A 54854-nucleotide genomic window follows, 5' to 3' on the forward strand; every position below is an offset into this window, starting at 1 on the left:
TCCCGACAATAAACGATTACTAGCTATCGCCAGAATCATTGCCGAAAAAAACTAACCCATCAAAATCAATTGACGAGCAACAAACTAATTCGTCGACTATGACACACTGTTGAGTTCTCAAACATCAGATGCATACGCCCTCAAGATCCTTGCAGACCCGATCTGGCGCAACCTCGTAAACATTACCGATCCGTGTCGTCCGCGTCAACTCGAGGAGCTGGGCGGCTACTGGAGCCGGTGCCGGGCATGCAGACTCCCGTTGAGCTTGGGCCCGAGGGCCCCGAGTGGGAGTCGCTTACCGCGACAACCAGAACGTTAGAGCACGACATCCTGTGTTCACAAACCGGGGGTCTCCCGGACCGCTGCCGGGTGCCTGCGATGCCCGGAAACACTGGGATCCCCGGTGATCCAGAAGCGCCACACCCGATCGGGGGCCAGGCGCAGACCGGTCCTCGGACCGCGGCTGATCTCCACCGCCTCGTTGGGGAGGTCCAAGGTGACCGGCCCGCTGCCGTGGTCCGCGACGTCGGACCCGTCGTCGTCGAGCGAGATCGCGAGAGCACGGCAGAGCAGCCCGGGCCCGCGGGCCAGCTGTCGGTCGGCCACGCCGGGCCGCCGTTTGCGCGCCACGTCGACGCCGTCGACGACCTCCCCAGCGCGCAGTAGCACCGCCGCGGCGGTCCCCGCCTCCCCCACGACGACGTTGGCGCACACGTGCATCCCGTAGGACAGGTAGCAGTAGAGCCGTCCGGGCGGGCCGAACATCACCTCGGTCCGAGGGGTCCGGCCGCGGTAGGCGTGCGAGCCCGGGTCGGTGTCGCCGGCGTACGCCTCGACCTCGGTGATCCGGACCGCGACGCCGTCCTTGCGCAGGACCCCGCCGAGGAGCCGTGGCGCGACCTCCTCGGCGGGGCCGAGGAGCTCAGGCCAGCCGGGCACGGTACGACGCCACGCGTGTCCGCAGCTCGTCGAGCTGCTCGCGCACCCGCACCGGGGCGGTACCGCCACGCCCATCCCGGGCGGCGACCGAGCCCGCCACCGTGAGGACCTCGCGGACGGCAGGTCGCAGGTGCGGAGAGATGGCGGCGTACTGCTCGTCGGTGAGCTCGTCGAGCTCGACGCCGAGCTCCTCGCACCGCTGGACGCACGCGCCGGCGACCTCGTGGGCGATGCGGAACGGCACCCCCTCGCGCACGAGCCACTCGGCGACGTCGGTGGCCAGCGAGAAGCCCTGCGGCGCGAGCTCGGCCATCCGGTCGGTGTCGAAGGTCAGGGTCGCAACCATGCCGGCGAAGGCCGGCAGCAGCACCTCGAGGGTGTCGACGGAGTCGAAGACCGGCTCCTTGTCCTCCTGCAGGTCGCGGTTGTAGGCCAGCGGCAGTGCCTTGAGGGTCGCCAGGAGCCCGGTCAGGTTGCCGATGAGGCGACCGGACTTGCCCCGCGCCAGCTCGGCGATGTCAGGGTTCTTCTTCTGCGGCATGATGCTCGACCCGGTCGACCAGGAGTCGTGCAGGCGGACGAAGCCGAACTCCCGGGTGGACCAGAGGATCACCTCCTCCGCCAACCGGCTCACGTCGACCCCGACCTGGGCACACACGTAGGCGAACTCCGCGACGAAGTCGCGGGCCGACGTACCGTCGATGGAGTTGGCCGACGAGCCGGTGAACCCGAGCTCGACGGCCACCAGGGTCGGGTCGAGCCCGAGGGTCTGGCCGGCGAGCGCACCGGCGCCGTAGGGCGAGTCGGACGCCACCCGCGCGTCCCAGTCGAGCAGCCGGTCGACATCGCGCAGCAGGGGCTGGGCGTGGGCGAGCAGGTGGTGGGCCAGGAGCACCGGCTGCGCGTGCTGGAGGTGGGTGCGGCCCGGCATCACGGCATCGCCGTGGGCCGCTGCCTGCGTCGCGAGGACGTCGACGAGGTCGAGGACCCCGCCCGCGACCGGCCGCAGGTGGTCGCGCAGGTACATCCGGAACAACGTCGCGACCTGGTCGTTGCGGCTGCGGCCGGCCCGGAGCCTGCCCCCGACGTCGGACCCGACCTCGTCGAGCAGCAGGCGCTCGAGCGCGCCGTGCACGTCCTCGTCGCTGGGGTCGGGCAGCAGGACGCCGGCGGCGTAGCGCTCCCCCAGGACGTCGAGACCGCGCAGCAACTCGGTGTGGTCGTCGTCGGTGAGCAGACCGGCACGGCGCAGGGCGTTGGCGTGGGCGCGGGACCCCGCGAGGTCGTAGGGCGTCAGCCGCCAGTCGAAGTGGGTCGACCGGGACAGGGCGTCGAGCTCGGGTGAGGGTCCAGAGGCGAACCGGCCGCCCCAGAGCTTGCCCTCGTTGGTGGTGCTCACGGTGCTCCTTCTGCTGCGGCGATCCCGGCGACGGCGGCTCGCATGGCGTGGGTCAGCTCGGGCGCGACAGCGGTGCCGTCGCGCCCGAGGTCGTCGGGTGTCCACCAGCCGGCGGCGAGGACGTGGTCGACCTCGACGGCCCCACCGACGCTCCCCCAGCGCAGGATGCCCGGGTGGGCCGGGTCCTGGTCCTGCAGGAGCAGGACGGCGCCGCCGGGACTCACGGGGAGCACCCGCGCGGTGGGGCGGCGTACGGCGGGTGACACGAGAACCATCGTGTCAGGAGACCCGCTCGGGCGGGGGCCGGGCATCAGTCGGTGCCGAACTCCATGGCCGCGGCGTCGAGGGCCTCGTCGCTGCGGTCGCCGTCGGCGAGCGGGTTGCGGGAGATGCGGTCGTAGCCCCCCTGCTCGATCTCGCCAAACAGGGTGCCGTTCTCGACCAGCACCTGGCCCTGCTCGATCGGCTGCTGGGCGTAGAGCTCGAGCTTGGCGCGCGAGTCGGCGATGTCGAGGTTGCGCATCGTGAGCTGGCCGATCCGGTCGGTGGGACCGAACGCGGCGCTCTCGGTGCGCTCCATCGAGAGCTTGTCGGGGTGGTAGCTGAACGCCGGACCGTCGGTACGCAGCACCGAGTAGTCCTCGCCGCGGCGCAGCCGCAGGGTGACCTCGCCGGTCACGAGGGAGGCGATCCAGCGCTGGATGGACTCGCGGAGCATCAGGGCCTGCGGGTCGAGCCAGCGGCCCTCGTAGAGCAGGCGGCCCAGGCGCCGGCCCTCGGAGTGGTAGAGCGCGATGGTGTCCTCGTTGTGGACGGCGTTGAGCAGCCGCTCGTAGGCGATCCAGAGCAGCGCCATGCCGGGCGCCTCGTAGATGCCGCGGGACTTGGCCTCGATGATGCGGTTCTCGATCTGGTCGCTCATGCCGAGCCCGTGGCGACCACCGATCGCGTTGGCCTGGTGGACCAGCTCGACGACGTCCTCGAAGGGCTTGCCGTCGATGGAGACCGGACGCCCCGCCCGGAAGGCGATCGTGACGTCCTCGGTGTCGATGGCGACCGCGGGGTCCCAGAACTTCACGCCCATGATCGGCTCGACGGTCTCGAGCGAGACGTCGAGGTGCTCGAGGGTCTTGGCCTCGTGGGTCGCGCCCCAGATGTTGGCGTCGGTGGAGTAGGCCTTCTCCTGGCTGTCGCGGTAGGGCAGGCCCCGCGCGACGAGCCACTGGCTCATCTCGGTGCGCCCGCCGAGCTCGGCGACGAAGTCGGCGTCGAGCCACGGCTTGTAGATGCGCAGCTCGGGGTTGGCGAGCAGGCCGTAGCGGTAGAAGCGCTCGATGTCGTTGCCCTTGAACGTCGAGCCGTCGCCCCAGATGTCGACGCCGTCCTCGTGCATCGCCCGGACCAGCAGCGTGCCGGTCACCGCCCGGCCCAGCGGCGTGGTGTTGAAGTAGGTGCGTCCACCGCTGCGGATGTGGAAGGCGCCGCACGCCATCGCGGCGAGGCCCTCCTCGACGAGCTGGGTCTTGCAGTCGACGTGGCGGGCGAGCTCGGCGCCGTACTCGAGGGCCCGGACGGGGACGCTCTCGATGTCGGGCTCGTCGTACTGGCCGATGTCGGCGGTGTAGGTGCACGGGACGGCGCCCTTGGCGCGCATCCAGGCCACGGCGACAGAGGTGTCGAGACCACCGGAGAAGGCGATGCCGACGCGTTCGCCGACTGGGAGGGAGGTGAGGACCTTGGACATCAGAGTTCCTTGTCGGAATGAGGGGCGGAGTGGGGATCGGGTGCCGGGGCGCTGCCGGCGAGGGCGAGGAAGCGGCGAGCCAGGGCGTCGCCGCCACCGGGGTCGCGGCCGATGACCAGCACGGTGTCGTCGCCGGCGATGGTGCCGAGGATGTCGGGCACCTCAGCCTTGTCGAACGCCGAGGCGAGGTATTGCGCCGCCCCGGGCGGGGTGCGCAGCACGACGAGGTTGGCGCTGGCCTCCGCGCTGACGAGGAGCTCACCGCACAGCTTGGTGAGTCGCTGGGCGCCGGCCGCGGTCTCGCCCGACTTCAGGCGGCGGTCGCCGCCCTCGCCCGGTACGGCGTAGACGAGAGCACCGCTCGCAGAACGCACCTTGAGTGCGTCGAGCTCGACGAGGTCGCGGGACAGGGTGGCCTGGGTGACCCTCAGGCCCTCGCCCGCCAGCAGGTCGGCCAGCTCACCTTGAGAGTGGACCTCGTGGTGCGCGACCAGCTCGACGATGAGCTGGTGGCGTGCGTTCTTGGTGACCGGGACCCGGGCACCGGCCGTCGAGCCGCTCGAGGTCATCGTGACTCCTCGAGCAGGAACGCCAGGACCGCCTTCTGGGCGTGGCGACGGTTCTCGGCCTCGTCCCAGACCACGCTCTGCGGCCCGTCGATGACCTCGGCGGCGATCTCCTTGCCGCGGTAGGCCGGCAGGCAGTGCAGGGCGATCGCGTCGGGACGCGCCAGCGCCAGGAGCTCGGGGGTCAGCGAGTAGGGCGCGAACACCGCGGTCCGGGCGGACTCCTCGGCCTCCTTGCCCATCGAGATCCACGTGTCGGTGACGACGACGTCGGCGCCGGCCACGGCGCTCTCGGGCTCGTCGTACGCCGTGGCGGATCCGCCGGTCCCGGTGCCGATCTCGGTGGCCCGCGCGAACATCTCCGCTGACGGCTGGAACCCCGCCGGGGCGGCGATCCGGACGTGCATGCCGGCGGTGGCGCCGGCGAGCAGCCACGAGTTGCCCATGTTGCAGGCACCGTCGCCGACGAAGGCCACGGTCAGCCCGGCCAGCGCGCCCTTGTGCTCGCGGACCGTGAGCAGGTCGGCGACCAGCTGGCACGGGTGGAAGTCGTCGGTGAGCGCGTTGACGACCGGGACGCCGGCGTGCGCGGCCATGGTGTCGAGATCGGCCTGGAAGAACGTGCGCCAGACGACGACGGAGACCTGGCGGGCCAGCACGCGGGCGACGTCCTCGACCGACTCGCGCACGCCGATGCCGGCCAGGCGTCCCTCGACGAGCATGGGGTTGCCGCCCAGCTCGGCGATGCCCGCCCCGAACGACACCTGGGTGCGCAGGGTGGGCTTGTCGAAGATCATCGCCACCGAGCGCGGGCCCTCGAGCGGGCGCCGCGAGTAGGGAGCGGCCTTGAGCTCGGCGGCCAGGTCGAGCAGGCGGCTCTGCTCGGCGGGGGTGAGGTCGTCGTCGCGCAGGAAGTGACGCAGGGTCATCAGGACTCCCCCATCGCGTCGTCGAGGATCGCGGGCCAGGCCTCGAGGAACGCCGCGGCATCGGCCTCGGACAGCACCAGCGGCGGGGCGAGCCGGATGCGGTGCGGGGTCGGGTTGTTGACGATGAAGCCGGCCCGCAGGGCGGCGGCGGCGACGTCGGCGGACACGTCGGACGCCAGGTCGAGCCCGATCAGCAGCCCCTCGCCACGCACCTCGGTGACCCGCGGATCGGCCAGGAGGCCGTCACGCAGCTTCTGGCCCAGCACGGTCACGTGGTCGAGCAGGCCCTCGGCCTCGATCGTGTCGAGGACCGCGAGCGCCGCAGCGCACGCCACGGGGTTGCCGCCGAAGGTGGTGCCGTGGTTGCCGGGCTGGAGCAGGTCGCCGGCCGCACCCAACGCGATGCAGGCGCCGATCGGGAAGCCGCCGGCCAGCCCCTTGGCGAGCGTGACGACATCGGGCACGACGCCGCTGCGGTGGTGCTCGAGCCAGAGCCCGGTGCGGCCGACTCCCGTCTGGATCTCGTCGAACCAGAGCAGTGCTCCGTGTCGGTCGGCGACGGCACGGGCCGCGGCGAGGTAGCCCTCGGGCGGGACGACGACGCCGGCCTCGCCCTGGATCGGCTCGAGCAGGACGGCGGCGGTCTCGTCGGTCACGGCGGCGGCGAGCGCGTCGGCGTCGCCGTACGGGACGAAGGTGACGTCGCCGGGCAGCGGCTCGAACGGCGTGCGGTAGGCCTCCTTGGACGTCAGCGCGAGCGCGCCCATCGTACGGCCGTGGAACCCGCCTGCGGCGGCGACGACGTGGGGGCGTCCGGTACGGCGGGTGAGCTTGAACGCCGCCTCGACGGCCTCGGTCCCGGAGTTGGTGAAGAAGACCTTGCCGGGTGACGGGGTCTCGAGGCTCGCTTCGCTCGCACCTCGACCGCCGTCAGCGGTGACCAGCGCGAGGAGACGCTCGGCGAGGGTGATCTGCGGCTCGGAGGCGAAGAAGTTGGAGATGTGGCCCAGCGTCGACAGCTGCTCGGTCACGGCTGCGACGAGCGCCGGGTGGGCGTGCCCGAGGGCGTTGACGGCGATGCCGCCGAGCAGGTCGACGTACTCCTTGCCGTCGGTGTCCCAGACGTGGGCGCCCTCGCCGCGCGCGAGCGTGAGCCTGGGCGGACCGAAGGTGTTCATGAGGGAGGCTGCGTAGCGCTCCTGGTGCGGGTCAGCCATGGCCGGTGTCCCTCGCCTTGCGGGTCAGGGTCTCGACGCCGGGCAGGACCTGGGTGCCGACGCCCTCCTTGGTGAACAGCTCGAGGAGCACGGCGTGCGGCTCGCGCCCGTCGACGACGGTCGCGCGGGGCACGCCGCCCTCGACGGCCTGCAGGCAGGCCTTCATCTTGGGCACCATGCCGCTGGCGAGCCCGGGCAGCAGCTCGGCCAGCGACTCGGGGCTGATCTCACCGATGACGTCGTCGGAGCTCGGCCAGTCGAGGAACAGGCCCTCGACGTCGGTGAGCACCAGGAGCTTCTCGGCGCCGAGCGCGATGGCCAGCGAGGCCGCCGCGGAGTCGGCGTTGACGTTGTGGATCACGCCGTCGGCGTCGGGGGCGACGCTGGAGACGACGGGGATGCGGCCGGCCTCGATGATGTCGAGCACCGCCTCGGGCCGCACGTGGGTGACCTCGCCGACCAGGCCGAGGTCGACCTCCTCGCCGTCGACGACGGTGTTGGTCTGGGTAGCGGTGAACAGCCCGGCGTCCTCGCCGGACAGGCCGACCGCGAGCGGTCCGTGGTCGTTGATCAGGCCGACCAGCTCGCGCTGGACCTTGCCGACCAGCACCATCCGGACCACCTCCATCGCCTCGGGCGTGGTGACGCGCAGGCCGCCGCGGAACTCGGACTCGATGCCGAGCTGGTCGAGCATCGCGGAGATCTGGGGGCCGCCGCCGTGGACGACGACGGGCTTGAACCCGGCGAGCCGCAGGAAGACGACGTCCTCGGCGAAGTCGCGCTTGAGCGCGTCGTCGGTCATGGCGTTGCCGCCGTACTTCACCACCACGATCTTGCCGTGGTAGCGCTTGAGCCACGGCAGGGCACCCGCGAGGGTGCGGGCCTTGGCCTGGTCGGGCTTGCTGGAGTCGAACGCGCCGGTGGCGCTGTCGTTGTTCATGAGGAATAGGCGCTGTTCTCGTGGACGTAGGCGTGGGTGAGGTCGTTGGTCCAGACCGTGGCGCGCTCGGAGCCGGACTTGAGGTCGATGGTCACCGAGACCTCGCGAGCCTCGAGGTCGACGAGGGTGGGGTCCTCGTCGGGCGTCGAGCGACGGCAGACCCAGACGCCGTTGATCGCGACGTCGAGGTCGGCGGGGTCGAACGCGGCGGAGGTGGTGCCGATGGAGGCCAGCACGCGGCCCCAGTTGGGGTCCTTGCCGAAGACGGCGGCCTTGAAGAGGTTGCTGCGTGCCACGCTGCGGCCGACCTCGACGGCGTCGTCCTCGCTGGCCGCGTTGAGCGTGGTGATGGCGATGTCGTGGTCGGAGCCCTCGGCGTCGCGGAGCAGCTGCATGGCCAGGTCGGTGCAGAGCTGGGTCAGCGCCTCGGTGAAGTCGGGCAGGGCCGGCGTGATGCCGCTGGCCCCGCTCGCCATCACGGTCACGGTGTCGTTGGTCGACATGCAGCCGTCGGAGTCGAGCCGGTCGAAGCTGACCCGGGTCGCGGCGCGCAGGGCCTGGTCGAGGTCGGCGGCGGGGACGACGGCGTCGGTGGTGATGACGACGAGCATCGTGGCGAGGGCCGGTGCGAGCATGCCGGCGCCCTTGGCCATGCCGCCGATGCTCCACCCGGCGCCCTCGACGACGGCCTGCTTGCTGACCGAGTCGGTGGTCATGATCGCGTGGGCCGCCGCGTCGCCGCCGTCGGCGGCGAGGGCGGCGGCAGCGGCGTCCACACCGGCGAGCACCTTGTCGCGCGGGTTGGTCAAGCCGATCAGGCCGGTCGAGCACACGACGACGTCGACGGCGCCGATGCCGAGGTGCTCCCCCACGCGCTCGGCGACGGCGTGGGTCGTCTGGAACCCCTCGGGCCCCGTGTAGCAGTTGGCACCGCCGGAGTTGAGGACGACGGCGCGCACGACGCCGTCCTTGACGACCTCCTTGCTCCACAGGACCGGATTGGCCTGGCAGCGGTTGGCGGTGAAGACCGAGGCCGAGTCGAAGGTCGGGCCCTGGTTGACGACCAGGGCGACGTCGTCGCCGCCGCTGGACTTGAGGCCTGCGGCGACGCCGGACGCGGTGAAGCCGGCGGGGGTGGTGACGGACATGGGGTGCTCCTGGGCTGGGCTGGGATCGCGACTAGGCGAGGGGGGCGGGCTCGACGGTGTGGCCCCGTCGTCGCCAGGCCTCGGTCGCGCGCTCGACCTCGGGGGCCGGCACCAGCACCCACACGGTCGTGAAGGTGGTGATCACGTGCACCGTCACGTCGTCCTCGGCCAGGGGCGTCAGGAGGTCGACCAGGACGCCGGTGGTGGTCGACGTACCGGCGTCGGCGAGCGTGAAGCCGGTCAGGCCGCGGTCGCCGGGCACCTTGGTGGGCACCGATCGGCCGGCGCAGACCAGGGACGTCTCGGTCGCCGAGGCGGTGATGGAGAAGAGCGAGGACGACTCGGCCCACTCGGGCACGTCGGCGCCGGACGCGAGCTTGAGGACGGCGAGCTTCTCGGGGAACTGGTGGATGGTGCTCATGGGGCAAGTCCTACGGTGGAAAGGCCGAGGGTCTCGTCGAGACCCAGGGCGAGGTTGAGGCACTGCACGGCGGCGCCGGCGGTGCCCTTGGCGAGGTTGTCGACGGCACCGACTGCGACGAGGCGCCCGGCGGTCTCGTCGACGGTGACCTGGAGGTGCACGGCGTTGGAGCCGAGCACGGACTTGGTCTGCGGCCACTGCCCGGGGGGCAGGACTCGCACGAACGGCTCGTCGGCGTAGGCCTCGGCGTAGGCGGTGTAGGCGTCGTCGGCCGACACGCCATCGCGCACCGGGGCGCTGCAGGTCGCGAGGATGCCCCGTGACATGGGCACGAGCAGCGGGGTGAAGCTGACCCGCAGCTCGGCGCCGGCAGCGGCGAGGGGGGCGAGGTTCTGGGTGATCTCGGGCGTGTGCCGGTGCCCGCCGCCCACGCCGTAGGCGCTGGCGTTGCCCATGATCTCGCTGCCGAGCAGGTGGGTCTTGGCGGCCTTGCCGGCCCCACTGGTGCCGGAGGCGGCCACGACGACGACGTCGGGCTCGACGAGTCCGGCCGCCAGCGCGGGCGCGAGGGTCAGGGTGCTGACCGTCGGGTAGCACCCGGGTACGGCGATCCGCCGCGCCCCGCGCAGGACGTCGCGCTGGCGGGTGCCGTCGGGGTGCAGCAGCTCGGGCAGTCCGTAGGGCCACTGCCCGGCGTGCTCGCCGCCGTAGAACCTCTCCCAGACGCCCGGGTCGGCGAGCCGGAAGTCGGCACCGCAGTCGATGACGAGCACGTCGTCGCCCAGCTCGCGGGCCAGCGCGGCGGACTGCCCGTGCGGCAGGGCCAGCACGACGACGTCGTGGCCGCCCAGCGTGTCGGCGTCCGTGCGCTCCAGGACGCGATCGGCCAGTGGGACCAGATGGGGTTGCAGGGAGCCGAGCGCCTCGCCGGCGTTGGAGCCAGCGGTGAGCGTGCCGATCTCGACCGCGGGATGGCCGAGGAGGAGGCGCAGGGCCTCGCCGCCGGCGTACCCGCTGGCTCCGGCGACCGCGACACGGGGTCGGGAGGGGGACGTCGTCGTCATGTGCATCACCATACATGCGCCGGAATTATCATGCACAACGGGTTGCGGCCGGGTGGATATCAGGACGCGGAGAGTCCCGGTGGCCGCCTACGGTGCCGGCATGACTGGCACCCGTCTGAGCCCCGCGTCCTACCTCGACCACATCCAGGCCGAGTCCGCCCGCTTCGCCGCGGTCTTGAGCGACTGCGATCCCACCGCCCGGGTGCCGGCGTGCCCGGACTGGGACGCCGCCGAGCTGGTGTGGCACCTCGCCGGGGTGCAGTGGTTCTGGAGCGAGGCGATGACCCACCGTCCCGACGGGCCACCCGACGAGGAGCGCCGCCCCGCGCGCGCCGACTCCTACCCCGGTCTGATGGAGCAGTACGCCGACCTCTCGGCCGGCCTGGTCGACGCGCTCACCGGGCTAGACCCGGACGAGCCGGCCTGGTCGTGGGCCGACCACGTCCCCGACGGGCGGACCGTGGCCTTCACCCTGCGCCGCCAGGCCCACGAGGCGCTCATCCACCGCCTCGACGCCGAGCAGACCGCCGGTGCCGTCACCCCGCTCGACCCGGCCCTGGCCGCCGACGGCGTCGCCGAGCTGCTCGAGGTGATGTACGGCGGGGCGGCGCCTGCGTGGGGTCGCATCGAGCCGGGGGCGTACCTCGTCCGGGTCGACCTGACCGACGTCGCGACGTCGCTGTGGGTCCGCCCCTGCACCTTCCTGGGCACGCACCCGGAGTCCGGCAAGCGCTACGACGGCCCGCACCTGCTCGTGGTCGACGACCCGGGCACCGCGCCGTCGGCCGTCGTCAGCGGCAGCGGGGCCGACCTCGACGCGGCGTGGTGGAAGCGGCGCGGCCCCGAGGGGATCCAGGTCGGTGGCGACCGGGCGGCGTACGACGAGCTGGCCGCCGCCCTCAGCCCGCCGCTCGACTGATGCGCAGGACGCACGACGCGGCCATTCCTCCGGTTTCGAGGACAGGCACCGGTCCCGCCGCCTAGCGTCACGGGACCCGTCCCACAGAACCGGAGATCCCGTGCCCGCCGTGCCCCTTCGCCCTCCCACTGCCCGCGGCCTGCGAGCCGCCCTCGTGCTCGTGCCGGTGGCACCGCTGCTGGCGCTGGCCGGACTGGGCGGCAACCCGGCCCAGGCCGACCCGGCGCCGTACGTCCCGGCCGACGGCCCCCACTACGTCACGGCCGACTTCGGCTACACCGGCGCACCGGACAGCTTCATCGTTCCCGCGGGCGTCACGTCGCTCGAGGTGAGCGCCTACGGCGCCTCCGGCGGCAGTGCCACCCCCAACGACGGCTCCGGCCTCACCGCGCTGGGCGGACGCGGCTCGGTGGTGTCGACGGTCCTCGACGTCGTGCCCGGCACCGTCTACAGCGTCAACGTCGGCGGGCGCGGCGGCGACAACGGCGACGGCGGCGGTGCTGCGGGCTGGAACGGCGGCGGTGCCGGCGGCGGGGCCAGCCGGGTCGGCGCGGGCGGCGGCGGCGCGACCGACCTGCGCAGCTGCGCACCGGAGGATTCCGGGTGCGACTCCCTCGCCTCGCGAATCCTCGTCGCGGCCGGCGGAGGCGGGGCGGGATTCGGCTACGACAACGTCATCCCGGGCGCCGACGCGGACGCGGCCGGCGGCGGCTACGCGGGCAGCCGCGGCGCGGTGGACGGCGGCCAGCCCGGTACGGCGACCGCCGGCGGCGCCGGTGGGGCAGCCAGCGACGGCTTCGACCGGATCTCCCGGGGTGGCGACGGCATGCTCGGCAGCGGCGGGGTCGGTGGCGGGCGCACCGGACCGGACTACGTGCCTACTGTTCAGGAGAACGCCGGTGCCGGCGGCGGGGGCGGTGGCCTGTACGGCGGGGGCGGTGGCGGGGACAACCGCTACTACGGCGCCGCGGGCGGCGGCGGCTCGACGCTCGCACCCCCCGGTGGCGGCCAGGGCCTGGCCGAACCCGACACGGACGGCTTCCTCCAGCTCACCTACGACCTCGGCCCGATCACCTCCGTCGGCGTCACGCTCGGCTCCGTCGAGCTGCCGGCCAGCGGCACCGCCACCACGGTGGTGACGGTGTCCCCGCGCACCAGCGGTAGCACGGGGCTCCCCGGGCTGCACGTGACCCTGTCGAGCACGGACCCCGGCCAGAGCCTCGGCCCGGTGACCGACCTCGGCGACGGCGACTACACGGCCGTGCTCCACGGCTCGACCACGGTCGGCACAGCGTCCCTCCTCGCCACGGTCGACGGCGACGACATCAGCCCCAGCGGGGCCACCACCGTCGAGACGGTCTCCTACACGGCCCCGGCGATCAGGGCGACGCTCACCAGCGCGAAGCCGCGCTCGGGCGGCTGGTACCGCACCCCGGTGCGGGCGTCGTTCACGTGCAGCGGGAGCCGCCCGGTCACCTGCCCGGCACCCACGACCCTGTCCGCCAACGGCCGGAGCCAGGTCGTCACCCGCACGATCACCGATGATCAGGGGCGCTCGGCCACCGCGCGCGTCACGGTCAGCATCGACCGGACCAAGCCGGTCGTCAGGGTGACCGGTGCCCGCAACGGGGCGACGTACACCGCGAAGCGGAAGCTGACCTGCAAGGCCACCGACACGCTGTCCGGCGTGGCGTCCTGCAAGGTCACGACGCGGTCGCGCAAGGCCGGTCGGTCGACCGTGGTGACCTGGACGGGGACCGCCTACGACCGAGCCGGCAACAAGGCGACCACGACCGGGCGCTACACGATCAGGGCCCGCTGACACCAGCACGTGAGACCGCGCCGTGAAACCGGCGTGAAGGCGGTCTGAAACCGCCCGGGGCGAGAGTCGTGGCATGACCACACTCCACGTCCCGGGCGGCGACCTCGCCGTCCACGCCACCGGGCTCGTCAAGACCTTCGGCAGCTCCCGCGCTGTCGACGGCGTCGATCTCGACGTACGCCGCGGCGAGGTGTTCGGCGTGCTCGGCCCCAACGGGGCCGGCAAGACCACGATGATCCGGATGCTCGCGACGTTGCTGCCGATCGACGGCGGCCACGCCGAGATCTTCGGGGTCGACGTCGCGAGCCGCGCCCACGAGGTGCGCCAGCTGGTCGGGGTCACCGGGCAGTACGCCTCGGTGGACGAGAACCTCACCGCCCGCGAGAACCTCTGGCTCTTCGGTCGGCTCCAGGGCCTCACCTCGCGCCGGGCCAAGGCCACCGCCGCGGAGCTGCTCGGCAGCTTCGGGCTCGAGGAGGCCGCGAACCGGCCCATCTCGCGGTTCTCCGGCGGCATGCGCCGTCGTCTCGACCTGGCGGCCAGCCTGATCACCCGTCCGCCGCTGATCTTCCTCGACGAGCCCACCACCGGCCTGGACCCCCGCACCCGCGGCCAGATGTGGGACACGATCCGCTCCCTCGTCGCCGACGGCTGCACGGTCCTGCTCACGACCCAGTACCTCGACGAGGCCGACCAGCTCGCCGACCGGATCGCGGTGATCGACCGCGGCCGGACCGTCGCCGAGGGCACCCCCGACGAGCTGAAGTCGTCGGTCGGCACCTCGACGCTGCAGCTGCGGCTCACCGACCGGAGCCGGATCGCCGAGGCCGCCGACGTCGTACGACGCCTGCTCGGCGAGGAACCGGTCCTCACCCCCGAGTCGGGCGGGCTCAACGTCGCCCTCACCGACGCCGACCGGGCGGCCGACGTCCTCATCGCCCTGCGCCAGGCCGAGGTCTCGATCGCCTCGGTCAGCGTCGCCAAGCCCACCCTCGACGAGGTGTTCCTGGCCCTGACCGGGCACGGCACCGACGCCGACACCGACGCCGACACCGACACCGACACCGTCAAGGAAGCCTCCTGATGAGCACCCTCCTCACCCCGGCCGTCGACGTCGACCGGGCCACCCACCCGGCCCGCGACCTCGCCCCGCACGTCTCGCTCCAGGACACCGTCGGCCAGACGCTGTCGATGGCCTGGCGCGCGACCAAGAAGATGCGCCGCAACCCCGAGCAGTTCTTCGACGTCACGATCCAGCCGCTGCTCTTCACCGCGATGTTCGCCTACATCTTCGGCGGCGCGATCTCCGGTGACGTCGCGAGCTACCTGCCGATCATCATCCCCGGCATCCTGGCCCAGACCGCGCTCACGGCGTGCATGGCCACCGGGATCCAGCTGCGCGAGGACATGGACAAGGGCGTCTTCGACCGGTTCAAGTCCCTCCCGATCGCGCGGATCGCCCCGCTCGCCGGCCCGATGGTCGCCGACCTGCTGCGCTACGCCACAGCGGCCGTCCTGACCGTCGCCACCGGCCTGGCCATGGGCTTCCGCCCCGGCGGCGGGGTCCTCGGGACCCTGGCCGGCATCCTGCTCACCATCGCCGCCGGCTGGTCGCTCGCCTGGATCTTCACCTGGCTCGGCACCGTCGCTCGCACCGCGCAGAGCGTGCAGGGGATCTCGATGATGGTCATGTTCCCGCTGACGTTCCTGTCGAACGCGTTCGTCCCGTCGAGCACCCTGCCCGGCTGGCTCGCGGCGTTCGTGAAGGTCAACCCGGTCAGCCACGTCGTCTCGGCCGTGCGTGACCTGATGAACGACGGCCAGGTCACCGCCGAGGTCGGGTGGGCGCTGCTGGGCTGCGCGGTGGTCGTCGCGGTGTTCGCGCCGCTCGCCGTGAGGTCCTACTCGCGCAAGATGTAGCTGCCCCGGCGCCGACCTCCTGGCCGGGCGTGGGGTGGGTGCGTCGGCTGCGGCGGTCTCGAGGCTCAGGCCTGGCGGCCTTCGCACCTCGACCGGCGTGGGGGCGGCCTTCGCACCTGGCCGGGCGTGGGGTGGGTGCGTCGGCTGCGGTGGTCTCGAGGCTCAGGCCTGGCGGCCTTCGCACCTAGACCGACGTGGGGGCGGCCTTCGCACCTCGACCGACGGTGGGGGCGGTCGGGTCAGGCCTGGTGGTAGGCGTGCTCCTTCTTGTCCCCGCCGTAGTCGAAGCAGGTCTGGCTGCCCAGCAGGAGGTCACTGGGCACGCGGTACTGCTTCAGCACTGCGCAGTCCCAGGTGTCCTGGGTGCCCTCGATCTCGCGCCAGGCACCGTCGACCTTCGCCCACATCGCGGCGTAGCCCCCGCACTCGTTGACCGCACCGACCGCGTAGCCGTCGGTGCGCAGCGCGTCGACCGTGATGCCGACGGCGGCCCCGTCGCAGTCGGCGCGCTGGTTGACCTTCTCCGCGGCGCGCCCGATGAAGTCCTGGAAGTCCTTCGGCGCCCCCGTGAGCCGACGCGCGTCGGCCCGGTTCTCGATGAGGGGCGGCTGGGCCTCGCCGCCGGCGTACGCGATCAGCTCGGGCTGCGGGTCCGGGTCCGTGGTCGCCGACGAGGTCGGCTCGCTGGGCTCGCTCGGCGACTTGGACGGGCTGGAGGTGGACGTCGGCTCGCTCGGGCTCGGGTCGGTCGGCGGGTCGACCGTGGCCGGGGTGTCCGAGGCCGAGTCGGTGACCGCGGCCGGGTATCCCGGTCGGGTGCCGCCGTCGGGCTGGTCGGCCGTCTCGGGGGCGTCGTCGCCGCAGGCCCCGAGGACCAGCAGCGCTGCGGCTGCGACGGTCAGGCGGGCGGTCAGACGGACGGGCAGGAAGGGAAGGGTCGGGCGCTCCGAGTAGCTCATGTCCTCTTCGACGCACCGAGCCGGGCGGAAGTTGCAGACCCGAGCTCGGAGATCGCCGCATGGGCCTCGTCGAGCACGCTGGCGCCGCGCCGGCCGTCGTACGACGCGACGCGGCGCTCGAGCTCCCCCGGAGCCAAGGCATCGGCCGCCGCGACCATGGACTCCCACGCCATCGACGGGGAGTAGCGGCTGTAGGCGAACCGCTCCGCGAGCGCCAGGAGGGTCAGCCCTCGGTCGACGGACCCCTCCCGCAGCAACGCCCACGCGCCGAGCCCGAACAGGACGCAGCCGACCACGGGGTAGTCGAGTCGCCCGCGCGTCGGGTCGAGGACGCCGGCGGCCTTGGCGCTCAGCACGCGGTGGAGGTCGTCACCGCCGGGCGCGCTGCCGTGGCGGGCTTGGGCGCTGACCGCGGCGCTCTCGGCGAACAGGGTCCACGGCTCGTAGCCGGCCGACAACGCGAAGCCCGGGAACCTCAGGACCCGCACGTGGGCGACCGCCTCGTCGAAGAGCGCCAGCCCACCGGGCACGTCTCCGCGGGCCAGCTGGAGCTCGGCGCGGGTGGCGGGGACGATGATGGTGCCTCCCCACATACCGGTGCTGCGGCGTGCGCTCATCTCGTCCAGCAGTCGCGCGGCGTCGCCGAGCCGGCCGTCGGTCATGGCCGCGAAGGCCAGGATGGCGCGCAGCTGGATCGCGTCGTCGTCGGCTGCGAGCGCGTCGAGGACCTCGAGGGCGGCGACGGCGTGCGGGGTGGCGAGCTCGATGCGGCCGAGCTGGGAGTAGATGCCGGCAAGCTGGGTGTGCTGCAGGGCCCGGGTCCAGACGCCGTCCTCCTCACGCCACAGGTCGATGGCCCGCAGCGAGGCGGCTGCCGCGCCCTCGGGGTCGCCGTTGTTCTCCAGCCCGTGGCTGGCCCACTGCAGCGCGAGCATCGCGACGTGCCGGTCGGGGTCGTCGGCGTAGGCCATCAGCTCGGGCGCCGCAACGGTGTCGGTCGAGGTCATCACCCGGGACAGCGCGCGGGTGCCGGGATCGCTCGACCGGGGACCGAGCTGGTCGAGCAGGGCACGCGCCCGGGCGGGCTGCACCATCTCGGCGACGGCGGTGTTCATGACCAGCGCCGCGGCGGCCCGGCTGGTGGCGTCGGCGAGAGCCGGCGGCGGCTCCCAGGTCGCGACGAGCTCCTCGAAGGCCCCGAGCAGGGCGATGACGCGGGCGTGCTCGCCGCGGATCGTCCAACAGGCACCCAGGGCGGCGAGCAGGACCACCACCGTCTCGGGGTCGTCGTGGACGAGCGCCTCGCGCAGCACGTCGGCCAGGTTGTTGTCCTCGATCGCGAGGTGGCGCACCACGGCGATCTGGTCGAGGCCGTGGAGGCCGTCGAGCGACCTGGCTGCCAGGTCGGTCGCCCACGCCCGCAGCGTGGCCCGGGCGTCGTCCTCCTCGCCGCCCTCGACGAGGCGGGACCGCCCGAACTCACGGACGGTCTCGAGCATCCGGTAGCGCAGGGCGTCGGCACCGTCGGCTGCGTCGCGGACCGTGAGCAGGCTCTGGCCGGCCAGCGACTCGAGCGCACCGAGCGCGTCGTGGCCCAGCACGGCGTCGGCGCCGTCGAGCGCGAACCCGTCGTGGAAGACGGACAGCCGGCGCAGGGCGCGCCGGTCGGCCTCGCCGAGCAGGTTCCAGGACCAGTCGATGACGGCCAGCAGCGTCTGGTGCCGGTCGGGGGCGCCCCGGTCGCTCCCCCGCAGCAGCGCGAAACGGTCGTCGAGACGGCGGTCGATGTCGGCCACCGACATGGCCCGGACCTTGGCGGCCGCCAGCTCGATGGCCAGTGGCAGCCCGTCGAGCCGGGCGACCACGCGGCGTACGGCGTCGTCGTCGAGGCGTACGCCGGGGCGCGCGGCCTCGGCCCGTTGGCCGAAGAGCTCGACGCCGGCGTCGTCGGTGAGCTGGCCCAGGGCGAAGACCCGCTCGGCGGCGATGCCGAGCGGGGCACGGGTGGTCGTGACGACGCGCAGGTCCCGGGTGGCGGCCACGAGCGGGGCGACGAGGTCGGCGACAGCGTCGACGACGTGCTCGCAGTTGTCGAGGATGAGCAGGGTGGGCACCTGGTCGAGCTGCTGGGCGATCCGGCCGCGTACGTCGGCGCGCTGCTCGGCGGTGAGCACCCGGCGTCCGCTGACGGAGTCGCGCACGCCGAGCGCCGAGCCGACCTCACCGACCACGTCGTCGGGCGAGGCGACGCCGGCGAGCTCGACGAAGTGGACGACCGACTGGTCGGCCTCGCGACCGAGCAGGTGGGCCAGCCGGGTCTTGCCGAGCCCGCCCGGACCCAGGATCGAGGTCACCCGCGACTGGCGGACCAGCGCGCGCAGCCGGCGTACGTCGTCGTCGCGACCCACGAGCGGGGTCGCGTCGTAGTGGACGCCGCTGCGCACGGGGTTGTCGGCGGCCAGCAGCGCAGCGTGCACCGCCTGGAGGGCCGGACCGGTGTCGACGCCCAACCGGTCGCGCACCTCCCCGCGGTGCTGCTCGTAGCGGGCCAGGGCGACGGGAGCGCCATGGACCGCGGACTCGCTGCGCAGCAGCTCGGCGAGGGTCGCCTCGTCGGGGTCGGCGAGCGTCTCGAGGTGGGCGAGGGCCTCGTCGTGCTGGCCGAGCGCGGCCAGGGACCGTCCGAGCACGGCCGTGGCGGTGACCAGGTCGCGGCGGGCGTCGTCGCGCAGGTCGGCGAGCGGGGCCACCTCGGCGCCCCGGGCGACCGTCACGGCCAGCGCGGTCCGGGCGCGGTCGCGGGCCCCGGTGGCGTCGCCGGACGCCTCGGCCCGCACCGCGTCGCGCACGCGCTGGGCGAGGACCGCCACGTCGAGATCGTCGCCGGTGACGCCGAGGCGGTAGCCACCGTCGACGCGTACGACGACCTCGGCCGCGGTCTGCGACCGGGTGCGACTGACCACGACCTGGAGGGCCTTGGCCGGGTTGGCCGGCACGTCGTCGGCCCACACCGCCTCGACCAGGTCGGACTCGACGACGGCACGCCCGCGGGCTGCCGCGAGGGCGGCGAGCAGCGCCTGGCTGCGCTCGCCGGTGACGGCGTGTCCGCCGTAGGAGACCTCGTCGAGCAGCCGCAGCACCGGGGTCAGGCCTCGGGCGTCATCGCTGGGTGGCCCCGGTGCGCTCGGTCGCCGCCGCCACCGCGGCATCGCGCGCCGCTGCGGTCTCGTCGTCGGTGAGCGTGCGGTCGGGAGCCCGGAAGCGCAGGGCGAAGGCCAGCGACCGGCGTCCCTCGCCGACCTGCTCACCGGTGTAGACGTCGAACAGTCGGATCGACTCGAGCAGGTCTCCGGCACCCTCGCGCAGCGCGCTCTCGACCTCGGCGACCGTCACCGAGGAGTCGACGAGCAGGGCGACGTCCTCCTTGGCCAGCGGGTACGACGAGAAGTCAGGCCCCACGACGGCCTCGGGGACCGCGGCCAGCAGGACGTCGAGGTCGATCTCGAGCGCGGCGCTGCGCGGCGGGAGGCCGGTGGCGCGGCAGGCGTTGGGGTGCAGCTCGCCGGCGTGACCCAGGCTCACCCCGTCGACGAGCAGCTCGGCGCAGCGACCGGGGTGCCACGGGGCGAGGGACCCGGCCCGGACCTCCAGCGTGACCCCCAGCTCGTCGGCCAGCCGACGTACGACGGCGATCGCGTCGGACCAGCCCACGTCGCGGCCCGCACCCCACCAGCCGGCGCGCTCGCGCTCACCGGCCAGCACGACGGCGAGGTGCAGCGGCTGACGCGGCAGGCTCTCGACGAGCTTGGCGAGCTCGGCCTCGGAGGGGCGCCAGTCGACGCCGTAGATCGGCGCCGGTCCACGGTCGACCGGGAAGGCGACGGTGCCGGTCTCGAAGAGCGCCACGCCCGGGGCGCCGCGGCCGAGGTTGCGCGCCGCGGCCTTGAGCAGGCCCGGCAGCAGCGTGGTGGTGTAGCCGGGCTCCTCGCTGCTGAGCGGGTTGGCCAGACGGACGGTGTGACGGCGCGGGTCGTCGGCGGGCAGGCCGAGCTGGTCGAGCGCGGCGTCGCCGACGAACGGGAAGCTGATCACCTCGACGCACCCGGCACCGGCGAGCGTGCGGCCCACCCGTCGGCGCAGGCGCTGGTCACGGGTCAGACCTCGACCGGCACCGGGGGTCGGCAGCACCGACGGCACCTCGTCGTAGCCGACGATGCGGGCGACCTCCTCGACCAGGTCGTAGGGGTCGGTGATGTCGGGGCGCCAGGGCGGCGGGGTGACGGTCAGGAGCCCGTCGCCCCCGCCGTCGCCCTCGACCCGGCACCCGACGGCGCGCAGGTGGGCGACGGTGGTCCCGGCGCTGATGGGCATGCCGCTGATGCGCGCCGGGAGGTCGGCGTGGAGGCAGATCGGGCCGGGCTGCGGAGCGGCTCCGACGACGGTGACGCCGGGTGCGGCCGTCGCGCCGCCGTGGGCCACCAGCAGCTCCACGACGCGGTCGGCCGCGGCCTCGGTGACCGTCGGGTCGGCCCCGCGCTCGTTGCGCTTGCCGGCCTCCGAGGAGATCTTGTGGCGCTTGCCGGTGCGGAACATCGACGTGGCGTCCCAGTGGGCCGCCTCGACCAGCACCCGCGTCGTCGTCGCCGAGATCTCGGTGGCCTGGCCACCCATCACGCCGCCGAGGCCGATCAGCCCCGAGTCGTCGGTGACGACGAGGTCCTGGCCCGACAGGACCCGGTCGGTCCCGTCGAGGGTCGTCAGCCGCTCGCCCTCGCGCGCCCGGCGTACGACGATCGGCCCGGTGAGCCGGTCGGCGTCGTAGCCGTGGATCGGGCGCCCGATCTCGAGCATCACGTAGTTGGTGACGTCGACGGCCAGCGAGATGGGCCGCATGCCGGCCTGGGTGAGCCGTCGGGCCATCCAGTCGGGGGTGGGCGCCATGGGGTCGAAGCCCTCGACGAGGCGGGCGACGAACAGCGGGCAGCCCTCGGGGTCGTCGAGGACGACCGGGTAGCCGTCGCCGTCGGCAGCGGGGACCTCGCGGGCGGCGGGGTCGGTGAAGGCGACGTCGTAGGCGAGCGCGGCCTCGCGGGCGATGCCGCGCAGGCTCAGCGCGTAGGCGCGGTCGGGGTTGATCTCGAACTCGATCACGTCGTCGTGCAGCCCGAGCACCTCGAACGCGTCGTCGCCCGGTGCGCCGGCGTCGGCGGGCAGCACGATGATGCCGTCGCCGTCGCTGCTGAGGCCGAGCTCGGCGGCCGAGCAGATCATCCCGGCCGACATGTGGCCGTAGGTCTTGCGCGCACCGATGGCGAACCCGCCGGGCAGCACGGCACCCGGCAGGACCACGACGACGAGGTCGCCGACGTCGAAGTTGTGCGCGCCGCAGACGATGCCCTGGGGCTCACCGGTGCCGTTGGCGGCCCCGACGTCGACGGTGCACCAGTTGATGGTCTTGCCGTTCTTCTGCGGCTCGGGCTCGCGGGTGAGCACCCGGCCGAGCACCAGCGGCCCGGTGATCTGGTCACCGGGGCTCTCGATGGCCTCGAGCTTGAGCCCGAGCGCGGTCAGCCGCGCGGCGAGCTGCTCGGTGGTGACGTCGGCCGGCAGGTCGACGTAGTCCTTGATCCAGGAGACGGGGGCCTTCATCAGAGATCCGATCCGAAAGCGGTGGTGAAGCGGACGTCGCCCTCGAAGAGGTCGCGCAAGTCGGCGATGGCGTGGCGGAACATCAGGGTGCGGTCGATGCCCATGCCGAAGGCGAAGCCGGAGTAGCGGTCGCTGTCGATGCCGCAGGCGCGCAGCACCCGCGGGTTGACGATCCCGCAGCCGCCCCACTCGATCCAGCCCTCGCCGCGACACGTGCGGCACGTCTGCGGGCCGGTGTCGCCGCTGACCTGGCCCGCACCACGGCACACGAAGCAGACCAGGTCGACCTCGGCGCTGGGCTCGGTGAAGGGGAAGTACGACGGCCGGAAGCGGGTGATGATGCCCTCGCCGAACATCGCGGTGGCGAAGTGGTCGAGCGTGCCCTTGAGGTGGGCCATCGAGATGCCCTCGTCGATCGCCAGGCCCTCGACCTGGTGGAAGACGGGGCTGTGGGTGGCGTCGTACTCGTCGGTGCGGAAGACCCGCCCGGGGCACACGACGTAGATGGGGGGCGTGCGCGTCAGCATGGTGCGGGCCTGCACCGGTGAGGTGTGGGTGCGCAGGACGACGCCGCTGCCGGTATCGCTGGCGGTGTCGCTGGCGGTGTCGCCGCCGTCGCCCAGCTCGGTCCAGAAGGTGTCCTGCATGGTGCGTGCGGGGTGGTCGGGGCCGAGGTTGAGCGCGTCGAAGTTGAGCCACTCGGCCTCGATGACCGGGCCCTCGGCGACCTCCCAGCCCATCGCCACGAAGATGTCGGCGATCAGCTCGGACCCGGTCGTCAGCGGGTGCCGGGCACCTGCGGGGAACCGGTCGGTGGGCAGGGTGACGTCGACGGTCTCCTCGACGAGCATCCGCTCCTCGTGCTCGGCTTCGAGCACCGTCTGGCGGGCCGCGAGGGCCTTCGACACGGCACCGCGGGCCTGGCCGACCCGCTGCCCGGCCTCCTTGCGGGCCTGCGGCGGAAGGGCGCCGATCTCGCGGTTGGCCAGCGCCAGCGGCGAGCGGTCGCCGGTGTGGTCGATGCGCACCTGCTTGAGGGCGTCGAGGTCGGGAGCCGCGTCGATCGCGGCGAGCGCGGCGTCGCGCGCGGCGTCGACCTCGTCGGGCTTCAAGGCGTCGACCTCCACAGGGTCGTAGTCGGTGTTGGGTCCGGACACGACGCTGAGTCTAGGAACGTCCGGCGGGTCGCGGCGACGGGGTTGCCGCCGGGACACCGCCGGAACACCGTCGGGACGCCGTCGACCAGTCGACACGGCACCGAAATCCGGCGGGAACCCGCTCTCCCTAGGTTGCGACCATGGAGATCGTGTCGGTGGGCTGGAGCACGGAGCTGGCCCTCCTCCAGGCACGGGGCAGCGTCGCCGAGCACCATCGGACCCACGTCGTCGTCTCGACCCCGGACCGGCCCGCGGACCGCACGGCCAACTTCGTGCTGCTGCGCCGTGCGCCGCGGGGTGCCGACGTGGCGATCGCCCTGCAGCGCTTCACCACGGCCTTCGGGCCCGCCGCACCGGTGTCGTTGGCGGTCGACGACCCGGAGGGCGCCCGGAGCGACCTGGAGCCCCTGGCCGCGCAGGGGCTGACCACGCAGGCGCCGCTGGTCCTGGTCGCCACCGAGGTCGTGCGTCCGGCCGCCGGGGACGTGGAGGTCCGCACCGTCGGGGACGCCGAGGCCGGGGTCGACGTGCGCTTCCAGGCCACCGTCGGTGGGCGCCCCGCCGGCACGGCCGGCGTCAGCGCCGCGGGACCCGGCTGGTGACGGCTGCTCGCACCGCGCACCAGCGGCGCCGACCGGGTCGCCGGGATCACCCAGCTCCTGGTGTTCGCGGCGTACGACCACGCCGTGCGCGGGGGCGATGTCCGCGGTCTGGTCGTCGTCGCCGACGAGGGGCACACCGCGATCCCGCTCTACCTCTCGATCGGGTTCCGCGTCCTGGAGCGTCAGCTGCGCGCGTTCGCGCCGGAGGCCGCCGACACCGGGCGCGACGTACCGTGACCGCGTGCGCGTCCTGACCCAGCTGCTGCGCTTCGCGTGGCTCGAGGCGCAGTCGTGCGTGTTCGCCGCGGCACTGTTCGCCGGGCTGCTCGTCGCCTACGTGGTGCCGCTGCCGGTCGCCCGCTACGACGCCCTGCTGGTCTGGTGCGTCGTGGTGACGCTGGGGTTCTGGGCGCTCGGCCTGGAGTCCTGGCGTGAGGTGCTGGTCATCGTCGCCTTCCACCTGCTGGGGCTCGGGCTCGAGGTGTTCAAGGTGCACGTCGGGTCGTGGTCCTACCCGGAGGACGCGGCCACCAAGGTCTGGGACGTCCCGCTGTTCTCGGGGTTCATGTACGCCGCGGTCGGCTCCTACGTGTGCCAGGCCTGGCGCCGACTGTCGTTGCGGGTGTCCGGCTTCGACGTCGGCCCCACCGCGGTGGTGGCCGTCCTGGTGTACGCCAACTTCTTCACCCACCACTGGATCGTCGACCTGCGACTGCCGATCGCCGCGGTCGGGCTCGTCGTGCTGCGCCGCGCGTGGGTCCACTTCACGGTCGGTGGGACCGGGTACCGGATGCCGCTGGCCCTGTCGTTCCTGCTGATCGGGTTGTTCCTGTGGGTCGCCGAGAACGCCGCGACCTTCCTCGGCGCGTGGCGCTACCCCGGTCAGCTCGAGGTCTGGGAGGCCGTGCACGCCGCCAAGATCGGGTCGTGGGCGCTGCTGGTGACGATGAGCTTCGTGCTGGTCGCCGCGGTCAAGCGCTGGGAGGGCGTGCTGTACGCCGTGCCGTCGGGTCGGTCAGGCCCCGTGGCGGGCCAGGGCGAGGCGCCCGACCTCGACGAGCTCGGCTCGCAGGTCGAGCGGTGAGAGCAGCTCGACCTCGCCGCCGAAGGTGAGGACCAGCCCGAGCGCCTGACGCCGGGCCCGCACCACCAGGCGCAGTCGGACGCGGACGTCGCCCGGCACCGGTGGCAGCTCCTGCGGCGTCGTACCGGCGACGAGCTGGAAGGACGCCACCCGGCGAAGCCGGTCGAGAGCGCCGGGGTCCACCGCCACGTCGAGCTCCACCGACTCCCCCACCTCGAGCGCGCGCCGCGACTCGGCCCACTCGTGCGCCAGGTCGAGGTCGGCCGGGCGCCGCGCGGGCTCGTCGAGGACGACGGCGTCGACGATGCGCGAGACGCGGTAGGTGCGACGGTGCCCGCGGTGGGCGGCGAGGAGGTACCAGCGGCCGGCGTTCTCGACCAGTCCGTAGGGGTCGACGGTGCGGGTGGTCGGGGGCTCGCCGCCGGCGGTGCCGTAGCGCAGCCGGACCCGTCGAGCCGCGGACGCGGCCTCCCGGAGCACCGGCAGGACGGGGACCTCCTCGACCGCGGCGAACCACCGCCGCCGGTCGACGACGAGCACCGAGGCGAGCGCGTCGGCCTCCTCCATCGCCCCGCTGGTGACGGTCGCGGCGAGCTTGGCCAGGGCGTTGCCGAGCTCGGGCCCCAGCCCGAGCTCGCGCGTGGCGTCGCGGCTGCCCCAGAGGAACAGCGCCTGTGCCTCACCGACGGTCAGGCCGCTGACGTCGGTGCGGTAGCCCTCGACGAGCCCGCAGCCACCGTGCCGACCGCGCACGGCGAAGACCGGGACGCCGGCCGCGGACAGGGCGTCCATGTCGCGCAGCACCGTCCGCTCGCTGACCTCGAGCTGCTCGGCGAGGCGGGCGGCGGGCTGGGTGCCGTGGCGCTGGAGCAGGTGCAGGAGGCGGAGGAGCCGGTCGGCGCGCATGTCTCAGATCGTCGCAGCAATACCTGACACAAGATGTCTGGTTCAGCTTGCAGGATGGAGGCATGACCACGAACCAGGCCGTCCAGGCCGACCCCCGCCCCCTGCTCCTCGCCGCCGCCGCCCAGGTGACGACGTACGTCGACCGCGTGAGGCTCGACGACCTCGACCGGCCGACGCCCTGTGCCGGGTGGACCGTGCGCGACCTCCTGTCGCACCTGGTCGCCGTGTCGGTCCGGGTGCCGCACGTGCTGCGAGGTGGGCACCCGTTCGAGGTTCCGTCCCAGGTCGAGGGGGTCGCCGACCGCGACTGGGCCGGTGCCTGGGCCGAGCGCCAGCCGGAGCTCGTGGCCGCCCTCGGGGAGGACGCGGTGCTCGAGCGGACCGTCCACCACCCGGCCGGGGACATGCCGGCGGCGGCGGCCATCGTCACCTACGTCAGCGAGCTGGTCACCCATGGCTGGGACCTCGCCGCCGCGCTGGGCGACACGTCCGGGCTCGACGACGCCCTCGCCGCCACGTGCCTGGCTCCGCTGCAGGGCGCGCTGCCGGCCGGGATCCGTGACGAGGACCGGGTGCCGTTCGGTGCCGTGGTCCCCGTCCCCGACGACGCGCCCGCCCTCGACCGGCTGCTGGGCTGGGTCGGGCGCGACCCGCGCTGGACCCCCTGAGTCCGGCGGGCTGAGTCCGGCGGGCCCCTGGACGTCAGCCGAAGATGTCGTCGGGGAGCCCGGGCCAGGTGCAGGACAGCACCGCTCCCCCGTCGGGCCCGTTGTCGACCGACACGGTGCCGCCGTGGGCACGCACGAGGCCGTTGACGATGTAGAGACCGAGGCCTGAGCCGCCCGTGGTGCCGCCGGTCCAGAACTTGGTGAAGATCCGGCGCCGCAGCTCGGGTGGGATCCCGCCGCCCTCGTCGCTGACGGTCAGGCGCACCCCGTCAGGCGCGTCGGGATGGGGCTCGCGCTCGACGCGGACGGTGACCAGACCGTCGCCGTGGCGCACGGCGTTCTCGACGAGGTTGGTGGCGACCTGGGTGAACTTGTCGGGGTCGACGTGCACCTGAGGCAGGTCGGCGTCGGTGACGAGATCGATCTCGCGGGCCGTGCCGGCGCCGACGGACTCGACGATCCGGCCGACGAGCACGCCGGCGTCGGAGGGACGCGGATAGAGCTGCAGGCGCCCGGTGTCGATGCGGGCGACGTCGAGGAGCTCGGCGATCAGCCGGCTCAGTCGGTCGGAGTCGGCGGCGACGGTGGTGAGCATCAGCTTCTTCTGCTCGTCGTTGAGCTTGTCCCAGCGGTTGAGCAGCGCCTGCACGAAGCCCTTGACCCCCGTCAGCGGCGAGCGCAGCTCGTGGGCCACGGTCGCGACGAGGTCGGAGCGCTCGCGGTCGAGGCGTGCCCGGCCCCGTCCGGAGCGCAGCGTGATCGCCACCCGGGTCACCGGGCCCAGCCGCTCGGCGCGGTGCAGCCGCGCGGCCACGAGGACCTCGGTGCCGTCGGGCAGCAGCCACGGTTGCTCGGGCACCGCGGTGCGCGTGCGCAGCCCGGCGTACGGCGTGTTGGCGGCGGTCCAGGCCTGGGCGTCCTGGTCCTGGAGCCGCAGGACCTCGGCGAGAGGACGTCCCGGCTCGGCGCTCGGACCGAGCATCCGGCGGGCCAACGCCGACACGAGGGTGACCACGCCCTGCGCGTCGGCGAGCACGACGCCGTCGGGCAGCTCGTCGGCGAGCTCCTGCGCGGTCGCGTGCGGCATCCGGTCAGCCTACGGCGGCCGGCGAGCCGGGCTCAGCCGCGTCGGACGCGCGCCGACTCGTAGAGGCAGAGCGCCGCAGCGGTCGCGAGGTTGAGGCTCTCCGCACGACCGTGGATCGGGATCGACACGCGGTGGTCGGCGAGGGCGGCGAGGTCGTCGGGCAGGCCGTGGGCCTCGTTGCCGAACAGCCACGCCGTCGGCGCCCGGAGCAGGTCTCCGGCGTCGTGGAGCGCGACCTCGCCGTCGGCGGCGGTGGCCAGGACCGTCACGCCGGCCGCCTGGAGACGGCGTACGACGTCGGCCGGGTCGGGCTCGACCGCGACGGGCAGGTGGAACGCGCTGCCGACGGCGGCGCGCAGCGTCTTGGGGTTGTAGAGGTCGACCGACGTACCGGCCAGGACGACCGCGTCGGCCCCGGCGGCGTCGGCGGTGCGGATGACCGTGCCGGCGTTGCCGGGGTCGCGTACATCGGCGCACACCGCGACCAGTCGGGGCGCGGACTGCAGCAGGTGGGTGAGCGGCCGGTCGACGAACCGGCACAGCGCGACGACACCGGCCGGGGTGACCGAGTCGCTCAACGAGGCGAGCGCGCGGTCGTCGACGAGCGTGACGTCGACGCCGGACGGCACGAGGTCGGCGCCGGAGGCGGTCGCGAAGACCTCGACGACGCACCCGGGCACACCGAGCGCGCCCTCGACGGCCTTGGGGCCGTCGGCAAGGAAGAGCCGCCGCTCCGAGCGTTCGGAGCGGCGGCTCAACTTGCGGATCTGCTTGAGCCGGTCGTTGCCGGCTGCCAGCGGGACGACGCTCAGGCCGAGACCTCGGCCTCGCGCGGGGCGTTGACGTCGGCGGGCAGGGCGGCCTTGGCGGCGGCGACCAGCGCGCTGAACGCGGTCGGGTCGCTGACGGCGAGCTCGGCGAGGATCTTGCGGTCGACCTCGATGCCGGCCAGGTTGAGGCCCTGGATGAAGCGGTTGTAGGTCAGGCCCTCCGCGCGCGCGGCGGCGTTGATGCGCTGGATCCAGAGGCGACGGAAGTTGCCCTTGTTCTTCTTGCGGTCGTTGTAGCTGTAGACCAGGGAGTGGGTGACCTGCTCCTTGGCCTTGCGGTAGAGGCGCGAGCGCTGGCCGCGGTAACCGGCGGCGCGCTCCAGGGTGACCTTGCGCTTCTTGTGTGCGTTTACTGCCCGCTTGACGCGTGCCATGACTGACTCCTGACGACTGTGTTGCTCAGCAACTGAGAGTGGAACGGGGTGTGGGGCCAGGGCCCCGGGTGGTGCTGGCTCAGATGCCGAGCATCTTCTTGGCGCGCTTGACGTCGGCCTTCTCGAGCTCGACGGCGCCGGCGTTGCGGCGCATCTTCTTGCGGCTGCCGGTGGTGGGCTGCGAGGCGAACGCAGCGCCCGACTTGCGGCCGGCCTGCAGGCGCATGATCTTGCCGGAGCCGGTCACCTTGAACCGCTTCTTGGCACCGGAGTGCGTCTTGTTCTTGGGCATCGTGTTGTCTCCTCGGGGTGGTACGACGGGCAGCCCGGTGGGGCTGTCGTGTGGGTCGGTTCGACCCGGGTCGGGCTGACCTGGTGGGGTCAGGCCTCGATCTCGGGGTCGAGGTTCTCGGAGCGGCCGCGCTCCTTCTTGGCGGCGACGGGGCCGGCGGCGTGCGCGGCGTCGCGCTCGGCCTGCTCCTCGGCCACGTGGGCGGCCCGCTCGGCCTCCTTCTCGGCCCGGACCACCAGGTGGTCGGCCTTGGCCTCGGCCTTCTTCTTGTGCGGGCCCAGGACCATGATCATGTTGCGGCCGTCCTGCTTGGGCGACGACTCGATGAAGCCCAGCTCGGTGACGTCCTCGGCGAGCTTCTGCAGCAGCCGGAAGCCCAGCTCGGGCCGGTGCTGCTCACGACCGCGGAACATGATCGTGATCTTGACCTTGTCGCCGGCCTTGAGGAACCGGATGACGTGGCCCTTCTTGGTCTCGTAGTCGTGGGCGTCGATCTTGGGACGAAGCTTCATCTCCTTGATGATCACGTTCGTCTGGTTGCGGCGAGCCTCACGGGCCTTCTGGGCGTTCTCGTACTTGAACTTCCCGTAGTCCATGAGCTTGCAGACCGGCGGGCGCGCCATCGGGGCGATCTCGACGAGGTCGAGATCGGCTTCCTGGGCAAGCCGCAGGGCATCGGCGGTGGGCACGATGCCGACGGTCTCGCCACTGGGGCCAACGAGCCGGACTTCCGATACGCGGATCCGGTCGTTGATGCGGTACTCGGTGCTGATGTGTCCTCCAGGGGGTCAGACGCTAGGTCGATCACCTGCGGAGGCCTGGAAAAACAACGAGGGCTTCCGCAGAGGTGCGCAAGCGGAAGCCAGTCAACGACCATCTCACCCTGCCTCCGCGCATGGTGTGCACGGGAGGCGAGGCCGGAGCCTTGGACTAGACCCGACGACCTGTGTCCCGATGGTGCGGTGCTGCTGTGGTGCGGTGCTGCCTGGGACGGCGGCCGGTGCGGGTGGGAGACGATGGAGCTGGTCCCCGCTTGTCGATCGGTGCGGGCACGGGTGTGCCTGTACAGATCAGTCAACCACGGACTCTAGGCCAGGATTCCCGACCTGACCAATCCGGGGCGCCCGGCGTCGCAGCGTCAGACGGACGTCGGGTCGAGCCACCCGAGGTCGTCGCCGACGCGGACCAGGCGCCACCCGGCGGCCAGCGCCCGCAGGTGGTCGCCCTCGACGGCCAGGGGCGCCGTACCGAGGTCGAGCAGCAGCGCCTCGGCGCCGTCCTGGAGAGCGGCGAGCGCCGCCTGCCTCGCCGGGACCGGCACGGGCCGGGCGGCGGGGTCCCAGGCGGCGAGGCTGTCGGTGCCGGAGAACGCCAGCAGCGCCCGCCGTCCGTCCTGCCCCTGGACCAGCACCGCGGCCATGTCGCTGGTCTTGTCGTGGGCGAGCCCCCGCTCGTCGAGCTCGACGTCACCGGCGACCGCGACCACCGGCACCAGCACCCGGACCGTCTGCAGCGCGGCCAGGGCCGCGGGCAGGCCGGCGGGGTCGGTCGGGTCCGCGGCGTACGCCGTCAGCGCCGCGGCGAGGGCCGGGTCGGCCGCGCCGGTGTCGTCGGGGTAGGCCGGCGCCAGCAGCTCACGTTCGGGCATGCGCCCAGTCTCCCACCCACGCGCTGACCGCTGACGTGGGACGCTGGACCCATGGACGACGTCAGCTACGGCGCACTGGCCCTGGCCCTCAGCCTCGTCGCGGGCGTCTACACGTGGTTCGCCTACCAACGACGGGGCCTCGGGGCCGGGCTCAAGGGCGCCGGCCTGACGCTGTTGCCGATCGCGGCCTACCTGACCCGCACGCTGCGCATGCTGGCCGAGATCGGCGACGCGATCGGCGACTGGGCGGTCCGGCTCGTCTTCAGCCCGGTGGTGTGGTCGGGCATCGTCCTGGCCGGCATCGCCGTCGTGCTCTACGGCGCCGGTCGCGTCGTCGAGGCCCGCGGTGGTGGAGCGCCGGCGAAGGCTCCCGAGCGGCCCCGGCAGCGCGGGCCCGAGCAGCTGCCCCCGTCGACATCCACCGCGGCGCCCACCTCGCCGCGGCGGGCCGGCCGCTCCCCCGCGCCGGTCGACGACGAGTTCGCCGACATCGAGGCACTGCTCAAGAACCGGGGCATCACCTGAGCATCGCCGCGCCCGACCGGACCCTGGCGCTGCTCGCCGAGCGAGCGCCCACGCTCGGGGAGGCCCGGCTGCTGTGCGTCGACGGCCCGGGCGGGTCCGGCAAGACGACGCTGGCGCGGGCCGTCGCCGCCCGCACCGGCGCGCGCGTCGTGCACCTCGACGACCTCTACGACGGGTGGTCGGGCCTGGCGACGGTTGCCGACCAGCTCGGCCCCCTGCTGCGCCCGCTGAGCGAGGGCCGGCCCGGGAGCTACCGGCGCTACGACTGGCACGCGGGCGCGTTCGCCGAGACCGTCGAGGTCGACCCGCCCGGACCCGGCGGGCTGCTGGTGCTCGAGGGCGTCGGCGCCGGCACCGCGGCGTACGCCGACCTCGCGACGGTCCTGGTGTGGGTCGAGGTGTCGCGCGAGCTGCGGCTGGCCCGAGGGCTCGCCCGCGACGGCGAGCACCTGCGCGCGCAGTGGCTGGCCTGGCAGGAGTCCGAGGACGCCTCCTTCGCCTCCGACCGGACCCGCGATCGCGCCGACCTGGTGGTCGACGGGCAGGGAAACCTCCACTAGCGGTGGCGCGTGCCCCGGACGAGGATCGACGGACGACCGTCCATCTCGGGAGACGACCTTGATCAAGCACGCCCTGCTCGCCCCGCTCGCGCTGGCCCTGCTCGCCCCGGCGCTGGTCGCCGTCCCGGCGGACGCCCACGGCTCCCGCCACGGGCCGCCCGCGACCACTGACGGCTTCGACGTCACGCTGACCCGCTGGGACAGCTCCCGCGACTTCCGCGCCGGCCGCCTCGAGGGCCTGCGCGTGCGGGACGGGGCACTGGTGCTCGACCGCCGGGGGCTGGCGCGGACGTCGTACACCGATCCGTTCGGCGACGGCACAGCGCGCGACTACGAGGTCGGCACGTGGACCTCGCCCGTCGTGCGGCTCGGCTACGCCGACGACGAGGCGATCTCGTCGTGGAACGCGACGACGCCGACCGGCACCTGGGTCGAGACGCTGTTCCGCGGCCGGCACCGCGACGGGACCTGGACCAGGTGGTACGTGCTGGGCCGCTGGACCTCGGGCATGGACTTCGCCGCCGGCGACATCCACCGCACGTCGCTCGACGGGCAGCGCGACGACGACGGGACGGTCTACACCGACACCTTCAGCGCCAAGACCGGACGCGAGCCGGTGGCCTTCCAGACGCGGGTGCGGCTGCTGCGGCCGGTCGGTGGGCGGTCCCGGCCCTCGCTCGACGCGGTCACGACGATGACCAGCGAGCTGGTGCCCGACGCCGCGCCCCCGACCAGCGCGTCGACCCTGGGCGGGCGGGCCGTCGAGCTGGCCGTGCCCCGCTACTCGCAGAACATCCACCGCGGCGAGTACCCCGAGTTCGGCGGCGGCGGGCAGGTCTGGTGCTCCCCCACGTCGACCTCGATGGCGATGCGGTGGTGGGGTCGTCGGCACGCCCCGACGGCCGCTGACGTCAGCGGCGTCGAGGCGCCGAACGGCGACCCCCAGGTGCCGTACGCCGCGATGCACACCTGGGACTACACCTACGACGGGGCGGGCAACTGGCCGTTCAACGCGGCGTACGCGCACACCTACGGTCTCGACGCGACCGTCACCCGGCTGCGGTCGCTGGCCGAGGTCGAGCGGTTCGTCGCCGCCGGCATCCCCGTGGTCACCTCGCTCTCGTGGGACCTCGAGGACATGCCCGAGGCCGGCTACGCGACCGACGGGCACCTGATGGTGGTCGTCGGCTTCACCGCCGACGGCGACCCGGTCCTCAACGACCCGGCGTCCAGCAGCGACGAGGCGGTGCGCCACGTCTACACGCGCGCGAACTTCGAGAGGGTCTGGCAGCAGTCGACCGGCGGCGTCGTCTACCTCTACACCGCGCCCGGCACGCGGCTGCCGCGGAACGTGTCGGGATCGACGCCCAACTGGTGACAAGGTGTGCGCATGTCTGCGATCGCACCCAGTGGTGACCAGTTCCAGATCTCGGCCGGCGGGTACGACGCCGTCATCACCGAGAGCGGGGCGGCACTGCGGTCCCTGACCCACGCCGGTCGCCCGCTCCTGGACGGGTTCGCCGAGGACGAGATGTCGTCCGGCGGGCGCGGGCAGCTGCTCATGCCGTGGCCCAACCGGATCCGCGACGGGCGGTACTCGTTCGGCGGACGCGACCTGCAGCTGCCGCTCACCGAGCCCGAGCGCCACCACGCCTCGCACGGCCTGGCCCGGTGGGCGGCCTGGATGCCCGAGGAGCACTCGTCGGCGTCGGTGTCGCTGCAGTACCGGCTGATGGCGCAGTCCGGCTACCCGTGGATCGTCGACCTGCACGTGCTCTACGACCTGTCCGCCGACGGCCTCACCGTCACCCAGACCGCGACCAACCTGTCGCCGACGCCGGCTCCCTACGCCTGTGGGGCCCACCCCTACCTGTCGGTCGGCGCCGGCCCGATCGACACGTGGGAGCTGACGCTGCCGGCCGCGACCCGCTCGGTGACCGACGACGCGTTGATCCCGGTCGGGCGCGAGGCCGTTGACGGGACGGCGTACGACTTCCGGGTGGCGCGCCCGATGCGCGACACCGCCCTCAACACCGGGTTCACCGACCTCGAGCGCGACGAGCGGGGCGTGGCGACCACGGTGCTGCGCGACCCGGCGTCGGGTCGCGCGGTCTCGATCTGGGTCGACGAGCACCACCGCTGGCTGCTGCTCTACACCGCCGACGACCGGCCCACGACGGCACGCCGGTCGTTGGCGATCGAGCCGATGACGGCCAACGCCGACGCGTTCCGCAGCGGTGAGGACCTGCTCACCCTGGCGCCGGCCGGCGAGCCGGGCGACGAGGTGTCAGTCTCCTGGGGCGTGCGCGCGGTCGACGAGGGCGCGTAGCTGCCGCACGGCCTGCTTGGCGCGCGGCCCGTCGGAGGACTGGACCGCCATCACCGAGGCGGTCGTGCCGTCGGCGAGGTCGAGGGTCACCCAGGGCGCGCCGGGGTTGAGGCGCACCGCGACGATCTCGGCCCACACGTAGTCGTGGCGCCGGTAGCCGTTGACGACCTGGAGCCCGTCGGGGTGGGCGACGACGCGCGAGCGGGCCAGGGCGTAGAGGCACGAGAAGCCCAGCAGGAACATCGCGATCACGGTGCCGCGCTGGAACGGTGTCACGGAGTCGCGGACGTCCTGGTCGAGACCGACCCACAGCAGCGCGGTGACGCCGAGCAGGGCACCGCCGGCCACCCCGCCGGCGATGCGGGGCCCGAGCGGACGCCAGGTGCGCGGCAGCGCCGGGAGGTCAGAGTCGGCAGGCATGGATGTCGGTCTGCAGGATGCCGCGGGCGCCGAGGTCCCACAGCTGGTCCATCAGCCGCTGGGACCCGGCGCGGGGCACCATCGCGCGGACGGCGACCCAGCCCTCACGGTTGAGCGGCGCGATGGTGGGGCTCTCGATGCCGGGGGTGAGCTCGACGGCGCGCTCGAGGTGGGCCTCGGCGATGTCGTAGTCCATCATCACGTAGCCGCGGGCCACCAGGACGCCCTCGACGCGACGCCGGAAGACCTCGAAGCCGGCCGGGTGGTCGGCGCCGGCCCGCGTGATGAGCACGGCCTCGGACTGCAGCAGCGGCTCGCCGAAGGTCTCGAGCCCGGCCTGGCGCAGGGTGGCGCCGGTCTCGACGACGTCGGCGATCACGTCGGCGACGCCGAGCTGGATGCTGGTCTCGACCGCACCGTCGAGGCGGGTCACCGTGGCGTCGAGGCCGCGCTCCTCGAGGAACGCGCGCACGATGCCGACGTAGGACGTGGCGATGCGGGTGCCGGCCACGTCGGCAGCCTCGGCGTAGCGACCGACCGGGCCGGCGAAGCGGAAGGTGCTGCGGCCGAACCCGAGGGTCAGCGCCTCGTCGGCCTTGGCGCCGGAGTCGCGCAGCAGGTCGCGGCCGGTGATGCCGGCGTCGAGGGTGCCCTCGCCGACGTAGAGCGCGATGTCGCGCGGGCGCAGGTAGAAGAACTCGACGTCGTTGTCGGTGTCGATGAGGGTGAGCTGCTTGGGGTCGTCGCGCTGGCGGTAGCCCGACTCGCGCAGGATCTCGCTGGCCGCGATGGCCAGCGAGCCCTTGTTGGGGATCGCGATCTTGAGGGTCATCAGGTCTCCGGTCAGAGGTGCGAGTAGACATCGGCGGGCTCGAGGTCGAGGGCGAGCATCATCACCTGGAGGTGGTAGATCAGCTGGCTGATCTCCTCGGCGGCGCGCTCCTTGCCCTCGTGCTCGGCCGCCATCCACGACTCGGCGGCCTCCTCGACCAGCTTCTTGCCGATCGCATGGACGCCGGCGTCGAGGGCCGCGACGGTGCCCGAGCCCTCGGGTCGGGTGCGTGCCTTCTCGGACAGCTCGGCCCACAGACCGTCGAACGTCTTCACGGCGGCCAGCCTACGGGCGCTCGTTCTCGACGCCTCACCCCCGGGACCGTCCTGAGACCACGTCGCCAGGCGCGGGGTTTCGGGGCACCGCCGTCGACGGTGGTCGCGACGCGCGGATACTGGCCGGTATGGCACTGCTCGAGGTTCGTGGACTGGCCCGGCGCTTCGGCGAGGCCACGGTGCTCGAGGGCTTCTCGCTCGACGTGAAGGCCGGGCGGGCGGTGGCGCTGGTCGGGGCCAACGGCGCGGGGAAGTCGACGGTCCTGCGCTGCGTGACCGGGGCCGACGTGGCGACGGAGGGCACCATCACGCTGGACGGTGCTCCACTCGACGAACGGTCCGCCCGGTGCCGGGCGATGCTGGCCTCGGTGCTCGACGACCTCGACTTCTTCCCCGACCTCAGCGTCGTGGAGCACCTCGACCTGGTGGCCCGGGCCCACGCGGTGCCCGACGCCGACGAGCTCGTCGACGACGTGCTGCACGAGCTGCGTCTCATCGGCCACTCCGGCCAGCTCCCCCACACCCTCTCCTCGGGCCAGCGGCGCCGCCTGGCCCTGGCGACCGCGTTCGTGCGGCCCCGCCGGCTGCTCGTGCTCGACGAGCCGGAGCAGCGCCTCGACACCGAGGGCCTGACCTGGCTCACCGCGCGACTGCGGGCCGAGAAGCGCGACGGCCTGGCGATCCTGTTCGCCAGCCACGACCAGGACCTCGTGGCGGCGGTCGCCGACCAGGTCGTGGAGGTCGGCGGAGCCGAGCCGGGCCGGCCGACCCCGACGACCCCGCCGAAGCCGCCGAAGCCGCCCGCGGGCAAGTCGAAGCCGAGACCGAAGCCGAGGCGCAGGTGACGCGCTCCGAGGCGCGCGAGCTGCGGCTGCAGGTCCGGTCGTGGCGCCGCGGCCGCGCCGACGCCCGGCTCGTGGACGTGCTCGGTGACGCCTACGTCGCGCTGTTCGCCACGGTGATGCTCGGCTCGATCGCCGTCAACGTCGTGCTCGGCATCGGACGGCTGAGCGACGAGCGGTGCGCCGCCGGGGCGTGCGCCGGGTCACGGGCCCTGCTGCCGGTGCTGGTCGCCGTGGCGTTCGTGGCCGGCGTCGTCCTGGTCGCCCGGATGCTCGGGCCGGTCTTCGTCTCGCCGGCGGTCGGCAGCTGGCTGATGCCGACACCGGTGGACCGCCGTGACCTGCTCCGCCCGCGGCTGCTGGTCGGCCTGGTGGTCGCCGCGCTCCTGGGGGCGGTGGTCACCGCCGCCGGCGCGGTGCTCGGCGGCTGGTCGCCCGCCGGTGCGACCGCCCTGACCGGGGCGGTGGCGCTGGGCTCGGCGGGACTCGTCGCGGTCGGCGTACGCGCCCAGTCGCTGCCGGCCTCGAGCCGGGGCGCGCGGTGGGTCGGTGTCGCTGCCTGGCTTCCCGGGGTCCTGGTGTGGGGTGGCCTGCTCGCCGTCGCGCTCGACCTCACCACCGGGGTCCACCCTCCCGAGCCCGACGCGCACGTGGTGTGGCTGGTGCTCGGTGTCGCGGCGGCGGGGGCCTTCGCCGCGACGGCGTACGGCCTGCGCTCGCTGCCACGGCTGGCCCGCCGCGACGTCTCACGCGGCGGTGCGCTCGCTCCCGGCCTGTCGGGCGCGCTGTCGTCGCTCGACCTGGCACTCGCCTACGACGTGGTGCTGGAGCACCGCTGGCGCGGCCACCTGCCGGTCCGCTCACGACGCGCCCGGCGCGGTCCTCGCACCGGGGCCGCGGCGCTCGTGCGTGCCGACCTGACCAGGGTGCGACGCAGTCCTCGGCTGCTGGTGCTGCCGGTCGCCGCCGCCGTCGTGCCGTACGCCGCCGAGGCCGCGGGCGCCGGCCTCGTGGTCCTGCTGCTCGCGCCGCTGGCGGGGTTCCTGGCCGGGCTGCCCCTGCTCATCGGCCTACGGGTCGTCGAGCGGACCCCGAGCCTGTCGCGCCTGCTGCCCTTCCCGTCCGCCTACGCCAAGGGCGCCGCGACGGTCGTGCCCGGCGCCGTCCTCCTGCTGCTCGGGCTCCTGTGCGCGCCCGTGCTCGACACGGCGACCGGTGCGCCCCCGGGCGCGGCGGTGCTGCTCGGACTGGCCGTCGGCGCGTCCTCGACGGCGTCGGCGGTCCGTTGGGTGACCGGGCGTCCGCCCGACTACGGCCGGCCGATGGTCTCGACGCCGGCAGGTGGCGTGCCGACGAACCTCTACGGCAGCGTCGTGCGCGGCTTTGACGTCCTGGTGCTCACGACCGCACCGCTGCTGCTGCTGGACGACCCGGTCCTGGCCGCGGAGATCTCGCTGCTGATCTCGGCGGTCGTGGTCGCCGCGTTGCTCGGGCGGCCCGACAAGTCTCAGGCGTCGTAGCCGCGCTTGATCCGCTTGATGGTCTGGGCGGTGACCAGGGCGGCGGAGGTGGCCTCGTAGCCCTTGTCCTCGCTGGAGCCCTCGAGACCGGCACGGTCCAGGGCCTGCTGCTCGGTGTCGCAGGTCAGGACGCCGAACCCGACGGCGGTCTGGTGGTCGAGGGCGACCCGGCCCAGGCCGTCGGTGGCGGCGGTGCACACGTAGTCGAAGTGGGGCGTCCCGCCGCGGATGACGACGCCGAGCGCGACGACCGCGTCGTAGCCCTGGGCGGCCAGGGCGCCCGCGACGACGGGCAGCTCGAAGGTGCCGGGCACCCGGACGATCACGGGCGCCTCGACCCGGTAGGTGTCCAGCGCCCGCTGGGCGCCGGCGAGCAGGCCGTCCATGACGACGGTGTGCCAGCTGGCGGCGACCACCGCGACCCGCAGGTCGTGGCAGTCGACGGGCTCGGCGCTGGGGGCTCCGTGGCCGCTCATGAGAGGTCCTCCGTGCTGGGGTCGGTGCTGGGGTCGTGCAGGTCGGGGAAGTCGTGGCCCATCCGGTCACGCTTGGTCAGCAGGTAGGCGATGTTGTGGTCGTTGGGGTGGGGCGTGAGGCCCACCCGCTCGGCCACGGGCACGCCGTACAGCTCGAGGTTGTGGACCTTGTCGGGGTTGTTGGTCAGCAGTCGCACGGACTCGACCTTGAGGTCCTTGAGGACCTGGGTGGCGGTGCCGTAGTGGCGCGCGTCGGCGGGCAGGCCCAGGTCGAGGTTGGCGTCGACGGTGTCGCGTCCGCCGTCCTGCAGCTGGTAGGCCTGCAGCTTGGCGACCAGGCCGATGCCGCGTCCCTCGTGGCCCCGGAGGTAGACGACGACGCCGCGGCCCTCGGCGACGATGCGCTCGAGCGCCTCGTCGAGCTGGGGACCGCAGTCGCAGCGGGCGCTGCCGAACACGTCTCCGGTCAGGCACTCGGAGTGCACGCGGGTCAGCACCGGCTCGGGGCCGCTGACGTCGCCGTAGACCAGGGCGATGTGCTCGGAGTCGTCGACGGTGACCTTGTAGCCGAAGGCGGTGAAGTCGCCGTGGCGGGTGGGCAGCCGGGTCTCGGCGACGCGCTCGATGAGGTTCTCGGTGCGGCGGCGGTGGCGGACCAGGTCCTCGATGGAGATCATCGCCAGGTCGTGCTCGTCGGCGAACGCGCGCAGCTCGGCGGCGCGCTTCATCGTGCCGTCGTCGTTGACGACCTCGACCAGGACGCCGGCCGGCGTGAGACCGGCGAGCGTCGCCAGGTCGACCGCGGCCTCGGTGTGACCGCGGCGGGCCAGCACTCCCCCGTCGGTGTAGCGCAGCGGGAAGACGTGCCCGGGGCGGGTGAGCTCCCACGGCTCGGTCGCGCTGTCGGCCAGCACCCGGGCGGTGTGGGCCCGGTCGGCGGCGCTGATGCCCGTGGAGACGCCGTCGCGGGCGTCGACCGAGATCGTGTACGCCGTACGCAGCTTGTCCTTGTTGTGCGGGGTCATCAGCGGGATCTCGAGCCGGTCGAGCATGTAGCCCGGCATCGGCACGCAGATCACGCCGCTGGAGTGGCGGATCGTGAACGCCATCAGCTCCGGCGTCGCCTTGCTGGCCGCGAAGATGATGTCGCCCTCGTTCTCCCGTCCCTCGTCGTCGACCACGACGACGGCCTTGCCGGCCGCGATGTCGGCGATCGCGCGCTCGACGCTGTCGAGGCGCACGCCGCCGTGCTGCTCGTCGATGCCGGGGTAGGTCATGGCGTGACTCCTTCTGGTGCTGCGCTGTTCGTGGAGGGTGCGACGGCGTCGAGGCGGGCGGCCAGGAGCTTCTCGACGTGCTTGGCCAGCACGTCGACCTCGAGGTTGACCCGGTCGCCGGGCTGGCGCAGGCCGAGGGTGGTGCGGGCGAGGGTCTCGGGGATCAGGCTGATCGTGAACGACTCGGGCCCGGCCTCGACGACCGTCAGGCTCACGCCGTCGACGGTGACGGATCCCTTGTCGACGAGGTACTTGCCGAGGGCGGGCGGCATCGAGACCTCGACGAGCTCCCAGTGCTCGCTCGGCTGGCGGCGTACGACGTGACCGACGGCGTCGACGTGGCCCTGCACGATGTGGCCGCCGAGGCGCTTGTCGGCGGTGACGGCCCTTTCGAGGTTGACGCGGTCGCCGGGCGCGACGCCCTGCAGGCTGGTCTTGTCGAGCGTCTCCTGCATGACGTCGGCGGTCCAGAGCTCGCCGTCGTGGGTGGTCACGGTCAGGCAGCAGCCGTTGACGCTGATCGAGTCGCCGAGGCCGGCGTCCTCGAGCACGGTCGCGGCGCGGACGGTGAGGCGGATCGCGTCGCCCTGGTCCTCGACCGCCTCGACGGTGCCGAGCTCCTCGACGATTCCGGTGAACATCAGGTCTCCTTCGGGTGGTGCGGGGTCTCGACAGGCTCGACCGCCGACATCGTGAAGCGGACGTTGGGCTCCTCGCCGTCGACGCCGGCCAGCACGGTCACGTCGGTGACCGTGGGGCGCAACGCCGCGGCGATGGTGGTGATTCCGAGGTCGGCCACCGAGGAGAGCCCGGACCCCAGGAACATCGGGGCGACATAGGCCACGACGCGGTCGACGAGACCGGCGCGCAGGAACGCGGCGGCCAGGGTCGGCCCTCCCTCGAGGAAGACGTGCTGGCGGCCGTCGTCCCACAGCGTGGCGAGAGCGGCGTACGGGTCCCGGGTGCGCAGGTGGACCGTCTCGGCGTCGTCGTTGAGGACCCGACGGTCGGGCGGGAGGTCGCGCTCGCCCATCACGGCCCGCAACGGCTGGACGGCGGCCGGGCGCCCCTGGTCGTCGCGGACGGTCAGCAGCGGGTCGTCGACGGCGATCGTGCCGGTGCCGACGAGCATCGTGTCGCTCAGCGCGCGCAGCCGGTGGGTGTCGCGGCGCGCGGCGGTCGAGGACACCCAGCGCGAGGTGCCGTCGGCGGCGGCGCTGCGCCCGTCGAGGGTCGTCGCGAGCTTCCAGGTGACGAAGGGCCGCTGCTCGCGCAGCGCGACCCGGTAGACCTCCGCCAGCGACGCGGCCTCGTCGGCCAGCAGGCCGGCCTCGACCTCGATGCCCGCGGCCTCCAGGACGGCCCGTCCACCGGCGGCCACCGGGTTGGCGTCGACCTCGGCGTAGACCACCCGGCGTACGCCGGCCGCGACCAGGGCCTCGGTGCACGGTCCGGTGCGCCCGGTGTGGTTGCAGGGCTCGAGCGTGACCACCGCGGTGGTGCCCCGGGCGGCAGCCCCGGCGCGGGCCAGGGCGTCGGCCTCCGCGTGGGGGGTGCCGGGACCGCGGTGGTGGCCCTCCGCGACCGTGCGTCCGTCGTCGTCCAGCAGCACGCAGCCGACCCGGCGGGTGTCGGCGACCATGGGGACGCCCGGGGTCGCGGCCAGCGTCAGCGCACGGCGCATCGCGTCGTGCTCGGCTGCCGTGGTCGGCATCGGGCCCCTCCGGTCCGGTCGGGCTCACGGACTCCGGGGTCGACGGAGGTCTCGACAGGCTCGACCGAGAGGGCCGGGCACTGACGTCGACCGCCACCTGCGTGCGCTTACCATCCGGACTTTCACCGTCGGTCCAGGATTTTCACCTGGTCAACCGCTCACTGGCTGTGAGCGGGTCGCGGACTGTCACCGCCGGCTCGGAATTGCACCGACCCCAGAGCACGCGAGCAAGGTTCGCTCGTCTCCTCGATCGTGCCACACGCGTCGGTCGGGCTCGCCATGAGACGTGTCACGTGGCGAGACGGCCGCAGGCACGCGGCCGTCTCTGGGGGCAAGGCCCCGTCGGCACCGTCACGATCCGAATCGTCGTCGCTGGCCGCGGCGATACCCAGTGCGGGAGCCGTCCCACGACACGTGTGGGCTGGTCGCACTCATGTCCCGGCCCTCTGCGACACGTCCCTTCGCCTCGATCGTTCCTCGACCGACGGGGCGCGTCACTCAGGGAGGTCTCGGGGCGCCGACGTCCGAGACGCGCGCAACTTCCTGGTCACAGCCGCGGCTCAACGCTTGTCAGGGGCAGAGCTCGTCGAGCTTGACCACGTAGAACGTGATCGTCGAGTCGATGTCGACCTGGGTCCCACCGGCTGGCTCCTGCGAGCAGACCTGCCAGTTGCTGTCGAGCACCTGGAACCGCGCCGCACCGGTGGCGTCCTCCGATGCGGTGAAGAACAACGGGTTGCCGCTGACGGCTTGGACGTCATCCTGAGCTGCTTGGAGCACCTTCCCCGTCTCGTCAGGCAAGCTGAAGGTGTCCGCCGCGACAGGCCCCTCGGTGCCGACGACTCCGGTGCCCGGGGCTTCCTTCTTCTTGGCGGGCTTCTTGGCAGGCTTCTTCGATGGCGTCTTGGCCGGTGCTGAGGTGGCCGCCCCCGAGGGCTCCTCGGCGACGACGTCCTGCTCGTCGGCCACGGTGTCGCGCGTGTCAGCGGCCGCCGAGCTCGGGTCGGCCGACTGGTCGTCGGACCCCGACCCGCCGTTGCCGATAGCCGACCCGATCGCCAGCAGGGCAACCACAGCGCCTACCGCCAGGACCGGCTTCCGCTGGTACCAGGCAATGGTGGACCGGGCTTCGACGGGCAGGCGCTGGGTGGGAGGCGGCGGGTCGAGGCGCGCGGCCGAGTAGGCCGGTGCAGGAGCGACAGCGTGCTCGGGAGCCCGCGCGTCTGTCCATCCTTGTCCGTCCCAGTAGCGTTGCTGACCGGTGGCCTCGGGGTCTGGGTACCACCCGGCGGGAGTCGTCGACATGCCCGGACCTTAGGCGGGTCTTGACCGCGGCGAGGGCAAACCGCCAGATGGGGGTGATCGGCGCAGTCCCCGCGACTCGGCGGCAGCTCTGGCTTCTACTGATCAATCAGCGGGCGTCGCGGCCGTAGAGCGCGAGCACGCTCGCCTGACGGCCCACGTCGGTCGAGACCAGCATCAGCTCGAACTCGCCGTCGACGTAGAGCTGCTCCCCCGCGTCGACCGCGAAGGCCAGCAGGAAGTCGAGGGTGACGTCGTCGAGGTCGGCGCGCATGCCGCGGGCGCGGGCGACGTCCCACGCGTGCACGGTCAGCTCGACGGCCTCCAGGATGGCGCGCGGCTGCCGGGTGAGGTGCTCGTCGTAGGCCGCGAGCAGGTCGGCGGACTCGTGGTCGACCCCGTGTGCAGCCAGCACCGCGGCGTGGTTGTCGGCGACGTGGGTGACCACGTCGGAGATCGTCCAGCCGGGGCACGACGGCACCGGCAGGTCGAGCTCGGCGGCGGTCAGGTCGGCCGTGGCGGCGCGGAAGAGCTCCACACCGCGGGAGTACGCCGTCATGCCCGGTCCCCGCGGGCCGCCTCCGCGGCGGCGCGCAGCTCGGCCACCATCCGGTCGGGGTCGTCGGCCGAGTAGACCGCGCTGCCCGCGACGAAGACGTCGGCGCCGGCCTCGGCGCAGCGACCGATGGTCTCGAGGGAGACCCCGCCGTCGACCTGGATCCACGTCTCGACGCCGTGCTTGGCGACCAGCTCGCGAGCCCGGCGGATCTTGGGGAGCACCAGGTCGAGGAACCGCTGGCCGCCGAACCCCGGTTCGACGGTCATCAGCAGGAGCATGTCGAGCTCGGGCAGCAGCGCCTCGTAGGGATCGATGGGCGTCGCCGGGCGCAGCGCCATGCTCGCCCGCGCCCCGGCGGCCCGGATCTCGCGGGCCAGCCGCACCGGCGCCGCGGTCGCCTCGACGTGGAAGGTCACCGAGGCGCACCCGGCCTCGACGTACGCCGGGGCGTGGCGGTCGGCGTCGGCGATCATCAGGTGGGCGTCGAGGGGGATGTCGGTGCTGCGCGCGAGCGCCTCGACCATGGTCGGGCCGAAGGTCAGGTTGGGCACGAAGTGGTTGTCCATCACGTCGACGTGCACCCAGTCGGCGCTGCCGATGCGGGCGACCTCGGCGCCGAGGGCGGCGAAGTCGGCGTTGAGGATGCTCGGGGTGATCTGGACGTGTCCCACGGCGGTCGAGCCTGCCACACGTCGTCAGGCGACGACGTCGGGGTCGAGCAGGTCGACGAGGTCGCGGTAGGCGGCGTCGGGGTCGCCGTGCCGGGTGACGACGCGGTGGACGTCGGGACGCCGCTCGAGCACGTCGGCCAGGCCGTGGGCGTAGTCGACGAGGTGCTCGACGGCCTCGTCGGGGACCCGCGCCTCGACCACCCCGCCGTGGAGCACCACGTGGACGAGCTCGGCGCCCGCGTCGGCGGCGACGCGCTCGAATCGCTCGAGCTGGTCGACGCGGGCCACGAGCTGGGGCACGACGACGTCGTACCCGGCCTCGAGGTGGGCCCGGGCCAGGGCGAGCGAGAGGTGGCGCGACGCCTCGGCGTGGTCGGCCGGGTCGCCCCCGATCCAGCGCCGCAACGCGTCGGCCTCCACGACCAGGACGCCGTGGTGGTCGGTGCGGTAGCGCTCGGCCAGGGTCGACTTGCCGGAGCCCGGCATGCCGTTGACGAGCACCAGACGCGCGTCGCTCATTCCGGCTCCGCCTCGGGCTCGTCGGGGGTCTCGGCGCCGGCGGCCTCGTCGCGGTCGGCCCACTCGAGCAGCGGCGCGAGGTCGAAGGTGGTCGCCGGGTCGTCGATGTCGGCGTGCAGGTCGCCGATCTCGGCGAACCGCGCCGGCATGGTGAAGATGGTGAAGTCGTGCGGGTCGGCGTCGTCGACCTCGTCCCAGCTCACGGGGGCGGAGACCCGGGCGTCGGGGAGGCCGCGCACGGAGTAGGCCGCCGCGATGGTGTGGTCGCGGGCGTTCTGGTTGTAGTCGACGAACAGGTGGTGGGGGTCGCGGTCCTTGCGCCACCAGGTGGTCGTCACGTCGTCGGGCGCGCGCCGCTCGACCTCGCGGGCGAACGCCAGGGCGGCCCGGCGGACCGCCCGGTGGCCGTGGTCGGGCCGGATGCGCACGTAGACGTGGAGCCCGGAGCCCCCACTGGTCTTGGGGAACCCGACGGCCCCGAGCTCGTCGAGCACCTCGTGGGCGACCGCAGCCACCCGGCGTACCTGGGCGTAGTCGGAGAGCGGGCCGGGGTCGAGGTCGATGCGCCACTCGTCGGGCTTCTCGGGATCGGCGCGCCGGCTGTTCCACGGGTGGAACTCGACCGTCGACATCTGCACCGCCCAGATGACCGCCCCGAGCTCGGTGACGCAGAGCTCGTCGGCGGTCCGGTTCCAGCGGGGGAAGGTCAGCCGCACGGTCTCGACCCAGCCCGGGGCGCCGGGCGGGATCCGCTTCTGGTGGACCTTGTCTCCGGCCAGGCCCGTGGGGAAGCGGTGCAGCATCGTGGGCCGCTCGAAGAGGGCGTTGACGATGCCGGGACCGACAGCGAGGTAGTAGTCGACCAGGTCGTGCTTGGTCGCGCCGGACTCCGGGAAGTAGACGCGGTCGGGGTTGCTCACCCGGATCACGCGGTCGTCGACCTCGATCTCGACCGAGGGGGACTTCGACGCCACGAGCCCAACCTAGTCTGACTCCCGTGGACTTCGACCAGCCTCCCGTCGTCCGTGTCGAGGTCGGGGTCTCCGAGGACGTCCTGCCCGGCGAGTGGCCGATGACGATCCCGGCGGTGGGGCAGCTCGAGCGGGACGGGTTGGACCTGCCGAAGGGCGTGACGTTCCTGGTCGGCGAGAACGGCTCGGGCAAGTCGACGCTCGTCGAGGCGGTCGCGATCGCGTTCGGGCTCTCGCCCGAGGGCGGGTCGACCCACAGCGACCACGCCACGCGCGGCACCGAGTCGGGGCTGTCCTCGGCCCTCCGGCTGCAGCGGGGCATCGGTGCCTCGCGCTGGGGCTTCTTCTTGCGCGCCGAGACGATGCACGGCTGGTACACCTACATGGACTCCCACAGCGGGCCGCGAGACCCGGAGTACCACGCGATGAGCCACGGCGAGTCGTTCCTGGCGGTGCTCGAGGCCAAGTTCGACGGGCCTGCGTTCTACTGCCTCGACGAGCCCGAGGCCGCCTTGTCGTTCTCCTCCACGCTGGCCCTGCTGGGCCGCCTGCACGACCTGGCCCGCGAGGGCGCGCAGGTGCTCTGCGCCACCCACTCCCCCGTCCTCGCGTCGCTGCCGGGCGCCACGATCCTCGAGGTCGGCGAGTGGGGCTACCGGCGTACGACGTGGGCCGAGCTCGAGCTGGTGCAGCACTGGCGGGCCTACCTCGACGAGCCGGGGCGCTACCTGCGGCACGTGCTGGAGGACTGACCTCAGTCGGTCCGCCGCAGGAGCGCCATGAACATGGCGTCGGTGCCGTGCCGGTGTGGCCACAGCTGCACCGTGCCGGGCAGCGGGCCCGCGCAGTCGGGGACGTCGGGCAGCAGCGCGACGGCGTCGTCGAGGACGACGTCGGTGCGCGTGTCGAGCACGCTGCTCACGACCCCGGAGGTCTCGGCGAGGACCGGGGAGCAGGTCGCGTAGAGCACGACCCCGCCGGGACGCACGAGGTCGATGGCGCCGGCCAGGAGCGAGCGCTGCAGCAGCACCAGCTCGAGCAGGTCGTCGGGCTTGCGCCGCCAGCGCGCCTCGGGGCGCCGTCGCAGGGCACCGAGGCCGGTGCAGGGGGCATCGACCAGGACGCGGTCGACGGACCCCGGTCGCAGTGGTGGGCGACGCCCGTCGGCGACCACGACGCCGGACACCCCGGGAGCACCGCGCAGCGCCTGGGCGACCAGGCGGGCGCGGTGGGGGGCGCGCTCGGTGGCGACCAGGGTGGCTCCGCGCTCGGCGCCCAGCGCGGCGAGCAGCGCGGACTTGCCGCCCGGGCCCGCGCACAGGTCGAGCCAGAGCCGGTCGGGTCCGGGTCCGAGTTCGGCGCGGGCCAGAGCGACCGCGACCAGCTGCGAGCCCTCGTCCTGCACCCCGGCGCGGCCCTCGGCCACGGCCTTCACGGCCTGCGGACGACCGCTCTCGAGCACGGCGCCGTAGGGCGAGTAGCGGGTCGGCTCGCCAGGCAGCTCGTCGCGGCTCGCCCGGCCGGGGCGCGCGACGAGCGTCACGCGGGGCGGCTCGTTGTCGGCGGTGAGCAGCGCGGCGAGCTCGGCCTCGGTGTCGGAGGGGGACGACTGCGCGGCCGGGCCGAGCGCGCGACGCAGCTCGGCCACGATCCAGGCGGGGTGGCTGTAGGCGATCTCGGCGTGCCGGGCTCCGGGCGGCGCCACCTGGACGACCCACGCGTCGCGGTCCTGGGCGGCGACCTTGCGCAGCACCGCGTTGGCGAACCCGGCGGCGCCGTCGTTGTTGGCGACCGCGCGCACCAGGTCGACGGTCGTGCTGATCGCCGCGTGGGTCGGCACCCGCATGGCCAGGAGCTGGTGGGTGCCGAGGCGCAGCGCGTCGAGGACCTTGGCCTCGACCCGGGCGAGCGAGCGGTCGATGCAGGCGGCGAGCACGGCGTCGTACAGGCCCTGCCAGCGCAGGGTGCCCGAGGCGAGCTCGGTCGTGAACGCGGCGTCGCGCACCTCGAGCTCGAAGTGGGAGACGACGGCCGGGAGCACGAGGTTGGCGTAGGCGTCGTCGACCCGGACCGCCTTGAGCACCTCCCACGCCGCACGTCGCGGTGCGTCGACGGGTGCCGCCCGGCGACGCTCAGCCACGGTCGGACCTGCCCTCGAGGTGCTCGCGCACGAGTCGCTTGGGTGCCGCCTTGGCCCAGGCGTCGGTGATGATCTCGGCCAGCTCGTCGCGGCTGATCTCGCCCAGCCGGGACTGCTGCACCAGCACGGCGCTGTAGTTGTTGAAGTGGTCGACGGTGAAGAACGGGGTGTCGGGGTCCTCGACGAGCGCCGCCTTCTCGACCTCGGTCGGCGTGGTGATCACGAGCAGGTCGTCGTAGGGCTCACCGGTGTCGGGGTCGAGCGCCGTGGGGCTGGGCTTGCGGTAGAGCACGAACCCCTTGCCCTTCGGGCCGGCCGGCACCTTCCAGGTCGGCACGTCGCCCCACGAGGTGCCGAGCTCGGTCTCGGGCAGCGCGGCACAGATCTTGTCGACGTCGTCGGCGTGGGCGGGACGACTGCTCACGCGGGGTCCCCGAGGCGGACGCCGGACTCGAGGCGCACGCCGCGGGCCCAGTCGGCCGCGACCATCTGCTTCTTGCCGAACGGCTTGACCTCACCCAGGCGTACGGCGGTCGTGGCGGTGCCGACGAGGAGCTCGTGCTTGCGGACCTCGAGGACGCCCACCGGGACGGTCTCGTCGGTGAGGGTGACCGGGCCGAGCTTGAGCCGCTCGCCCTCGTGCAGGGTCCAGGGGCCCGGTGCGGGCGTGCAGGCGCGGATGCGGCGGTCGACCGCGACGGCCGGCTCGCTCCAGTCGACCTCGGCGTCCTCGACGGTGATCTTGGGGGCCAGGCTGACGCCGTCGTCGGGCTGCTCTCGCGCCTCGATGGTGCCGGCCCCGAGGTGGTCGAGTGTCTGCACCAGCAGGCCGGCGCCGCCCTCGGCGAGCCGGCCGAGCAGGTCTCCGGCGGTGTCGGTCGGGCGGATCCGCTCGGTCATCACCCCGAACGTCGGACCGGCGTCCATCGCCTTGACGATGCGGAACGTCGTGGCCCCGGTGAACTCGTCGCCGGCCCACACCGCGTGCTGCACCGGCGCGGCCCCGCGCCAGGCGGGCAGGATCGAGAAGTGCAGGTTGACCCACCCGTGGGGCACCAGGTCGAGGGCCGACTGGGGCAGCAGGGCGCCGTAGGCCACGACGGGGCAGCAGTCGGGACGCAGCGCGGCCAGCGCGGCCTGGAACTCCGGGTCGCGGGGGTGGTCGGGCTTGAGCACGGGTACGCCGAGCGCCTCGGCACGCTGGGCGACCGGGCTCGCGACGAGCTTGCGTCCGCGGCCCGAGGGCGCGTCGGGCCGGGTGACGACCCCGACGAGCTCGTGGTCCGAGGCCGCGATGGCGTCCAGTGACGGGACCGCCACCTCGGGGGTGCCGGCGAAGACGAGGCGCATCAGGTGTTCCTCCCCAGGGTCGGGTGTGGGCTGATCCGCACCGTCGGTCGCTCGAGGCCGAACCACTCGGACTCGCGGATCTCCTTCATCGCCGCCTTGCGGGCGTCGCTGTCGAGCCGGTCGAGGAACAGCACGCCGTCGAGATGGTCGGTCTCGTGCTGGATGGCGCGGGCGAGCAGCTCGGAGCCCTCGACGACCAGCGGCTCGCCGTGCATGTCCCAGCCCCGCGCGACCACCGACCGGGCACGGCGGCAGTCGTAGCGCAGACCGGGGAGCGACAGGCAGCCCTCGGGACCGTCCTGGACCTCGTCGGAGAGCGTCAGGTCGGGGTTGACGAGGTGACCGACCTCGCCGTCGACGTACCAGGTGAAGACGCGCAGGCCGACGCCGATCTGCGGGGCGGCGAGGCCGGCACCGGGTGCCTCGAGCATGGTGTCGGTCAGGTCGGCGACCAGGGTGCGCAGCTCCTTGTCGAAGTCGACCACCTCGAGCGCGGTCCGGCGCAGCACCGGGTCGCCGAAGAGCCGGATCGGCTGGATGGCCACAGAGCTCCTCGGACGTCGGCGATGAAGGTGTCAGTCTAGGGAACCGGGCGGTCGCGCCTCCGGGTGGTCACAGCACCACGGGGTCGACCTGCACACGGACGGCGTCGAGCTTGCGGCTGGACCGGATCCGTTGCAGCTCGCCGAGGGCGTGGGAGAGGTCGGCGCCGCGGGCCCGCGGGGTGCGTAGGACCAGGCGCTCCTCGTCGGGTCCGGCCGGGACGGGGCCGAGCACCTCGACGTGCGGTGGCGGCGCGAGCAGGGTGAGGGCGTCGTCGACGGCTCCGGGCTCGCCGGTCACGGTGGCCAGCCGGGTGGTCGGCGGCAGCCGGGCCTCGCGACGCTCGTCGGCCTCGCGCCGGGCGAACCCGGACTGGTCCCAGCGCACGAGCGCCTGGACGGCGGGGTGGGTGGGGTCGCCCACGACGAGGACCCGGCCGCCGGGACGCACCAGGCCGACCGCGTTGCTCCAGCGGCGCAGGGCCTCCTCGGCGGCGCGCAGGTCGTCGCGCCCCAGCAGCAGCCAGGTGTCGAGCAGCACGACCGCGGCGTAGCCGCCCTCGGCGACCGGCTCGGCCCCGGGGGTGGCGACGACGATGGCCGGGGCGTCGGGCACCTCGCTCAGCACGTGCTCCCCCGCCGACTGACGCACGCGGGTGCTCGGGAACGCCCGGCCCAGCTCCTCGGCCGTGCGCGCCTCGCCCAGCACGGGAGCGCGCATCCCGGCGGCCCCGCACTCGGGACAGGCCCAGCCGACCGCCGCAGTCGCGCACCAGCGGCACGCCGGGGGCGTGGTGGGCGAGGTGAGTGCGAGCGGCCCGGCGCACGCGGCGCAGCGGGCCGGCTCGCGGCAGCGCTCGCAGGCCAGGGCCAGGGCGTAGCCCGCACGCGGGGTCTGCACCAGGACGGGGCCCTCGGCGAGGGCGCGCTTGATGAGGGCGTGGACCTGGGAGGGCATGCGCGTGCCGAAGCCGCTGGGGTCGCGGGCACGGTCGTGGTCGGTGGCACCGGCGACCGCGATGGAGACCGCCGCACGCAGGCGCTCACGGGGGGCGGCGAGCTCGTGGGCCCAGCCGCCGCGGGTGAGGTGGCCCGCCTCGACGCTGCGGGAGAAGCCGCCGATCAGCGCCGCGGCGCCTTCGCGCTCTGAGCGCAGCAGCAGCACCTCGCGGGTGTGGGGGTAGGGCGCGCGCGGCTCGGCATGCAGGTCGTCGCCGTCGTCCCAGCACACGACCAGGCCGAGGTCGCGCACCGGGGCGAACGCCGCCGCCCGGGTGCCGACCGCGATGCGACGGCTGCCGCGCAGGACCGCGAGGAAGTCGCGGTAGCGCGCGGCCGGACCGGCATCGGCGGTGAGGGTCACGTGGTGCCCCGGGCCGAGCGCCGCGGTGAGGGCGGCGTCGACGCGGGCGACGTCCTTGCCGTCGGGAACGCAGACCACGGTGCCCCGCCCCGCGCGCAGCGCGGCCCCCGCCGCCTCGGCCACCAGGGCCGGCCAGTCGTCGCCCGGGGCGACCGCCCACACCGCACGCGGGCTCCCCCCGTCGGCGAGGTGGGCCAGGAACGCCTCGCCGGGTGCGTAGCCGTCCCAGCCGGCCGCCTGCGGCACGGTCGGCGGCTCGGCCGGGGCCGCGGCGGGCGGCTTCTTCTCGGTCGTGGCGTGCCGGGGCGGTATGGCGAGCCGCAGCACGTCGGACCGCACCCCGGCGTAGCGCTGCGCGACGTCGCCGACCAGCCCGGCCACCTGGGGGGTCAGCACCGGCTCGGCGCTCACCACCCGCCGCAGCGGCGCCAACCGGCCACCGTGGTCAGTGTGGTCGGTGCGCTCGAGGACGTAGCCGTCGACGTCCTGACCTGCGAACCGCACCTTGACCCGCACCCCTGCCACGGCCTCGGCCGCCATCGACTCGGGCACCGCGTAGTCGAAGGGACGGTCGAGGTGGGCCAGGGGTACGTCGACCAGCACCCGCGCGACCGGGTCGACCTCGGTGATCGTCGCCTCGGCCGCCTTGCGCGACCGCGTCGCACGCGCCTTGGCCTGCGACTCCTTGAGCGTCGCGCGCACCAACCCCGGCAGCAGCTCGGGCTGCTCGTCGGGCGGGCGTGGGCTCATGGGTCGTTGTCTACCAGCGACCACCGACCCCCACGTCGGTCGAGGTGCGAAGGCCGCCAGGCCTGAGCCTCGAGACCCCTGCAGCCGACGTACCCCACCCGACCCGACCCCCACGCCGGTCGAGGTGCGAAGGCCGCCAGGCCTGAGCCTCGAGACCCCCGCAGCCGACGTACCCCACCCGACCCGACCCCCACGCCGGTCGAGGTGCGAAGGCCGCCAGGCCTGAGCCTCGAGACCCCCGCAGCCGACGTACCCCACCCGACCCGAGTCCTGCCGCGATCGGGGTCCTCGGCCCGGGGGCGCATGACGGGTGGGCGGTGACACAGCGACCGAACCCCGTCACGGACACGTCGGCCAGCCACCGCCCCCTCGCCCGGGCGGTGGTACGGCGACCGAACGCCGGCCCGAGAAGGTCGCCAACTCACCCCTCGATCCGCGAGCGGTGACTCAGCGACCCGACCCCGACATCTACGACGACAGAAGACGTCGCTCGAGACCGCAGGACCCTGCGGCGGTCTCGAGGCTCGGCGCTAGCGCGCCTCGCACCTCGACCGACGTGGCGCCTCGCACCTCGACCGACGTGTGGTGACCGACCCGGCCGGCGTACGACGAGAGGTCAGACGCCCGCAGCAGCCTTCAGCGCGTCGGCGCGGTCGGTCCTCTCCCAGGTGAACTCGGGCAGCTCGCGACCGAAGTGGCCGTAGGCCGAGGTCTTGGCGTAGATCGGGCGGAGCAGGTCGAGGTCGCGCAGGATGGCGGCGGGGCGCAGGTCGAAGACCGACAGCACGGCGGCCTGGATCTTCTCGTCGCTGACGACACCGGTACCGAAGGTCTGCACGAAGACGCCGACCGGCTGGGCCTTGCCGATGGCGTAGGCGACCTGGACCTCGCACCGGCGGGCCAGGCCCGCGGCGACGACGTTCTTGGCGACCCAGCGCATGGCGTAGGCGGCCGAGCGGTCGACCTTCGAGGGGTCCTTGCCGGAGAAGGCGCCGCCACCGTGGCGGGCCATGCCGCCATAGGTGTCGACGATGATCTTGCGGCCGGTGAGGCCGGCGTCGCCCATCGGTCCGCCGACGACGAAGCGCCCGGTCGGGTTGACGAGCAGCCGGTAGCCCTCGGAGGGCAGGTCGAAGGTGCTGAGCACCGGGTCGATCACGTTCTGCTGGATCTCGGCCTGGAGCTTGTCGAGGTCGGTGTCCTCGGAGTGCTGGGTCGACAGCACGACGGTGTCGATGCGGACGGGGCGGTCGGCATCGTCGTACTCGATGGTGACCTGGGTCTTGCCGTCGGGGCGCAGGTTGGGCATGGTGCCGTTCTTGCGGACCTCGGTGAGCTTCTCGGCCAGGCGCTGGGCGATCACGATGGGGAGCGGCATCAGCACGTCGGTGTCGTCACAGGCGTAGCCGAACATCAGGCCCTGGTCGCCGGCACCGCGGGCGTCGAGCTCGTCCTCGGAGGAGCCGACGCGCTGCTCGATGCCGGAGTCGACGCCCTGGGCGATGTCGCTGGACTGGGCACCGATGGCGACCTGGACGCCGCAGGTGAGGCCGTCGAAGCCCTTGTCGGAGGAGTCGTAGCCGATGTCGAGGATGGCGCCGCGCACCAGGTCGGCGACCGGGGCGTACGCCGTGGTGCGGACCTCGCCGGCCACGACGACCAGGCCGGTGGTGATCAGGGTCTCGACCGCGACGCGGAGCTTGTCGGTGTCGGGGTCGTTGGCCATCAGGTAGTCGAGCACCGTGTCGCTGATGCGGTCGGCGATCTTGTCGGGGTGACCCTCGGTCACGGACTCAGAGGTGAACAGGCGTCCGGCCACGGTGGAACTCGCTCTCGATCGGGGTGAAACTACAGGGGAATCCTAGACAACGACCAGGATGCAAGACGCGTGTCTCACGGTGCGAATCCTGGCGATCGACGCTCACAGACGCCGCGCGACCTCGTCCCAGATGACGTGCGCCAGCGCGGTCTTGGTGCCGTGGGGCACCTCCCGGGCCGACCCGTCGGCGGCCAGGACCACGGCCTCGTTGTCGGAGCTGCCGAAGACGGCTCCGCCGCTGACGTCGTTGACGACCAGGAGGTCGCAGCCCTTGCGGGCCAGCTTGGCGCGGGCCAGCTCGAGGACCGAGCCGGTCGCGTCGCCGGTCTCGGCCGCGAACCCCACCACCACGGTGCCGGGTCGGGCCCGCTGGGTCGAGATCTCGAGCAGGATGTCGGCGTTCTGGACCAGCTCGATGGCCGGCGCCGAGCCGTCGGCGGACTTCTTGATCTTGTCGCCGCTGACGGCGGACGGACGGAAGTCGGCAGGCGCGGCCGCCATGACGACCGCGTCGGCCGTGGCGGCCAGGGCCACCACGGCGTCGTGGAGCTCGGCGGTCGTCTCGACCCGCACGACCGTGACGCCGGCGGGGTCAGCGAGCTCGACGTTGGCCGCGACGAGGGTCACCTCGGCGCCGCGGGCGGCGGCGGCCCGGGCCAGGGCGTGACCCTGGCGTCCCGAGGAGCGGTTGCCGAGGTAGCGCACGGGGTCGAGGGGCTCACGGGTGCCGCCGGCGGAGACCACGACGTGTCGGCCCGCCAGGTCGAGGGACGCCGCGGCCCCGCGAGCGAGGACGTCGACGCACACCTCGAACAGCTCGGCCGGGTCGGGGAGCCGGCCCTTGCCGGTGTCGGCACCGGTCAAGCGACCCTCGGCGGGCTCGACCACCAGCACCCCGCGTGAGCGCAGGGTCGCCACGTTGGCGCGGGTGGCCGCGTGCTCCCACATCTCGGTGTGCATCGCCGGAGCGAGCACGACGGGACAGCGCGCGGTGAGGAGGGTGTTGGTGAGCAGGTCGTCGGCCAGGCCGTGGGCCGCCTTGGCGAGCAGGTCGGCGGTGGCCGGCGCGACCACGACGAGGTCGGCGGTCTGGCCGATGCGCACGTGCGGGACCTGGTGGACGTCGCTCCACACGTCGGTGTGGACCGGCTTGCCCGACAGCGCCGCCCAGGTGGGCGCGCCGACGAACTCCAGTGCGGAGGCCGTCGGGACCACGGTGACGTCGTGGCCGGACTCGGTGAGCCGGCGCAGCAGCTCGCACGCCTTGTAGGCGGCGATGCCACCGGCCACGCCCAGCACGACGCGGGGCCGGTCGGCGGGTGCCGTGGCAGGGAGGGCGGGTGCGGAAGACGCATCGGGCCGTGACCCCGTCGGGGTCACGGCCTCGGTGGCGTCGCTGGTGGTCAGCGGGTCAGTCGCAGATCACTCGGTGTAGCCGGCGTCGGCGGCCGCGGCCTTGGCAGCGGCCTCCTCGGCCGCGAGCTCGGCCGGGTCGACGTCGGTGCAGGTGAGCTTGTCCTCGGCGATCTCGCGCAGCGAGATCGACAGGGGCTTCTCCTGCACGTGGGTGTCGACCAGCGGGCCGACGTACTCGAGCAGGCCCTCGCCCAGCTGGGAGTAGTAGGCGTTGATCTGACGAGCGCGCTTGGCGCTGTAGAGGACCAGCTTGTACTTGCTGTCGGTCTTGGTCAGCAGGTCGTCGATCGACGGGTTGGTGACGCCGACGGCATCGATGTTGGGCGCAGACACGCGTGAGCCTCACTCAAGGTGGTGGATGTGCTCGGAACGGATGGAGCCGCGCTCACCGCGCCTGA

General features: G+C 73.4%; 57 protein-coding genes, 1 pseudogene and 1 riboswitch. Of the genes and pseudogenes, 15 read left to right on the top strand and 43 right to left on the bottom strand.

Annotation, left to right across the window (positions count from 1 at the left end; genetic code table 11):
* Positions 1–336: 336 nt before the first annotated feature.
* Genes FJQ56_RS00005 through argC form a run of 11 tightly spaced genes read right to left on the bottom strand, consistent with a single transcriptional unit; the run spans position 337 to position 10373 of the window.
* A complete protein-coding gene (locus FJQ56_RS00005) occupies positions 337–939 on the bottom strand; it encodes a DNA-3-methyladenine glycosylase (protein WP_246083912.1) in 603 nt (200 codons plus the stop codon).
* The gene (gene argH, locus FJQ56_RS00010) at positions 923–2338 is read right to left on the bottom strand and encodes an argininosuccinate lyase (protein WP_140007182.1); all 1416 of its coding nucleotides are present in this window, start codon (positions 2336–2338) and stop codon (positions 923–925) included. Before argH ends, FJQ56_RS00005 begins: the two co-directional genes overlap by 17 nt.
* A complete protein-coding gene (locus FJQ56_RS00015; protein ID WP_140007183.1) occupies positions 2335–2613 on the bottom strand; it encodes an NUDIX hydrolase in 279 nt (92 codons plus the stop codon). The genes argH and FJQ56_RS00015 overlap by 4 nt, the downstream gene beginning before the upstream one ends.
* Positions 2614–2648: 35 nt before the next feature.
* Positions 2649–4082, bottom strand: a complete 1434-nt coding sequence (argG, locus tag FJQ56_RS00020; protein WP_140007184.1) for an argininosuccinate synthase — start codon at positions 4080–4082, stop codon at positions 2649–2651.
* The gene (locus FJQ56_RS00025; RefSeq protein WP_140007185.1) at positions 4082–4651 is read right to left on the bottom strand and encodes an arginine repressor; all 570 of its coding nucleotides are present in this window, start codon (positions 4649–4651) and stop codon (positions 4082–4084) included. Before FJQ56_RS00025 ends, argG begins: the two co-directional genes overlap by 1 nt.
* On the bottom strand, positions 4648–5577 hold the full coding sequence (gene argF / locus FJQ56_RS00030; RefSeq protein ID WP_140007186.1) for an ornithine carbamoyltransferase: 930 nt from the start codon (positions 5575–5577) through the stop codon (positions 4648–4650). Before argF ends, FJQ56_RS00025 begins: the two co-directional genes overlap by 4 nt.
* The gene (locus FJQ56_RS00035) at positions 5577–6794 is read right to left on the bottom strand and encodes an acetylornithine transaminase (RefSeq protein WP_140007187.1); all 1218 of its coding nucleotides are present in this window, start codon (positions 6792–6794) and stop codon (positions 5577–5579) included. Before FJQ56_RS00035 ends, argF begins: the two co-directional genes overlap by 1 nt.
* A complete protein-coding gene (gene argB, locus FJQ56_RS00040; RefSeq protein ID WP_140007188.1) occupies positions 6787–7734 on the bottom strand; it encodes an acetylglutamate kinase in 948 nt (315 codons plus the stop codon). Before argB ends, FJQ56_RS00035 begins: the two co-directional genes overlap by 8 nt.
* Positions 7731–8882: a bifunctional glutamate N-acetyltransferase/amino-acid acetyltransferase ArgJ gene (gene argJ / locus FJQ56_RS00045; protein ID WP_140007189.1), complete on the bottom strand. Its 1152-nt coding sequence runs from the start codon at positions 8880–8882 to the stop codon at positions 7731–7733. Before argJ ends, argB begins: the two co-directional genes overlap by 4 nt.
* A 31-nt stretch (positions 8883–8913) precedes the next feature.
* Complete coding sequence (locus FJQ56_RS00050) at positions 8914–9303, bottom strand: ACT domain-containing protein (protein WP_140007190.1); 390 nt, start codon at positions 9301–9303, stop codon at positions 8914–8916.
* Positions 9300–10373 (bottom strand): N-acetyl-gamma-glutamyl-phosphate reductase, encoded by a 1074-nt coding sequence (gene argC / locus FJQ56_RS00055; RefSeq protein ID WP_140009614.1) that lies wholly within the window; start codon positions 10371–10373, stop codon positions 9300–9302. Before argC ends, FJQ56_RS00050 begins: the two co-directional genes overlap by 4 nt.
* A gap of 94 nt (positions 10374–10467) precedes the next feature.
* Between argC and FJQ56_RS00060 the strand changes: the two genes are divergently transcribed.
* The 4 genes from FJQ56_RS00060 (at position 10468) to FJQ56_RS00075 (ending at position 15028) form a co-directional block, all read left to right on the top strand.
* The gene (locus FJQ56_RS00060) at positions 10468–11286 is read left to right on the top strand and encodes a maleylpyruvate isomerase family mycothiol-dependent enzyme (RefSeq protein ID WP_140007191.1); all 819 of its coding nucleotides are present in this window, start codon (positions 10468–10470) and stop codon (positions 11284–11286) included.
* Positions 11287–11395: 109 nt separating this feature from the next.
* Positions 11396–13108 carry an Ig-like domain-containing protein gene (locus tag FJQ56_RS21905; protein ID WP_170215210.1) on the top strand — a complete coding sequence of 571 codons (1713 nt, stop codon included), beginning with the start codon at positions 11396–11398 and terminating at the stop codon, positions 13106–13108.
* A 73-nt stretch (positions 13109–13181) separates the two neighbouring features.
* Entirely contained in the window at positions 13182–14192 is a 1011-nt protein-coding gene (locus FJQ56_RS00070) for an ATP-binding cassette domain-containing protein (RefSeq protein ID WP_140007192.1), read from the top strand.
* Positions 14192–15028 (top strand): ABC transporter permease, encoded by an 837-nt coding sequence (locus FJQ56_RS00075; protein ID WP_140007193.1) that lies wholly within the window; start codon positions 14192–14194, stop codon positions 15026–15028. The genes FJQ56_RS00070 and FJQ56_RS00075 overlap by 1 nt, the downstream gene beginning before the upstream one ends.
* Before the next feature lie 239 nt (positions 15029–15267).
* Here the strand turns inward: FJQ56_RS00075 and FJQ56_RS00080 are convergent, their stop codons facing one another.
* From FJQ56_RS00080 to pheS, 4 genes are read right to left on the bottom strand one after another with little or no spacing between them, the layout of a single operon-like run.
* Positions 15268–15987, bottom strand: coding sequence for a hypothetical protein (locus FJQ56_RS00080; RefSeq protein ID WP_140007194.1), 720 nt, complete (start codon positions 15985–15987; stop codon positions 15268–15270).
* Complete coding sequence (locus tag FJQ56_RS00085; RefSeq protein WP_211350706.1) at positions 15984–19127, bottom strand: ATP-binding protein; 3144 nt, start codon at positions 19125–19127, stop codon at positions 15984–15986. Before FJQ56_RS00085 ends, FJQ56_RS00080 begins: the two co-directional genes overlap by 4 nt.
* 19 nt (positions 19128–19146) lie before the next feature.
* Positions 19147–21636 carry a phenylalanine--tRNA ligase subunit beta gene (gene pheT, locus FJQ56_RS00090; RefSeq protein ID WP_140007195.1) on the bottom strand — a complete coding sequence of 830 codons (2490 nt, stop codon included), beginning with the start codon at positions 21634–21636 and terminating at the stop codon, positions 19147–19149.
* Entirely contained in the window at positions 21636–22793 is a 1158-nt protein-coding gene (pheS, locus tag FJQ56_RS00095) for a phenylalanine--tRNA ligase subunit alpha (protein ID WP_140007196.1), read from the bottom strand. Before pheS ends, pheT begins: the two co-directional genes overlap by 1 nt.
* 140 nt (positions 22794–22933) lie before the next feature.
* On the opposite strand from pheS, the gene FJQ56_RS00100 reads away from it, so the two are divergent.
* From FJQ56_RS00100 to FJQ56_RS00105, 3 genes are read left to right on the top strand one after another with little or no spacing between them, the layout of a single operon-like run.
* Positions 22934–23395, top strand: a complete 462-nt coding sequence (locus FJQ56_RS00100) for a hypothetical protein (protein WP_140007197.1) — start codon at positions 22934–22936, stop codon at positions 23393–23395.
* Positions 23396–23455: 60 nt separating this feature from the next.
* Positions 23456–23632, top strand: a complete 177-nt coding sequence (locus FJQ56_RS22315) for a hypothetical protein (RefSeq protein ID WP_211350707.1) — start codon at positions 23456–23458, stop codon at positions 23630–23632.
* 4 nt (positions 23633–23636) lie between these two features.
* Positions 23637–24479 carry a DUF817 domain-containing protein gene (locus FJQ56_RS00105; RefSeq protein ID WP_211350708.1) on the top strand — a complete coding sequence of 281 codons (843 nt, stop codon included), beginning with the start codon at positions 23637–23639 and terminating at the stop codon, positions 24477–24479.
* Here the strand turns inward: FJQ56_RS00105 and FJQ56_RS00110 are convergent.
* Positions 24411–25385, bottom strand: a complete 975-nt coding sequence (locus FJQ56_RS00110) for a helix-turn-helix transcriptional regulator (protein WP_140007199.1) — start codon at positions 25383–25385, stop codon at positions 24411–24413. The two genes, FJQ56_RS00105 and FJQ56_RS00110, sit on opposite strands and share 69 nt — an antisense overlap.
* Positions 25386–25447: 62 nt before the next feature.
* Here FJQ56_RS00110 and FJQ56_RS00115 point away from each other — a divergent pair, with 62 nt between their 5' ends.
* Positions 25448–26053: a TIGR03086 family metal-binding protein gene (locus FJQ56_RS00115; protein WP_140007200.1), complete on the top strand. Its 606-nt coding sequence runs from the start codon at positions 25448–25450 to the stop codon at positions 26051–26053.
* 34 nt (positions 26054–26087) lie between these two features.
* Here the strand turns inward: FJQ56_RS00115 and FJQ56_RS00120 are convergent, their stop codons facing one another.
* The 6 genes from FJQ56_RS00120 to FJQ56_RS00145 all read right to left on the bottom strand — a co-directional run bounded on the left by FJQ56_RS00120 (position 26088) and on the right by FJQ56_RS00145 (position 30284).
* Entirely contained in the window at positions 26088–27140 is a 1053-nt protein-coding gene (locus FJQ56_RS00120) for a sensor histidine kinase (protein WP_140007201.1), read from the bottom strand.
* Positions 27141–27172: 32 nt separating this feature from the next.
* Positions 27173–27952, bottom strand: coding sequence for a TrmH family RNA methyltransferase (locus FJQ56_RS00125; RefSeq protein WP_140007202.1), 780 nt, complete (start codon positions 27950–27952; stop codon positions 27173–27175).
* A complete protein-coding gene (rplT, locus tag FJQ56_RS00130; RefSeq protein ID WP_140007203.1) occupies positions 27949–28344 on the bottom strand; it encodes a 50S ribosomal protein L20 in 396 nt (131 codons plus the stop codon). The genes FJQ56_RS00125 and rplT overlap by 4 nt, the downstream gene beginning before the upstream one ends.
* Positions 28345–28423: 79 nt before the next feature.
* Entirely contained in the window at positions 28424–28636 is a 213-nt protein-coding gene (locus FJQ56_RS00135) for a large ribosomal subunit protein bL35 (protein WP_140007204.1), read from the bottom strand.
* A gap of 89 nt (positions 28637–28725) precedes the next feature.
* The gene (gene infC / locus FJQ56_RS00140; protein ID WP_140007205.1) at positions 28726–29409 is read right to left on the bottom strand and encodes a translation initiation factor IF-3; all 684 of its coding nucleotides are present in this window, start codon (positions 29407–29409) and stop codon (positions 28726–28728) included.
* A 365-nt stretch (positions 29410–29774) separates the two neighbouring features.
* Complete coding sequence (locus tag FJQ56_RS00145; RefSeq protein ID WP_140007206.1) at positions 29775–30284, bottom strand: SseB family protein; 510 nt, start codon at positions 30282–30284, stop codon at positions 29775–29777.
* A 51-nt stretch (positions 30285–30335) separates the two neighbouring features.
* On the opposite strand from FJQ56_RS00145, the gene FJQ56_RS00150 reads away from it, so the two are divergent.
* The 4 genes from FJQ56_RS00150 to FJQ56_RS00165 all read left to right on the top strand — a co-directional run bounded on the left by FJQ56_RS00150 (position 30336) and on the right by FJQ56_RS00165 (position 33698).
* Positions 30336–30809, top strand: coding sequence for a hypothetical protein (locus FJQ56_RS00150; protein WP_140007207.1), 474 nt, complete (start codon positions 30336–30338; stop codon positions 30807–30809).
* A gap of 149 nt (positions 30810–30958) precedes the next feature.
* Positions 30959–31369, top strand: a complete 411-nt coding sequence (locus FJQ56_RS00155; RefSeq protein WP_246083914.1) for a nucleoside/nucleotide kinase family protein — start codon at positions 30959–30961, stop codon at positions 31367–31369.
* 58 nt (positions 31370–31427) lie between these two features.
* Complete coding sequence (locus FJQ56_RS00160) at positions 31428–32747, top strand: C39 family peptidase (protein ID WP_246083915.1); 1320 nt, start codon at positions 31428–31430, stop codon at positions 32745–32747.
* Between the two features lie 12 nt (positions 32748–32759).
* Positions 32760–33698 (top strand): aldose 1-epimerase family protein, encoded by a 939-nt coding sequence (locus FJQ56_RS00165; protein WP_140007208.1) that lies wholly within the window; start codon positions 32760–32762, stop codon positions 33696–33698.
* Here FJQ56_RS00165 and FJQ56_RS00170 read toward each other — a convergent pair.
* From FJQ56_RS00170 to FJQ56_RS00180, 3 genes are read right to left on the bottom strand one after another with little or no spacing between them, the layout of a single operon-like run.
* Positions 33657–34118 carry a PH domain-containing protein gene (locus FJQ56_RS00170; RefSeq protein ID WP_140007209.1) on the bottom strand — a complete coding sequence of 154 codons (462 nt, stop codon included), beginning with the start codon at positions 34116–34118 and terminating at the stop codon, positions 33657–33659. The genes FJQ56_RS00165 and FJQ56_RS00170 overlap by 42 nt on opposite strands.
* The gene (hisG, locus tag FJQ56_RS00175; RefSeq protein WP_140007210.1) at positions 34102–34950 is read right to left on the bottom strand and encodes an ATP phosphoribosyltransferase; all 849 of its coding nucleotides are present in this window, start codon (positions 34948–34950) and stop codon (positions 34102–34104) included. The genes FJQ56_RS00170 and hisG overlap by 17 nt, the downstream gene beginning before the upstream one ends.
* 11 nt (positions 34951–34961) lie before the next feature.
* A complete protein-coding gene (locus FJQ56_RS00180) occupies positions 34962–35225 on the bottom strand; it encodes a phosphoribosyl-ATP diphosphatase (RefSeq protein WP_140007211.1) in 264 nt (87 codons plus the stop codon).
* 128 nt (positions 35226–35353) lie between these two features.
* Between FJQ56_RS00180 and FJQ56_RS00185 the strand changes: the two genes are divergently transcribed.
* Positions 35354–36070 carry an ABC transporter ATP-binding protein gene (locus tag FJQ56_RS00185; protein WP_140007212.1) on the top strand — a complete coding sequence of 239 codons (717 nt, stop codon included), beginning with the start codon at positions 35354–35356 and terminating at the stop codon, positions 36068–36070.
* Positions 36067–37587, top strand: a complete 1521-nt coding sequence (locus tag FJQ56_RS00190) for a DUF6297 family protein (protein ID WP_140007213.1) — start codon at positions 36067–36069, stop codon at positions 37585–37587. Before FJQ56_RS00185 ends, FJQ56_RS00190 begins: the two co-directional genes overlap by 4 nt.
* Here FJQ56_RS00190 and ribH read toward each other — a convergent pair.
* The 10 genes and pseudogenes from ribH to ligD all read right to left on the bottom strand — a co-directional run bounded on the left by ribH (position 37575) and on the right by ligD (position 45079).
* Positions 37575–38063, bottom strand: a complete 489-nt coding sequence (gene ribH / locus FJQ56_RS00195; RefSeq protein WP_140007214.1) for a 6,7-dimethyl-8-ribityllumazine synthase — start codon at positions 38061–38063, stop codon at positions 37575–37577. The two genes, FJQ56_RS00190 and ribH, sit on opposite strands and share 13 nt — an antisense overlap.
* Positions 38060–39340, bottom strand: coding sequence for a bifunctional 3,4-dihydroxy-2-butanone-4-phosphate synthase/GTP cyclohydrolase II (locus FJQ56_RS00200; protein ID WP_140007215.1), 1281 nt, complete (start codon positions 39338–39340; stop codon positions 38060–38062). The genes ribH and FJQ56_RS00200 overlap by 4 nt, the downstream gene beginning before the upstream one ends.
* Positions 39337–39981 carry a riboflavin synthase gene (locus FJQ56_RS00205; RefSeq protein WP_140007216.1) on the bottom strand — a complete coding sequence of 215 codons (645 nt, stop codon included), beginning with the start codon at positions 39979–39981 and terminating at the stop codon, positions 39337–39339. The genes FJQ56_RS00200 and FJQ56_RS00205 overlap by 4 nt, the downstream gene beginning before the upstream one ends.
* Positions 39981–41054 (bottom strand): bifunctional diaminohydroxyphosphoribosylaminopyrimidine deaminase/5-amino-6-(5-phosphoribosylamino)uracil reductase RibD, encoded by a 1074-nt coding sequence (gene ribD / locus FJQ56_RS00210; protein ID WP_246083916.1) that lies wholly within the window; start codon positions 41052–41054, stop codon positions 39981–39983. The genes FJQ56_RS00205 and ribD overlap by 1 nt, the downstream gene beginning before the upstream one ends.
* A 97-nt stretch (positions 41055–41151) precedes the next feature.
* Positions 41152–41281, bottom strand: a riboswitch (FMN riboswitch).
* A 343-nt stretch (positions 41282–41624) separates the two neighbouring features.
* Positions 41625–42023, bottom strand: coding sequence for a hypothetical protein (locus FJQ56_RS22560; protein ID WP_246083917.1), 399 nt, complete (start codon positions 42021–42023; stop codon positions 41625–41627).
* Positions 42024–42257: 234 nt separating this feature from the next.
* Positions 42258–42359, bottom strand: a pseudogene (locus FJQ56_RS23010) (DUF2510 domain-containing protein); the annotation flags it as partial.
* A gap of 106 nt (positions 42360–42465) precedes the next feature.
* Complete coding sequence (locus FJQ56_RS00220) at positions 42466–42915, bottom strand: maleylpyruvate isomerase N-terminal domain-containing protein (protein ID WP_140007218.1); 450 nt, start codon at positions 42913–42915, stop codon at positions 42466–42468.
* Complete coding sequence (rpe, locus tag FJQ56_RS00225; protein WP_140007219.1) at positions 42912–43586, bottom strand: ribulose-phosphate 3-epimerase; 675 nt, start codon at positions 43584–43586, stop codon at positions 42912–42914. The genes FJQ56_RS00220 and rpe overlap by 4 nt, the downstream gene beginning before the upstream one ends.
* A 24-nt stretch (positions 43587–43610) precedes the next feature.
* Complete coding sequence (locus FJQ56_RS00230) at positions 43611–44105, bottom strand: AAA family ATPase (protein WP_140007220.1); 495 nt, start codon at positions 44103–44105, stop codon at positions 43611–43613.
* Complete coding sequence (gene ligD / locus FJQ56_RS00235) at positions 44102–45079, bottom strand: non-homologous end-joining DNA ligase (protein ID WP_140007221.1); 978 nt, start codon at positions 45077–45079, stop codon at positions 44102–44104. The genes FJQ56_RS00230 and ligD overlap by 4 nt, the downstream gene beginning before the upstream one ends.
* 23 nt (positions 45080–45102) lie before the next feature.
* On the opposite strand from ligD, the gene FJQ56_RS00240 reads away from it, so the two are divergent.
* Positions 45103–45828, top strand: a complete 726-nt coding sequence (locus FJQ56_RS00240; protein WP_246083918.1) for an AAA family ATPase — start codon at positions 45103–45105, stop codon at positions 45826–45828.
* Positions 45829–45830: 2 nt separating this feature from the next.
* Here FJQ56_RS00240 and FJQ56_RS00245 read toward each other — a convergent pair whose 3' ends face one another.
* The 8 genes from FJQ56_RS00245 to rpoZ all read right to left on the bottom strand — a co-directional run bounded on the left by FJQ56_RS00245 (position 45831) and on the right by rpoZ (position 54789).
* The gene (locus FJQ56_RS00245; RefSeq protein ID WP_140007222.1) at positions 45831–47216 is read right to left on the bottom strand and encodes an RsmB/NOP family class I SAM-dependent RNA methyltransferase; all 1386 of its coding nucleotides are present in this window, start codon (positions 47214–47216) and stop codon (positions 45831–45833) included.
* Complete coding sequence (locus FJQ56_RS00250) at positions 47209–47640, bottom strand: MmcQ/YjbR family DNA-binding protein (protein WP_140007223.1); 432 nt, start codon at positions 47638–47640, stop codon at positions 47209–47211. Before FJQ56_RS00250 ends, FJQ56_RS00245 begins: the two co-directional genes overlap by 8 nt.
* Positions 47637–48566, bottom strand: coding sequence for a methionyl-tRNA formyltransferase (fmt, locus tag FJQ56_RS00255; RefSeq protein WP_140007224.1), 930 nt, complete (start codon positions 48564–48566; stop codon positions 47637–47639). Before fmt ends, FJQ56_RS00250 begins: the two co-directional genes overlap by 4 nt.
* Positions 48566–49111: a peptide deformylase gene (def, locus tag FJQ56_RS00260; RefSeq protein ID WP_140007225.1), complete on the bottom strand. Its 546-nt coding sequence runs from the start codon at positions 49109–49111 to the stop codon at positions 48566–48568. The genes fmt and def overlap by 1 nt, the downstream gene beginning before the upstream one ends.
* A 67-nt stretch (positions 49112–49178) precedes the next feature.
* Positions 49179–51221 (bottom strand): primosomal protein N', encoded by a 2043-nt coding sequence (locus tag FJQ56_RS00265; RefSeq protein ID WP_170215211.1) that lies wholly within the window; start codon positions 51219–51221, stop codon positions 49179–49181.
* A 616-nt stretch (positions 51222–51837) separates the two neighbouring features.
* Positions 51838–53040: a methionine adenosyltransferase gene (gene metK, locus FJQ56_RS00270; protein WP_140007226.1), complete on the bottom strand. Its 1203-nt coding sequence runs from the start codon at positions 53038–53040 to the stop codon at positions 51838–51840.
* A gap of 102 nt (positions 53041–53142) precedes the next feature.
* Entirely contained in the window at positions 53143–54339 is a 1197-nt protein-coding gene (coaBC, locus tag FJQ56_RS00275; protein WP_246083919.1) for a bifunctional phosphopantothenoylcysteine decarboxylase/phosphopantothenate--cysteine ligase CoaBC, read from the bottom strand.
* A 123-nt stretch (positions 54340–54462) separates the two neighbouring features.
* Positions 54463–54789, bottom strand: coding sequence for a DNA-directed RNA polymerase subunit omega (gene rpoZ / locus FJQ56_RS00280; protein WP_140007228.1), 327 nt, complete (start codon positions 54787–54789; stop codon positions 54463–54465).
* Positions 54790–54854 lie beyond the last annotated feature (65 nt).

It is taken from the genome of Nocardioides plantarum, from assembly GCF_006346395.1.
Taxonomy (GTDB): domain Bacteria; phylum Actinomycetota; class Actinomycetes; order Propionibacteriales; family Nocardioidaceae; genus Nocardioides; species Nocardioides plantarum.

What these genes read in the sequence shown, in the direction of transcription:
- FJQ56_RS00015 (WP_140007183.1), bottom strand. Translation starts at nt 2,613, where the DNA reads ATGGTTCTCGTGTCACCCGCCGTACGCCGCCCCACCGCGCGGGTGCTC.
- argG (WP_140007184.1), bottom strand. Translation starts at nt 4,082, where the DNA reads ATGTCCAAGGTCCTCACCTCCCTCCCAGTCGGCGAACGCGTCGGCATC.
- FJQ56_RS00025 (WP_140007185.1), bottom strand. Translation starts at nt 4,651, where the DNA reads ATGACCTCGAGCGGCTCGACGGCCGGTGCCCGGGTCCCGGTCACCAAG.
- argF (WP_140007186.1), bottom strand. Translation starts at nt 5,577, where the DNA reads ATGACCCTGCGTCACTTCCTGCGCGACGACGACCTCACCCCCGCCGAG.
- FJQ56_RS00035 (WP_140007187.1), bottom strand. Translation starts at nt 6,794, where the DNA reads ATGGCTGACCCGCACCAGGAGCGCTACGCAGCCTCCCTCATGAACACC.
- argB (WP_140007188.1), bottom strand. Translation starts at nt 7,734, where the DNA reads ATGAACAACGACAGCGCCACCGGCGCGTTCGACTCCAGCAAGCCCGAC.
- argJ (WP_140007189.1), bottom strand. Translation starts at nt 8,882, where the DNA reads ATGTCCGTCACCACCCCCGCCGGCTTCACCGCGTCCGGCGTCGCCGCA.
- FJQ56_RS00050 (WP_140007190.1), bottom strand. Translation starts at nt 9,303, where the DNA reads ATGAGCACCATCCACCAGTTCCCCGAGAAGCTCGCCGTCCTCAAGCTC.
- argC (WP_140009614.1), bottom strand. Translation starts at nt 10,373, where the DNA reads ATGCACATGACGACGACGTCCCCCTCCCGACCCCGTGTCGCGGTCGCC.
- FJQ56_RS00060 (WP_140007191.1), top strand. Translation starts at nt 10,468, where the DNA reads ATGACTGGCACCCGTCTGAGCCCCGCGTCCTACCTCGACCACATCCAG.
- FJQ56_RS00070 (WP_140007192.1), top strand. Translation starts at nt 13,182, where the DNA reads ATGACCACACTCCACGTCCCGGGCGGCGACCTCGCCGTCCACGCCACC.
- FJQ56_RS00075 (WP_140007193.1), top strand. Translation starts at nt 14,192, where the DNA reads ATGAGCACCCTCCTCACCCCGGCCGTCGACGTCGACCGGGCCACCCAC.
- FJQ56_RS00080 (WP_140007194.1), bottom strand. Translation starts at nt 15,987, where the DNA reads ATGAGCTACTCGGAGCGCCCGACCCTTCCCTTCCTGCCCGTCCGTCTG.
- pheT (WP_140007195.1), bottom strand. Translation starts at nt 21,636, where the DNA reads ATGAAGGCCCCCGTCTCCTGGATCAAGGACTACGTCGACCTGCCGGCC.
- FJQ56_RS00100 (WP_140007197.1), top strand. Translation starts at nt 22,934, where the DNA reads ATGGAGATCGTGTCGGTGGGCTGGAGCACGGAGCTGGCCCTCCTCCAG.
- FJQ56_RS00110 (WP_140007199.1), bottom strand. Translation starts at nt 25,385, where the DNA reads ATGCGCGCCGACCGGCTCCTCCGCCTCCTGCACCTGCTCCAGCGCCAC.
- FJQ56_RS00115 (WP_140007200.1), top strand. Translation starts at nt 25,448, where the DNA reads ATGACCACGAACCAGGCCGTCCAGGCCGACCCCCGCCCCCTGCTCCTC.
- FJQ56_RS00120 (WP_140007201.1), bottom strand. Translation starts at nt 27,140, where the DNA reads ATGCCGCACGCGACCGCGCAGGAGCTCGCCGACGAGCTGCCCGACGGC.
- rplT (WP_140007203.1), bottom strand. Translation starts at nt 28,344, where the DNA reads ATGGCACGCGTCAAGCGGGCAGTAAACGCACACAAGAAGCGCAAGGTC.
- FJQ56_RS00135 (WP_140007204.1), bottom strand. Translation starts at nt 28,636, where the DNA reads ATGCCCAAGAACAAGACGCACTCCGGTGCCAAGAAGCGGTTCAAGGTG.
- FJQ56_RS00145 (WP_140007206.1), bottom strand. Translation starts at nt 30,284, where the DNA reads ATGCCCGAACGTGAGCTGCTGGCGCCGGCCTACCCCGACGACACCGGC.
- FJQ56_RS00150 (WP_140007207.1), top strand. Translation starts at nt 30,336, where the DNA reads ATGGACGACGTCAGCTACGGCGCACTGGCCCTGGCCCTCAGCCTCGTC.
- FJQ56_RS00165 (WP_140007208.1), top strand. Translation starts at nt 32,760, where the DNA reads ATGTCTGCGATCGCACCCAGTGGTGACCAGTTCCAGATCTCGGCCGGC.
- FJQ56_RS00170 (WP_140007209.1), bottom strand. Translation starts at nt 34,118, where the DNA reads ATGCCTGCCGACTCTGACCTCCCGGCGCTGCCGCGCACCTGGCGTCCG.
- hisG (WP_140007210.1), bottom strand. Translation starts at nt 34,950, where the DNA reads ATGACCCTCAAGATCGCGATCCCCAACAAGGGCTCGCTGGCCATCGCG.
- FJQ56_RS00185 (WP_140007212.1), top strand. Translation starts at nt 35,354, where the DNA reads ATGGCACTGCTCGAGGTTCGTGGACTGGCCCGGCGCTTCGGCGAGGCC.
- ribH (WP_140007214.1), bottom strand. Translation starts at nt 38,063, where the DNA reads ATGAGCGGCCACGGAGCCCCCAGCGCCGAGCCCGTCGACTGCCACGAC.
- FJQ56_RS00200 (WP_140007215.1), bottom strand. Translation starts at nt 39,340, where the DNA reads ATGACCTACCCCGGCATCGACGAGCAGCACGGCGGCGTGCGCCTCGAC.
- FJQ56_RS00205 (WP_140007216.1), bottom strand. Translation starts at nt 39,981, where the DNA reads ATGTTCACCGGAATCGTCGAGGAGCTCGGCACCGTCGAGGCGGTCGAG.
- ribD (WP_246083916.1), bottom strand. Translation starts at nt 41,054, where the DNA reads ATGCCGACCACGGCAGCCGAGCACGACGCGATGCGCCGTGCGCTGACG.
- FJQ56_RS00220 (WP_140007218.1), bottom strand. Translation starts at nt 42,915, where the DNA reads ATGACGGCGTACTCCCGCGGTGTGGAGCTCTTCCGCGCCGCCACGGCC.
- FJQ56_RS00230 (WP_140007220.1), bottom strand. Translation starts at nt 44,105, where the DNA reads ATGAGCGACGCGCGTCTGGTGCTCGTCAACGGCATGCCGGGCTCCGGC.
- fmt (WP_140007224.1), bottom strand. Translation starts at nt 48,566, where the DNA reads ATGCGCCTCGTCTTCGCCGGCACCCCCGAGGTGGCGGTCCCGTCACTG.
- FJQ56_RS00265 (WP_170215211.1), bottom strand. Translation starts at nt 51,221, where the DNA reads ATGAGCCCACGCCCGCCCGACGAGCAGCCCGAGCTGCTGCCGGGGTTG.